Consider the following 53891-nt stretch of genomic DNA (forward strand, 5'->3'; position numbering starts at 1 on the left):
CCAGCATGTACTTGATGTCATCGCAGACTGGCCGGTCAACAGGGTCAGCGAACTACTACCATGGCGTGTCACCCTGTTGGCCGAATGACACGCATTCGTCAATACGGTTCCCGCTGTACGCTTACAATTCGATGGTGCAGTAAAGAATATTACTTGACAACTTCACCCATCATGGATTATAGGACATTCATGCTCCCTGAAACACAAGCGTGTATTTATCTCTTACAGGTTATAGCCTCTTCAAAAGCAACTTTAATATCGTCATGCTTTTCATACCATCCACGAAGTGTTCTCGGAAGATTATCATATTTCAACACAGTTTTTTTTCCGGACGCCTTCGACTCCTTCTCAATTAAGGTGCAAAGCCCTTCATAGACTCCCTTGATTGCATCCTCAACTGTTTCCCATTTATTTTCTGACGCCCTTAGCCTTAGGAGACGGATAAGCTCAACCTTAACAGGAGCATAGTTTATCCCTCTGCTCCCTCCTGCTTTTGTTGCTTTTTCTATCCTCTTACTTTCCTCTTCTTCCTGACAATTTCGCCAGTCACATGTAGTGGTCAAGTAATACTGGCCACGGTTTTATAGTAAGAACGGTATCTGTTCTCTGATTCTTCCGGCGTTAGCCCCCCGTTGTAATGATGAGGTCTGACGCTATTGTAGTAATTCAGGATATAACCGCCGATTTGACGCCGGGCCTCATCACTCCCTGTGTAACCATTTGTCGGAACCCATTCTGTTTTCAGACTACGGAAGAAGCGTTCCATTGGGCTGTTATCCCAGCAATTCCCTCGCCGACTGACGCTTTGCTTTATCCTGTAACGCCAGAGAACTTGTTGATATTTAAGGCCGGTATATTGGCTTCCTTGATCACTATGGAACATAACCTCCCGGGGTTGGCCACGTATCTCATAGGCCATCCGTAGGGCACTACTTACCAACGCTGTATCGGCATTCGCTGACAGATTCCAGCCGATAATTCTGCGGGCAAAAAGATCCATGACAACTGCCAGATAGCACCAGCGATTTCCTGCCCAGATGTACGTAATATCTCCGCACCATACACGGTCTGGCTCCGGCACAGCGAACTGACGCTCGAGTAAATTCGGCAAGCATGTATGTTTCTGACGGGCATTTTTATACTGATGTTTTCCGGGCTGACAACTGCTCAGATTCAGGTATTTCATGAGACGCCCGGCACGGTAACGACTCATCGGGACGCCGTTCTGAGTCAGCATTTCAGCCAGAGTGCGTGCGCCAGCAGAGCCCCGACTCTGGTTCCATGCTTGGCGTATTTCGCTGCACAACCTGACTCGCGCTGGATTGACAGTATCGCGTCGTTTTCGCCAATATCGGTAACTGCTACGGTGTATTCCCAGAGCGGAGCAAAGGGTAACAACCGTGTGGCTGTCACTCAGTCTGGCAACTATCGTGAACCGTTCAGTGAGTCGGACATCAAGAGCGCAGTAGCCTTTTTTAATATCGTATTCTGTTCCTCCAGGCGGCGAACCTGCTTTTCCAGCTCGCGGATACGTTGCTGCTCTGCAGTAATGGGGGTAGCAGAGTGCGTGATCCCCTGACGCTCTCGCCTGAGCTGGCGTACCCAGCTCTCAAATGTGGTAGAGCCGACATTCATCGCCTCACTGGCTTGCCGATACGAGTATCCCTTATCAACAATCAGTTGTGCACATTCCAGCCTGAACTCAGGGGTGAAAGTACGCTTAGTTTTCTTGTTCATTAAGTCACCTGTTTCATGTTGAGGTGAGAATATCACCTTTAATCAGGTGGCCAAATTTACTGTGCCACTACAATCATCTCGTGGTCGGGAACGAAGTGGTTTCTTTTGCCGAGCGTGGTTTATTGTAATTTAGAACAAGCATTAATAGAAGGAGCAGCTTATACAAAAATTTGACATCTTAGAATTGGGTGAAACATTTCACACAACTCCATAGATAAAATTAGTTACAGAAGAAAATCACATTCATTCTTCTATCTTTCGAGAACTATCAAAAATAGCCACATTAGCATACACAATAATTACCCTACTAAATTCACTAACTAAATAACTTTGACTTTAAATTTTGTATAAAGAGAGTCTTTCCATATACGGGCAGAACTCTCTAAAGTTACTAACTTTATGATTTGCAAAAAATCGACACGATATACGGCATCACTTTAGCAAAATTTTTTACTTATTGTGAAGCTGACGTACATTTGAAGCCCTAATCATCTTCATTCATCACAAGAATTGAGTGAGAAATCCGCGCAGACTTCCAATCTTTAGCATTTCGTATAGATTTTGCTTTGCCCTTGCGTTCTGGCGGAAGACTTGATTTAGATTGAGGGCCCTTACTTACGACAATATCACTGAGACTTTCATTAGGTTCGGGGACAACAAGGTAATCGGGAAGCCTTTTTAATACACGTGAAGGCAGCGCCGAGGTTACTGAGATCCTAGTCTGCTTGAGGATAAACTCTGGCAAGTCCACTGTATTAAGTCTATGGCCTGACTCAACATGATCGAGCTGTTTTTTATTATATTCATCGATAACATCGAGTGTCATCATACTTACTGGGGCAGAAGGCAATGTGACTGAGGTTTCTCCATACCGGACCGAACGGGGTGATCCCTTAGGTCGTCCCATGAATACGGGTGGGCTAGAGCCGAGACTCACTGGTGTAGCGGCCCCTGCTTGCTCGGTACCATAGATAGGAATCCAAAGTGGCTCTGCAGGACTTTTCCCATAAAAAGCGAAGTAGGCTCCTTTTGAAAATCCGGCACGAACATAAGCCTGGACAGCCAGAAACGCTCTGTGGAAATTTCGCGTTTCATCTGCCCCCCGATGCATTGCTGCCATACCGTCGTGTAATAAAGTTATGCCAAGCGAAAAAATCGGTAGACCAACTTCCATTGAATCAAGGAGCATTTGACGGATGTCTTTTTCAAGTATACCTTCTTTTTCTCGAGCCAATGCCGCCTTCAGAATTTTGATGTCGGCGATATAAGGGAAATGACTATTCAAATTATCTAACCATGACTCTCTTTCCTCCAACTTATTAGTCTTAAGTAAAACATACCCCCCTGCAACAGCGGAAATAGGATCGTTGAATTTATCAAATAACAAACGGTCTGATATTTCCATAAGCTCTGCCAACTTCGTTACTTCAGGTAGGCACCCTTGTGAAAGATAGGACATGATAAGTTCGTTTTCACGTTGCTCTTGTCCTACTGTAATGTCGAGTGCATCCCCCCGTGTTTCATGCATTCGAGGTGTTAGAGCAATATTCACTCGTTTACCGGGTGGTAGGGATATCATGCGCCATGATAACTCTTCACCTCCTAGTTGCAATAAATGCGGGCAACATGGAACGTCTAAAGTTAGTTGAAGAACTCCTCGATCACCTTTGAGTCGTTCAAAATTAACATTTTTAGCCCCCCAACTCTTTTCCCTAAACTCCCATAGCGTCGCCCATACTTTACCTATCCGGCGGGATTGATAGATGGAAAGCCCGGTCGTTTCTTGGATATTTTTGTTACTTAAATGGCTTAAAGAGCGAAATGGAGTCACCCATTCCAGCCACTCATAAGGGCTACTCTTTGCAACATCTAGAACAACTTTTCCTCCCCAAACATCTAGATCCGCGACCTCTTGAATAGTCGCACCTCCAGGAAGTTTCGCGAACACATAAACCCTCTCAAATATCCGATCATCATCTCCGTTTTGCCGCATAGGTAAATCAAAAAGTTTGGATTGATTGGATGAAACTGCCCCACTATCAATTAAAGAACCTTCAGGGGTATAAATTTCAATTGGTAAGGCCTGATTAGGGCCTACCCTAACGCTAACCAAAAGGTGTTGCATATCTCACTCCGGTACTTTGAATTGCCAACGAAGGACAGCTGATGTTAACAATCTATTGTGAGTTTGGTCTGGAAATCTGTTTCGATTAAATGTCGTACCGTAGGTCCACTCACCTCGCTCCTTCAAGAAGCTTACAGGGCCATCCCTGAAAGCTTTCTGTTCGCGTGGATTAGCAGAATTTTCCATATATGCGGTAGCGAGCACTCCGAAACCGGGTGGATCGATAGACATTTCTATATGAACTCGTGGGCTACTAGGTAGAACATGAAGTGCAGTGTCGCCTAAGCCATCCCCTTGAAAACCGCCTAAGGTTTGGATGTCATCCTCCATGCCATGTTGTGACAGGCTAAGAAATTCAGCTGTTGCGATACGTATATCATTAGACCCAACACTAAAATCCTGGTCCATCCCGCACTGTGTACCACAATGCCCTTGAAGAGCGAGCAATAGGGCTTCAGTGAAACGCGCGACCCCACGCTCGGGAGCATAGGCTTTCCGATTCATACTCGTGGCACCAATCAATGACCAGTCTCGCGTCTTAGGTGGACCAGAACGGGAACCATTAATTAGAGGATTTGGTGAGCTGATGTTATTCAGTACTTGCTCGCTGAACTCCATACAAGCATCAATCCAGAAAGCCAGTGTTGCAGGGGTAGTCCGGATAGCTGCCTGGCAGGTATTTGTAACATGAAAGAGCGCGCCCCAAGGGTCATGATCAATCTCCATCACATCGTCTGCGACAAGATATTGGACGGTTCCATCGCTCAGACCGTGTCCACAGAAATAGAATATTCCACGGCTATGCGGATTATTACCTAGCCGGGTCAACCATTGGTGCGCGGCAGCTTTCAAGTTATTAATAGTTGGTCTAGTGCAAGCTACGGTCTCTCCTGAGGGCAATGTGTAATCTTCTGCAGGGGATGCATATATGGCAAGCGAGCCTAATGGCGCGTGGGGATTATGGAACGCCTTCTCTGGTGGCTTTTCACGTCCCTCAGGCATCGCGTCTCGGCCGGAAAGAAACCAGTTGGCCATTGCTTCTACTGAGATACGCGGAGGAAGTAGAGGCTTTAAATCATTTTCCGAGATTGCCAAGCCAGGATATTCACCGCATCCGACGAGGAGAACATGAGTCGCTGTAACATTTGGATCCTCTTTGAAAGCCTGAGATTCGAAAACAATTCCCATACCTACTCCTTGACCTCCAAGGCTCTTTTAGCAAGTCGCTTGTAGAAGCTCGGTCTTAAAAAATAGCCACCATGGGCACCGAGCAGACCATACCCTGTATCGAACTTATAATCTTCAACATCGAGGAACACGCCTTCAACTCGGAAAGAGAACACATCATTTGTGTCATAAACGTTGAGCCAACGGCCAATATTCGAAGGTTTAGCTAAGCGATCTCTGGGAGGGTTAGCGGGTACACCTAGCACACTAGTCTTACAAAGAGTCATTTCCTCAAACAATGCGACTTGGGAGCCGACGGTAATAAAATAGTCCACATGGATGTCGGGCAGGAAATGAGTAAGAGCGTCATAGGCAAGAAGACCTCCTAAGCTGTGACCAACTACAACGAGTTTGTCATCATCTTCCGTTCTGGTAGCGTTCGCTTCCTGAAGTTTCTCCAGAACGTCAGCTAGTATGCTAGTTGGTCCCGTATCATCTCGCTTTGTTAAATAAATGAATATATCACCAAGAAATCGTGAGGCTCTTTCATGCGCAGATTTTCTGCCTAGTTTAGCTAAAACGGTACCAGCTATATCAGCAGGTGCATTTCCAAGGCGCCGCATGGCCTCCCGCACTGACGTAAAACAGTCACCCATTCCTAAAGCCACTACACCTGGAGTTATCTGTTTTGGTTGAATGTAGCTCTCTATAGACCTGAAGAGTTGACAGGCGAAATCTTCATTATCTAAAGGAGAAGTCGCAAGCGCCCATTCAGGGGCTGGTTCATCTTTAGCATATCGAAGAGAAGCTTCGTAATACAAAGCGATTTCCTGAGCATGGTCGTCGGAAACTGCAACAGAAACAATGTCCCAGAACAAGTCTAGAGCGGAGGTAAATCCTTCATTACGACTAATTTCGCCCAAGATAATCGTTTCACTGTTCTTCTGGAATCGTACTTCGCCTAGCCAGGATTCGAGTGCGGCGCTATTTGCTCCCAGCGCTACGACGTCATCGGAACTGTGGGGTAAAGAAGCCTGCTTCCACCGAAAATCAACACCCTGCCCCCCCCAATAAGGAAAAAAAATATTTTGTGGTTGGATTGACATGTTCAATAAAGGAGCGAACGTACTTCGAAAATACTCTCGTTTGATATTGATACCGGACTCGTAATCCCTGTCCTCAATGCGATTGTTCACTCCATGTATAAACACAATGGGCATACCGCTCTCCTTAAACAATGTGGTTCAAGATGACCCCACGAGTATTGATAATATGTGGATAAGTGACCTCATTAACAAACAAATCTTGCATAGAAAGTTAGTATTATCAAGTATTAAACATTTATTGTTAATTTGATTTAAGCACGAATGAGCAGATGATTGAATACTTTTCAAACTAACAGTTAGCAAATTAAATCAATGTATTTTTAACCACTTTTAGCTTGCTATCATGTAGATAGGATACAGCATTCTCTTCTATTGCCCTGATACTATACTTCTTCACCGGCATGTTATGATAATTTTAACATGTTCATAGGTTTACTCATCTAGATAGTTTCGCAACTACACAACATTAATGTTTATCCTCAGAAGGCAACGATCAATTAAACCTATCTATTCTTCAATCAGGTCCACAGGGTCCAACATATGCAAGTTCCCACTCTAACGGCCACAGTGCCGGTTTCGCCACTACTGTCGCCCTACCAGGTATGACAACAATTGTTAACGTATCTGATGAAACATCATTACTGCCTCACACTCAACGACACACAATTCCATAACGAACTTGCAATACAGGAGCATATTGAAGTAGGCATTAAACTTGCTGATGCGGTAAATTTCCTGGTAAGACGCTATGAGTTGGTTCACACTGACCGCAAAGGGTTTACATGGCAGGAACAGACACCAATCCTGACCGCGACCGATATTCTCAGAACCAGACGAGCGACCGGGCTGATGAGCACTTAAATCATGTTAGCCCTCTTCCCTACCTCTCTTCTATTTCCCTTCAAAAAGAGGTGAATAAACTTTCAGGCACCTAAATAGGCACCAGCGAAAAGTTGAACTAGTAGTTACTAAAGTAAATTCAATGAATTACATTATCAATTCAGACTCCGCCAGCCCAGATAGACCCGGCGATAATAGAGAAAAAGCCCACAACTTCGGTTGCGGGCTTTTTTGTTTTTGTCGTATTCCGAAGGCTCACCCCACGGCCCGGGCTCCCCCGAGCCAATGCAGGCTAGTGATCCAGATAAAGATAATGCAGCCAGCTGGTCATGCGCAGCAGCACTTTGCGCATCACGGAGACGTGCTCGAAGTGCCCGGTATAGACCGCCGCCTGAGCGCTCACGCCGTCGGGCAAGTGAGCCAGATCCGGGTTAGCCGCCAGGTCAATCATCACGTACACCCCTTCCCGGCCCGGTGTGGCGCTCAGGCCCTGCAGTGCGCCGCTGGCCTGGTAGCTGCCGTCCGGTATCGCCGGCAACACCCGGCTTACGGTGCCGCCATAAACCTGCCCCGGCAAGCCGTTGAACACCACCTCGGCCTGGTCCCCCTGCGCCAAACGCAGGATGGCGTTCTGGCGGAACACCGCCACCACCTGGCGCTTTTGCTGCGGGATAAAGATCATCACCGGTTTGAACGGCAGGCGAACCGCCGCCGTGCCCGGCCGCGCCAGCACCTGCGTGACATAACCGTCGCTCGGCGCACGCACCACCGATTGTTCCAGGTTGTAGCGCGCTTCGGCAATCTGCGATTTCAAGCTGGCTATCGTGGCGTCTTCGCCGTCATAGCGCCCGGACAACCGCGCCTGTTCCTGCTGGAACTGGGCTTTCGCCGCCTGCAGCGCCGCAGACTGCGCCTGGTACTGCTGCTGCGCATGGCTGACGTCCTGCTCCGAGAACGGATTGACCGGCATCGCCGCCCCTTTCGCATAGCGCTGGTAGTCCTTACGGGCACGCTCATATTCCGCATTAACCCGCTGCACGTTGGCGGCGGACTCGCTGAGCGCCGCCCGGCGCGTTCTTATCTCCGCCTCGGCCCCGGCCAGATCCGCCTCCAGCCTGGTGAGCCGCGCACGATAGCGGCTGTCGTCGAGACGGAACAGCACCTCGCCTTTGCGCAGCAGCACGTTGGTTTTCTCCGTCACCTCAACGATCATGCCCGAGACCTGCGGCACCATCGGCACAGAAACGGCAATTTTCTGCGCCCGATCGCTGTACGGATGGTTGTAGTTCATTGTCAGAATCAACGCGCCGACGATAACGATCCCGCCGAGTACGGCGGTCGGCACGGTCCATTTATTAACCGGAATGCGGAACAGTTTAAATACGCCGTAGCTCAGCGCCACGTAGCTGAGAATAATGAGCAAATCCATAGGCTACGCTCAACTTACCGTAGGGCCGGAAACCGCCGTCGGCTTTTCCTGCAGGCGTTGCAATTCGGCTTCGAGCAGCGCGATGCGCGCCTGCAGGTCCGTTGAAGGTTCTGCCTTCTCACTCATGCCCCAACCGCGTTCCGGCCGATAGAGTGTGGCCCAGATCCACAGCAGTGGCCAAATAGCGTGCAGCGTAAACAGGCTGACCCAGCCGGCGACGTGAATCGCATCCTGATGCGGGTGCCGGCGTTTTTTTGCCAGCAAATAGGGAATGTCATGAATAATAATGACGCCGTAGAATAAAATCAGGAATACCGCGATCAGTACACCTAAAGCGAAATAGTTAAGAAACATGTAAAGTCCTGGCTGAGAATAACGAAAATAAACGAGGTTTATAGCGTGTTATATTGTCTAATGTCGTTGGCGATGGTATCGATGGCATTCTTCACGTCGGTGACTTTAAGCTGCGCTTTCTCGTTATTGAGATTTTCCCCCGAAGCCTTGCGCACCACTTTAATGACCGGCTGATTAGTCGCCGCATCGATAAACTCGCCTTCCATATAGACCGCGCTCTCCATGGTGCGATGGCCGGTTACGCTTTGCGTCGCGGCGATCAGCAGGGTGATCGGCAAAACTTCATAGATCTGCAGCCCTTTCTTCTGCGTGTCGATCGCCGTGATGGCGCCGCGGAAAATCAGCGTATGCTCACGCGGCATGTCCACCAGCGTAAAGTGGGTGCCCATCGCCTGCTTAAACTGCTGGTTGGTGTAATTCAGGATATTGTCGAGCGCGCGCTGGCTCACCATCTCGCTCGGTTTCGGCCGCGGGAAATAGATCATCGGTTGATACACCAGATATTGATAATGGGAAAAATCGACGTTCTTATCCTTCCAATATAAAACGTCTTTGCCGGACGCGGATTGACCTTTATTGATATCGTTATAATTGGTCAGAAAGGTCGAGTATTTTTCTTTTTCGGTCACGGCGGAAGAGCACGCGGCCAGTAATAACAGCGCAGGCAAAATAACCGCTCTTGTCACTTTCATTGACGGGTTTCTCTTTATTTTGGTGAATAGCAAATAATCAAATCGAATGATACCCACCCGCCCGTGATAAGTCATATGACAATGCCGCCAAAGGTGTATATCATTTTTGATATACAAACTCACAAGAGCCGGCCAGTGAAAGAGAAAGACTTCCGCATTGAAGAACTCAGGATTGTCCGCATCATTGCCGAAACGGCGAGCGTCAGCAAAGCGGCGCAGCTGTTGGATATGCCGCAGTCTAACGTGTCGCGCGCCCTCACCGCGCTGGAACGGCGGCTTGGGTTGGAACTGTTCCTGCGCGGCCCGCGTACCCTGGCGCTGACTGAATTCGGCGAGCAATTCTTGCGGCGCGCCTCACAGTTGCTGGACGAACACAGCGATCTGCTCGATATGTCCGGTACCTATAAACGCAGCCTGAACGGCATGGTCACGCTCGGCGCGCCGATAGGCATCCACGCTTTCCTGGCCCGTTATTTACTGCCGCCGCTGCTGCACGCTGCACCGGCGCTGACTGTCGATCTGGTGACCCGCAACCCCGACGAACGCGAGAAAAAGTACGGCGCAGTGTTCGACAGCGACTGCGATTTGCTGATTAGCCTCTTCCAGCCGCAAAACGAAAGCCTGATCGCCAGGCCCTTCACCCGTTTTCGCGTCGGGCTGTTCGCCGCACCGGATTACATCGCCCGCTCGCCGCTGACAGCGCTGGATGAACTGCCGCAGCATCGCTGCATCACTTTGCGCATGCTGGGCGGCATTCGCAATACCTGGAGCGGCTACAGTGCGCAGGGGGAGTTGGTGCAGGTCGAGATCAACGGCGCCAGCGTTTGCGATAACATTCTGCCGGCGATCGAGCTGGCCAAACAGGGCCTGGGCATCGTCTACGCCCCGTACTATTCCGTCGCCGCCGAGCTGGATGCCGGCACCCTACAGCCTTGCCTGGCGCGCGAGCGCGGCATCGATATGCAGGCCTACCTGATCTACCGCCGGCGCGGCGTGTTGCCGCACCGCGTGCAGGTGACGATGGACAGCATCATGGAGAGCGTTAAGCTGCACGCGCACCGCCTGATGTAACAAGAAAAACCCCGCCGCAGCGGGGTTGAATGCTTTGCGTCGGCGAAAAATGCCTCACCGCCCCTCTTTCTCCCCCAGGAAGAAATACCACAGCGGAATGGAAAGCAGCAGGGTGAACACCAGCGTATACAGCAACACCATCAGGCTCTGCATGATCACCATCTGGGCGCTCCAGGCGCCGATCGGCAGCTGGAATTGCTCGACGGTGCCGCCGAGGATCGCTCGCCCCATCACGCAGCCGACCGCCACCGCCACCGTCGCCACCGCCGCGCGGAACTTGCGCACCTCGGCACGGCGGGCGGCCGCTTCCGGCGTTTCATCCCGGTGGCCTTGCCGTTGGCCGCGCCAGCGCCACACGTCCACCAGCAGCAACGCCGCGAGGCTCACACCCATCACCGGCAGGCAATATCCCAGTGCGGAAGCCACCAGCAGCGTGACGGCACGCGCCGGCAGGGAAAGCGCCAGCCAGGCGGCAATCAGCGTATGCACCGGATGCTGCGCCCCCGCCGCCGGGCGGCGACTCCACCACATGCGGTAACCCAGCACGATCATCAAGCACAGCCCAAGGCCGAACGCCGCCAACAGCAGCTGATTCGGCAAGCCGAACAGAATGCCCATGTGGGCGTCGATGCCCCAGCGGGTCAGCTTGGCGATCAGCGGGAAGGTGTCGAACCGCACCTGGTCGACGACGGCAAAGCTTTGTGGCGCGATGGCAACCGCGTCCACCTGCGTCGGCCAGCTGCGATCCACTTCGGTCACCGTCCAGGCTTTGCCCTCGCCTTTCGGCTGGCGCAGCTCGACCTTGGCGGCATCTATTCCGGCGGCGCGCGCGGCGTACAGCGCCCGATCCCAGTCGCCGTTCAGCGCATTGCTCTGCGCGGCTGGGGCCATCTTCATGCCCGCCATCATCCCGCGATGCTCGGCGTGCGGATCGGCCGGCGTCTGCGGCGTATCGGCCTGCAGGCTGGTATTGACCTGCGGCGTCAGCCAACCCAGGTTGGCCCGCAGCGCGTCGATGTTGCCGCCGGCCCACTGCGACCAGGTCAGCCCGGTAGCCGAGAAGAACAGCAGCCCGGCCAGCAGCGCCACGCCCAGCGTGATATGCCAATGGCGGCTGGCGGCGAAGCCCCCTTTCGCCCTTTTCAGCTTGCGCTTCGGCCGCGTCGCCAGCCACAGCGCCACGCCGCCCAGCTCGGCCACCCACAGCCAGGAGGCCGCCAGCTCGCTGTAGTTGCGCCCCAGATCGCCGAGCAGCAGGCTGCTGTGCAACTTATCCAGCCAGGTGCGCAGCGGCAGCACGCCGGAGGTGCCGTACACCGTCATATCACCCTTGATCGCCAGGGTATAAGGATCGACAAACAGCGCGCGCGATTCGGAAGCGCCCAGATCGGCACCCGCGAACTGTACGCGCGTGGTGTCCATTGCGCCGGGTGCCGGGCGCACGGCGTAAATGCGCGCCTCGTCACCCACCGCGCGGCGGGCGGCGGCAATCTGGTCAGCCAGCGATCTCGCCTGCCCGTGCGGTTCGGTGAAAAGCGCATCGCGATACAGCGCCTCTTCAAGCTGTGGCGTCAGCACATACAGCGTGCCGGTCAATGCAGCGACCAGAATAAAAGGAGCGACCAGCAGGCCGATATAAAAATGCAGCCGTCTGATCAGGTTCAGCATCGCGCCACGCGGCGATGCGGCAGGTGGAGTTTTGGTTATTGAAGACATGGCCTTTCTCGTTTTTCAAACTGTGCGCGCAGGCAAACCGTCCGCAGCGATACGGACGGCGTTACCCATGATCAAGCAATAGGGAAAAACGGTTGGCCGGGCGGCCCGCGCGGGCTCGGCCGCAGAACAAGGCGCCGAATGGGCGGAGAAACGATGCGCGGCGCGCAAGGCAGGCGCGCGATGCGCGCCATCAGCCACAGCAGCGGGACGAATGTCCACAGCAGCAGCGGCACGTGGATCAGCAGCTCGCAATAACCGCAGAAAATCATTTCCGCAGGATCCATGCCGTGGTGGCCGGCATGCTCGGCGGCGGGCATCGTCATCGCGTGCATGTCGTGCGGCATAGCGGCGTCCGTCTGTGCCATGCCGCCCATCATCGGGTGGTGCATCAGCGATTTCGACACCACCGGCGCCACAAACAGCAACAGCACCGCCATAATGGCGATGCAGGCGGTAAAGCGTTGCTGTAGCTGGCGTGGCACTCTCATCGCGGCGGCGAATTAACCCGGTCGGTGGCGAACAAGCGGCCAGTGTAACCCGCGATGCGCGATGAGGTGAAAGAAAAGTCAGGTTTGTCTTGCTCGCCCCCGGCGGCGGCGATCACAGCACCCGCGAATAGACCCGCGAGGCTTCGCCCCAGGGGTGATACCCGAGCCCGTGATAAACGAAGCCGTGGCGCTCGTAGTAGCCTTCCAGATCGGTGCACAGGTGCAGCTGCGGGAAGCCCAGCCGGCGGGTTTCCGCCGCCACATGCTCAATCAGTTTGGCGCCGTAGCCCCGGCCGCGCTGCGCTTCCTCTACGTAGAGCGCACACAGCCAGGGATACAGTTCCCCGCGGCTGATAAAGTCGTTGGTGATAAGCCCCGCGCAGCCGAGGATCCGGTCATTTTCCATCAGCAGGTACCACTGCGGCAGCGGGTTGGTGGCGCCGAGGCTGCGGTTGATGGCGTCTTCATACATCATCAGCGTCTCTGCCGTGGCCCAGTGCCGCTGAAAATACGCAATGGCGCGCGGCGCCTGCTCGGGCACTTGCCGCACCGAAATCATGTCCATCGTCATTCCTGTTATCCATGTTGTCAGCGTAGAATTATGCAGCAATATGCACGGTATGGCAGCGGCATTCCGCCGCCGTCATTCACTAAGGAGTCATCATGACGCAAAACATCTATGACAATCAGGCCTTCTTCGACGGCTATGCGCAGCTCAGCCGCTCGCAGCACGGCCTGGACGGCGCGCCGGAATGGCCCGCCATCCGCCGCATCCTGCCGGATTTGCAGGGCAAAAGCGTGGTCGATCTCGGCTGCGGCTACGGCTGGTTCTGCCGCAGCGCGCGCGAACAGGGCGCAGCCAGCGTGCTGGGGCTGGACGTCTCGGAAAAAATGCTGGCCAAAGCGCGGGAGATGACCGCCGACGCGGGCATCGCGTATCGTCGGCAGGATTTGGCGCAGCTGCAGCTGCCGCCGGAAAGTTACGATCTGGTCTACAGCTCGTTGACGCTGCACTACCTCGAGGATTTGCCCGCGCTGTTCGCCACGGTTTACGCCGCGCTGAAACTCGGCGGGCAATTCATCTTCACCGCCGAGCACCCGATCTACACCGCCCCGGCGCAGCAGGGCTGGCTGACCGACGGCAACGGACAGAAATCCTGGCCGGTGAACGGCTACCAGCGAGAAGGCCAGCGCGTTTCCAACTGGCTGGCGGAAGGTGTCATCAAGCAGCACCGCACGCTCGGCGGCTATATCAACCTGCTGGCGCAGCAAGGCTTTATCATCCAGCATTTGAACGAATGGGGCCCCAGCGCGCAGCAAATTGCCGCTAATCCGGCACTGGACGAAGAGCAGGAGCGCCCGATGATCTTCATTCTCGCCGCCCGCAAACCCGCCTGATTGATCCGCAGTAAACCGTTCACATCACCACAGTTGGGGAGGCCGCCTCCCCCCAACGGCTATCATGCCGGCAGCGCCGCCCCGTGCGCCGCGAAGTGCGTCAGCGCCTCGCCTTCCATACGATAGCGCACCCACTCGCCCTGCGGCTGCGCGCCGATGCTGAGGTAGAAATCGATGGCCGGTTGGTTCCAGTCCAGCACGCTCCACTCCAGGCGGCCGCACTGCCGTTCGCACGCCAGCTGGGCGATGTGCCGCAGCAGCTTTTTACCGGCGCCCGCGCCGCGATGCTTCGGCGCCACGTACAGGTCTTCCAGATAGATGCCGTTCTTACCCAGCCAGGTGGAGTAACTCATAAAGAACACCGCATAACCCGCCGGCTCGCCGTTCACCGTACAAATCAGCGCTTCGGAACAGGCGCCCGGCCCAAACAGGCTGCGTTCGATATCTTCCACGCCGGCCAGCACCTGCTCGCGCGCCTTTTCGTACACCGCCAGCTCGATAATCATATCCAGAATCAGTTTGGCGTCGCTTTTTTGCGCCGGGTAAATCTCAATGGTCATGGCAAATCCTGAGTGTGTTGATGGCTGTGCTTGCCAGCATATCGCGCCTCAAATACTGTATGAACTGCATTTTCATCAACAGGTAATGAATATCATGCATCTGGATTTGAAACGCCTCGATCTCAATCTGCTGCTGGTGTTCGAAGCGGTGTATCGGCTGCGGTCTGTAACGCGCGCCGCGGCGGAGCTGGCTCTCAGCGCGTCGGCGCTGAGCCACGCGCTGATCCGGCTGCGCAAGGCGCTGGCGGACGAGCTGTTTTACCGGGTCGGCAACGACATGCACCCGACGGTATATGCCGACAGCCTGGCCCCAACCGTCAGCGAAAGTCTGGCGCTGCTGGCCAAAGGGCTGCATCCGCGCCCGCGCTTCGTTCCCGCCGAAAGCCGGGAGAGCTTCACCTTCGCCATTACCGATTACACCGCCTTCGCGGTATTTCCCGCGCTGATGGCGCAGATGCAGCGCCTGGCGCCGGGGCTGTCGTTCCAGCTGCGCTATTCCGAGCGCAAAGTGGCGCTGAACGATCTGCTGGCGGGGCGCATCGACTTCGCGCTGGGCTTTACCGAAACCGACGGCGAAAGCTACCCGGAGATCGACGAAGTGAGCTGGCTGGAGGATGAGTATGTGGCGATTTGTTCGCCCGCCTTCAGCGCAAAATACGGCGAGCTTACGCTGGAAAACTATCTGCGGGCGCGCCATCTGGTGGTGACGCCGTGGAACGAACAGCGCGGCGTCATTGACTACCAGCTCGATAAACTGGGGCTGCAGCGCGATATCGCCATCCGCACGCCTTCGCTGCTGGGAGCGCCGTTCATCGTCGCCGACAGCGAACTGGTGATGAGCATGCCGCGCTACGCCGCGCAAAAATTGCGGCGGGCGGCGGCACTGGCTATCCACCCCCTGCCGTTTCCGGTGCCACCGTATCAGATCAAAATCTACCTGCACCGCAAGAACGGCCGGCCGGAGGCCTGCCGCTGGTTGCAGCAACAGCTGCAGGCGCTGGCGGCGTTATAGCGCGGGTTCGCCGATCGGCAGATACCCCTGCCACAGCGGCCGGGCCGGTTTGCCGTGCGGGTTGGCCCGCAGATGCACGTGGTAGCCCTGTAGCGCCTGCAGCAGCAGGCAGTCGTCCACCTCGGCCAGGTCATCCTTGTGCTGCTGCGCGCTGTCCGTCAGCAGCGCCCGTTTGGCTTTGTCCTTCGCCTCGTCGGCAGAGCGCGCCACAAACAGGCCGAACTGGTGCAATTCCGCCAGTTCATCGCTGCGGTAGCCGCCCACGTTGACGAAAAACAGCTTCTCTTCACCAGCGAACGGCGCAGGCTCCAGGCTCACGTCGTAACCGTCCGCCCAGTCGATACGCGCATAGCCGTCGACATGCACCTTGCGCTTATCGCCGAACCACTTTTCACGCAGCAGCGGATACACCTCTTCCGGCCGGTCCGCCGCCGCGAACTGCACGTCGTGCAGCTCAATATTGGCGCCCGGCGCCGTACCGCCCACATAAAACATCAATAATCCCGGCATGTTAGTCTGCTCTCCTTGGTGATAATCGCTATATAAAATAATACATAACGAAACTCGTGCCAACGGCGGCGCCATTCTGTGTTATCAATAGGTGAGGTTTAATCTGTTGTGGAGGAACGCATGGCATTCAATATCGGTGATTTTGTTCAACGCACCACCGGCGGCCCAAAGATGACCGTGGTGGCGATCGACGGCGAAACCCTGGTTTGCAGCTGGAATGAACTGGGCAAAGAGCAGCGCACGGAGGTGCAGGCCAGCGACGTGGCGCTGTACCACGAAGACGGCGATTTCGGCGTCTGCTGAACGCTCGGGGCGCGCCGCGCCCCGTTATCGCGTCAGGCGCGAATGTCCTGATAGGCCGGCGTGGTATCGAACTCGTGTTTGGCGAACGGGCACAGCGGAATGATTTTACGCTGCTCCGCGCGCATTTTCTCCACCACCAACGCCACCAGCTTTTTACCGACGCCCTGCCCCTTCAATGACTCATCCACCCAGGTGTGATCGATAATGGTCAGCCTGTCGCCGCTCGGCACGAAAGAGATCTCGGCGATCAGCTTGCCTTGTTCATCATTGATATAAAAACGCTTCTCGTCTGCCAGTATTTTATGATCCATATTATTTCTCCCTATATTTCAGTGCGCCGCTGGGGCAGGTGTCGATGACGCGTTTCACTTCGGCCGGCTCGGCATTGTCCGGCATAATCCACGGGCGGCGGTTCAAGGTAAAAATAGCCGCATTGCCACGCACGCAGTTGGCGGAATGGCGGCAAACTGCACGGTTAAAATAAACGTCAATCTTATCACCGGAATAACAGCGGTAACCGGCGGCGGTCAATTCCTCGTCCATCTTGGCCTCACATTGCCTGTTTTATTGTTTTTGCTCCGGGTTCAAGTATAGGCAATGCCGCCGGCTTCACCACGCGTCTCGCACACCGAAAAAAGTGGCGCAACCGCCCGTCACCGCTAGAAAAAAACGTAAATTGTTCTAATCTTTATTCAGTAAGACAACATAATTCCGACAGTGGCTAAGGAGTTCGAAATGGGTGATAGCTCAAAAGACGGCGTCATTCTGCTGTCCCGCATATTACTGATGATTCTGTTTATCATTTTCGGCTGGATGAAATTGGTCAACTTCGGTGCGACCGTCACGGCGATGGAAGGCTATGGCACACCGATGCCTTATTTGGCGGCGATCGTTGCCGTGCTGGTGGAGTTTATTTTCGGCATCGCGCTTATTCTCGGTCTGTTTACTCGCCCTATCGCAGTCATTTTCGCCCTGTATGTTTTGGGCACCGCGTTTATCGGCCATCCGTTCTGGAAAATGACCGGCATGGAAATGATGGGCAACGAAATCAACTTCTTTAAAAACATCAGCATCATTGGCGGCTTGCTGTTGCTGGCGGTGACCGGCGCCGGCCGTTATTCGCTGGACTATAAAATATTTAATAAATAATTCATCGATGGCCGGCGACTCTCGCCGGCCATTTTATTTCCGCTATCCTTTCAACGGCTGCGCTTGGCGTGGCGCTCAAAGTTTTCCGCCCTGGCCTGCGCCGATTTACGCAGCGTGACGTAGCAGGCACCCTCGCCGCCGTCGCGCGGTAAGGCGCGGCAAAACGCCTGCACCTGTTCAAACTGCGCCAGCCATTTGGCGACGTAACTGCGCACGATATTCGGATGGCTTTCGTTCTGCCGCCCGCGGCCGTGCACGATCAGCAGCGAACGCAGGTTTTGCGCCTCCGCCTGCAAGATGAAGCGAAACAGCGCCTGCCGGCTGGCTTCGACCGACTGACGCAACAGGTTCAGCGACGCCTGCGGCGGGTAACGCCCGTGGCGCAGCTTGTCCAGCACGCCCTGCTGAATGCCTTCCCCTTTGAACTCCAGCGGCTGTTCACAGGGGATCACCTCGAGGAAATCGGTGCTGAGGAAGTTTTCCTGCCGCAGCCGCTGCGCTTCGCGCCGCGCGCTTTTGTCCAGCGTCTCCTGCGGCTTGAGGTACAGCGTCTGCCGCCCGCTCGCCAGCGGCACCACGTCCGCCATCGCCTGTTCAAAAAAGTCTTTTTCCTGCTCGCTCATCTTCCACCTCTCTTGAACGGCAGCCTTTACGGCCGGGAATGGGGTCGATTGTAAGACGCCTTGCCACGGTTGCAAGCCGGGAATTGTCAGCGGCATTTGTCTCATTTGTCGTCAACGGGTGAGCTTGCGAACAGTTTTCGCTATACTGCTAAGCCATCATTGAGTGCCGCAAAGGATCGAGCCCATGACAATGCGCGAGCTGGAAATCCAGTTTCAAAATGCGATGAATGAGTTGCAGAGCAGCTTCGAACGGCAACACCGCGAATGGCAGCAGAGCTACCAGGCGCTGCAGCAACTGCTGGAAGAAGCCAAACAGCGCGAAGCCGCGCTGCGGGCGCAGAATGAACAACTGGCGCGCAAACTGAGCACCGCCAGTTCGGTGCCGGAGCAGCATGCGCTGGTGAAGCAGATCAAAATGCTCGGCGCCCATCTGGATGCGCTGGCCAAAGACGCGGCCACCTTCAATCACCACCTGCGCCAACAGGGCGCGGTCGGTAATTTCAGCGGCGAACAGCATTGATAGCGGGCGCTGTCGCACAGCGCCTCCCGCCCCTCTTCTGGCGTATTGAGAGTGTAATAAAGCCTAAATGACCTGGATCATCCTCGCCGCCCTGATCGTCGTATTTATCATCGGTTACCGCATCCTGACGTCCGACACCCGCAAAGCCATCGATTCGCTGGCCCATCTGCTGAGGGTCAAACCGATGCTGATCGAATCGATGATCCAGGAAATGGGCGGCCGCCAAAGCCAGACCTTTATCCGCATGCTGAACAACGGCTACACCGAAGAAATGCACCAGGCGGCTTATCTGCTGTTCATCTACCTGACGTTCATCAAACAGGCGGACGACGAACAGATTGCCCTGTGGCGCGACGTGCTGCTGCGCGCCGGGCTATCGCCGGAGCTGCACGCCGAGCACACCGAAGCGGCGCTGTTTTACTTCGCCGAGCTGGATATCGATGCGTTTGAACTGGCGCAGTTCCGCCGCGCCTACAATGAGCGTTTCAACCGCGAAGCGTTGGCCCACGGCTGATCGCGTCCCCCGGGCGGGGGACCGATTACAGGAACATGCTGTAGAGGTAGCGCGACAGCGCTTCGCGCGAGCTGAAGCCGTGTGCGATGCCGTAACGCTGGTTCGGGGCGTCGCTGCTTAAATCCAGGGGAAACTCCAGATACTGCTCGCTGGTGCGCACCGGAGAGGTCGGCGTGGCGAAATGCACGCTTCTCTCTTTCAGCGCCGGGTGGATCACCAATGCGGTTCTGCCCATCCGCGCTTCGCGATTCACATACACGTAGTGTGTACCCTTGCGGTAGCCATAGGCCTGGTCGGTGACATAATCACGCTCAAAGCCGGTATTCTCCAACACTTTAGCCACTTCATCCGGCCGTAAATACATCGATTCCTCCTCTCATTCTGGACCGCTGAGCGACCTTACCGTAATCATTCACCGAAACAATGATTTTCTGGGGAGGAATCCGGGTTTCAGACTATTCCTGAATGGCTCGGCTGCGCTGCAGCAGACGCAGGGTGAGCAGCACCCCGAGCGCCACCAGCAGCGCCGCCGCCAGATAGATCGACGGCACGCCCGCTTGCCCAATCAGCAGCCCGGCCAGCGGCCCGGTAATGCCCAGCGCCAGATCGAGGAATGCCGAATAGGTGCCGAGCGCCGTGCCCTGGTTCTGCGGCGGCACCTGTTTCACCGCCTCGACGCCCAGCGCCGGGAACACCAGCGAGAAACCGGCGCCGGCCAGCAACGCGCCGGTTTGCACCATCCAGGGTTCGCCGGCCTGCCAGATCAACAACAGCCCGACGATCTCGACCAGAAACGACGCCAGCGTCACCTTCAGACCGCCGTGGCGGTTGATGACGTTGCTGAAGATCAGGCGGATGCCGACGAAGGCGCAGCTGAACAGCGTCAGCGAAAACGCCGCGCCGCTCCAACCTTTGTCGGCGTAGTAAAGGGTGATGAACGTGGCGATCACGCCGAAGCCGACGGTGCCCATCGCCAGCCCGAGGCCATAGGCCCAGATGCGCCCGAACACCGCGCGGAAAGCGATGCGCTGCCCGGCGGCGATCGAAACGTCCGGCTTGCCGCTCGCCAACAGCAGCGCCACCGCGACCGCCAGCACGATCAGCGCCGCCACCCCGGCCAATCCCCACTGCTGATTCAAGTACACGCCGAGCGGCGCCCCGGCCGCCATCGCCCCGTAGGTGGCGACGCCGTTCCAGGAAATCACCCGCGCGGTGTGCATCGCTCCGACCCGGCCGATACCCCACAGCGTGGAACCGGTGCTGGCGAAGCTTTCGCCGACGCCGAGAAACACCCGCCCCACGCACAGCAACAGCAGGCTGAGCCACGGGTAACCGTCAACGCCGAACGCCAGCGCGTAAAACAGGCCGCTGGCGCCGCAGCACGCCAGGCCGAACAACACCACCTTTTTCGGCCCCAGCTGATCGGCATAGCGCCCGGCGTGCGGGCGGCTGAACAGCGTGGCGAAGTACTGCGCGCTGATGATGAGGCCCGCCAGCACCGAATTGTAACCCAGGTGGTCATGCACAAATCCCGGCAACACCGCCAGCGGCAGGCCGATGGTCAGGTAGCAGACGAAGGTGAACATCACCACGGACAGAATGCGTCGGTTCAGCTGGAGGTTATTTTCTGCGGTCATCGAAGGTGGCTCGCATCGGACGGGGTAGACAGAGATTGCCAGCATACCCCGATGGGATCTGATGATAAATGAGAGAGTTATAACGAATTATTATTTCGCTAACGATTTTGCCGCCACCCGCGCGCGCAGAAAATCGATAAACGCCCGCACCTTTTCCGGCACGTGGCGGGTATTCGGGTAGAGCGCGTAGATGCTCTGCTCGGGGAAACGGTGATCCGGCAGCAACCGCTGCAGCCGGCCGGCGTCGATTTCGGGCTGCGCCAGCCACGCCGGCAGCAGCGCCACCCCGGCGCCATGCAGGGCGAATGCCAGCAATGCCGCGGCGCTGTCGCCGGTGAGCGTCGCAGCGTCCGCCACCTTGAACAGCACCGCTTCGCGCTGCGGCGTGACCACCTGCCAGCTGAGCGGCGAACTAAGCCGGCTGTGGGCGATCCACTGCGCCTGCGCCAGCTCGGTCAGCGAATGAATCGGTCGCTCGGCCAGGTAACCCGGCGCCGCCACCGGAAAAATGGCGAAACTGTCGATCAGCGCCGCGCGGTGGCTGGAATCCGCCAGCTGGCCCAGGCGGATCGCCACGTCAAAGCGCTCCGAGATCAGATCGGCATGATAAGAAGAAGAGACATGCTGGATGCGCAGCCGCGGATGCTGCCGCGAAAACGCCGCCAGCGCCGGCACCACCACCTGCGCGCCGTACTCCGGGGTGCTGGTGATACGCAGCACGCCGCTCAGCCCGTGGTGATCGCGGCGCACGTCGTCCAGCACGTTTTCCGCCTCCTGCAGCAGCTGCAGGCTGCGCTGGTAAAAGCGTTCGCCGGCGTCGGTCAGCGACAGCCGCCGGGTGCTACGCGCCAGCAGTGACACCCCCAGCTCGTTCTCCAGCTGCTTGACGTTAAAGCTCACCACCGCCTTGGTTTGCCCCAGCGCCGCCGCCGCCGCGGTAAAGCTGCCCGCTTCCACTACCGCCGCGAAGATCGCCAGGCGCTGCAAATTCAGCATTTCGCCGCCCTTATTGTCAAAATCATTTTGACAGTGTAATCGCCCGCCGCCGATTTATCCGCACTTTTCCCCCCGATACACTGCTCGCCTTCAACCGGAGGCACCATGTCTTATCGCAGCAAAGTGGCAATCGTCTATCTGCTCGGCTTTTTCGTCGATCTGATCAATATGTTTATCGCCAACGTCGCCTACCCCGCCATCGGCCAGGCGATGCGGGCATCGGTCAGCCAACTGGCGTGGGTCAGCAACGGCTATATTCTCGGCCTGACGCTGGTGATCCCGCTCAGCGCCTGGCTGGCGCAGCGCATCGGTGGGCGGCGGGTGTTCCTGCTGTCGCTGGCGTTGTTCATGCTGGCCACCTTCGGCGCCGGCAACGCCGACAGCATCGGCGCGCTGATCGGCTGGCGCACCCTGCAGGGTATGGGCGGCGGCTTGCTGATCCCCATCGGCCAAACGCTGACCTATCAGCTGTACCGCAGCCATGAACGCGCCGGGCTGTCGGCGGCCATCATGTTAGTTGGGCTGCTGGCGCCGGCGCTGTCACCGGCGCTGGGCGGCTGGCTCGTCGATCGGCTGGACTGGCGCTGGGTGTTTTTCGCCAACCTGCCGCTGGCGGCCCTGGCCCTGGCGCTGGCGGCGCTGTGGCTGCACGCGGAAACGTCGGCGACGGCGCGCAAACCGCTCGACGGCAAAGGGTTGCTGAGCGCCTGCGCGGCGCTGACGCTGCTGCTGCTCGGCCTGACCCGGCTGAGCGAGGCCGGCCATCAGGTTTCCGGTGCGGTGCTGCTGGCCGCCGGCCTGCTGGTGCTGGCGTATTATCTGCGCCATAGCCTGCGCACCCCGCAACCGTTGCTGAACCTGCGGCTGGTCGGCGATCCGCTGCTGCGCAACGCCATGGCGATTTATTTGTGCATTCCCGGCCTGTTCATCGGCGTCAGCCTGGTGGCGATGCTGTATCTGCAAAACCAGCTGGGGATGCCCGCCGCCCAGGTCGGCGGCCTGATGCTGCCCTGGGCGCTGGCGTCGTTCCTGGCCATCACGCTGACCGGCAAAACCTTTAACCGCCTCGGCCCGCGGCCGCTGCTGATCGCCGGCTGCCTGTTGCAAGGCGCCGGCATGCTGACGCTGGCGCAGATCGACCAGGCCGGGCAGCACGCGTGGCAGATCGCCGCCTTCGCCCTGATGGGGTTTGGCGGCAGCCTGTGCAGCAGCACCGCGCAGAGCAGCGCGTTCCTGCAGATCCCCGACGGCCAATTGGCGGACGCCAGCGCGCTGTGGAACATCAACCGCCAGCTCAGTTTTTGCCTCGGCGTGGCGCTGCTCAGCCTGCTGCTGAATCTGCTGCTGACCGTGTTGCCGCCCGCGGCGGCCTACCGAACCTGCTTCATTCTGGCGGGCGCCAGCGTATTTATCCCGCTGCTGCTGTGCCTGCGCCTCGCCAACCGCGCCATCGTGCGCCAACTCAACGCTCAACAGGATACTTTATGAACCCGTATTTTACCGAAGTGATCGACGCCCACATCGCCATTGAACGCTGGTTGGGCAAAGGGGCTGGAGAAGAGCAGGCGCTGCTGGCGCGCTTTACGCCGGATTTCAGCATGATCGCGCTGAACGGCGCTCCGCTGGATTTCACCGCGCTGTGCGCCTTTTTCCGCGCGCATCGCGCCGCCAAACCGGGATTGGAAATCGTGATAGAAGAGATGAAGCTGGTGGCCGAATGGCCGACGGGCGCGGTAGTCAGCTACCGGGAAAAGCAGAGCCTGCCGGGGCAAAGCGCCACGCTGCGCTATTCCACGGTGGTCTTTGAACGTCAGCCCAACGCGCTCGGCTGGCGGCATTTGCACGAAACCGCCGCGGCACAATGATCACAGGAAGCTGCCGGCCAAAAACAGTTCCCAGCCGACGATCGCTCCGCACAGGGTTACCGCGCTGAAAATGACTTCAAACAGATAGCGATTGATCATCGTTCGTCGCCTCAAAAGAAAACACCCGGGATAACCGGGTGTCTGGAGTACGGGCTGGAGAGTGCGGAACCTTTCGGTTCCGCAAACATCACTTAATTAAGCTTTTTTACCGGCTTTTTTGTGGTGTTTTTTAGCGGCCTGAGCTTTCTGCACTGGCGCTTTTTTGTGGTGTTTTTTAGCTGCCTGGGCTTTCTGAGCCGGCGCTTTTTTGTGGTGCTTTTTAGCGGCCTGAGCTTTCTGGGCTGGCGCTTTTTTGTGGTGCTTAGCTTTCTTGTGGTGCGTTGCTTTAGCCGGCGCTTTTTCAGCAGCAGCCGCTGGCGCAGCGGTAGTGGTGGTCGCAGCTGGCGCGGTGGTGGTAGCTGGAGCAGTAGCTGCAGTATCAGCAGCGAAAGCAACAGAAGACAGACCCATAGTGGCAGCAACGATCAGCGCTAATACTTTTTTCATCTTTACATCCTCAGAGTGTTGTTTCGGTAAGCTCCGGTGGAGCCGTTGAAACAGATACTAGTGGAATCAAACTGCCGTTTCCGTGAGTGATTGGTTTCGCCGAGTAACCAAATGTACAAAGCCCAGGCGCCGGCAAACACCTGCGTGACGGCGGTTTTTTTCCGTGATCGGCCACGCAAATCGCGCCATGGTCTACACTTAAGAGACATGTGTCGAAATGGAGAGCTGAATGTTTAAGAAAGCGGAAAGAACAGAACGCGATATCGATCAGGACGTCACTCTGTTGGCCGATACGCTGGATGAAGTGTTGCGCGAGTCCGGTGACAAGACCAAAGAGGAACTGAAAGAGCTGCACAGCAAGGCGAAAGGCGTGCTGCGCGACGCGCGAGCGCGGTTCAATGGCTCCACCAGTCTGACACAGCATGCGCGCGATGCGGTTGATCAAGCCGATAGCTATGTGCGTGACAAACCTTGGCAGGGCGTAGGGATCGGTGCCGCCGTCGGCATCGTGCTCGGCGTGCTGCTGGCCCGGCGTTAACACCCCTGCAGTCATAAAGATAAAACAGATGTGCGTCTGGCCCGCGGAAATCGCGGGCCGTTTAATTTAGGCGTTTGAACAGCTGCGCCAGCCCCTGCACCGCCCGCTCCGTCTCCTCTTGCCGAGTGAAATTGGCGAACCCCAGCAGTAACCCCTGCCCCGCCGGATGATCGATTCGCCAGTCCGACAACGCCTGCGCCGCCAACCCCAGTTGCCAGGCTTGCACCGCTAATGGCGCATCCGCCAAGCCGTCGCGCAGCCGGGCCAACAGCTGAATGCCACCCTGCTGCGGCACCACCCTCAGCCACGCCCCCAGCTGCCGCTCCAGCGCCTGCGTCAGCCACTCGCGCCGCTGGCGGTACAGCGGCCGCATGCGTTTCAGGTGGCGGTAGAAATGCCCTTGCCGGATAAAATCCGCCACGCCGGCCTGCAGCAGCGGCGGGCAACCGCAGCCACGCAGCCGACTGCTGCGCGCGAATGTCTCCGTCAGACCGACGGGCACCACCAGATAAGCCATGCGCAGCGCCGGGAACAGCGTTTTGCTGAAGGTGCCGGCGTACAGCACCCGCCCCTGAACGTCGAGGCTCTTCAGCGGCGGCAGTGGCCGCCCGTGATAGCGAAACTCGCTGTCGTAGTCATCTTCCAGGATCCAGGCCCCGCGCTGCTGCGCCCAGTCGAGCAGCGCCATGCGCCGCGCCAGGCTGAGCGAGACGCCGAGCGGGCTTTGATGGGTCGGCGTCACCACCGCCAGCCGCGCCTCAGGCGCCGTCAGCATACCGGCGGCCACGTCCATGCCTTGTTCATCCACCGGCACGGCGAGCGGCCTGACGCCGGCGGCCCGCAGCAGCGGGCGCGTAACCGGATAGCCGGGATCTTCTATCCATACCGCGTCGCCGGCGTGCAACAGCGTCTCCACCACCCAATCCAACAACGCCGGATAACCGGCGCAGAGGAAAACCTGCTCCGGCCGGCAGCTGATGCCGCGCGATAAATGGAGATAATGGGCGATCGCCTCACGCAGCTCAGGCAGGCCGCCGGCCGGCGGCAGCGCCAGGGAAGCCACCGTGGAAGCGCGCAGCCGGCGGGCGACAATGCGCTGCCACAGCGCCCGCGGAAACGCATCCAGCGCCGGCACGCCCAGTTGGAAAGGCTGCAGCATGCCCTGCGGCTGCAGCGGATCCGGCGCTATCGCCGCCAGCGGTGGCGCAGCGGATACCGCGCCCGGCGGCATGTGCGGCAGCTGCGGCGTGACATAGGTGCCCGCCTGCCCGCGACTCTGCAAAAAACCTTCGGCGATAAGTTGCGCGTAGGCGCTTTCCACCGTGGCGCGCGCCACGCCCAGATCGCTCGCCAACCCGCGCACTGAGGGCAACCGGCTGCCCGCCGCCAGGCTGCCCTGGGTAATGGCGTCTTTAATCCGCAGGTAAATCTGCCGGTACAGCGGTTCGGCGAGCCGGCTGTCCAGCCGCAGCGAAGTCAGGAAAGATGGCATTATGGCCCGGTTAAATAATCATTTTATGGCCCTATAGCATAGACCATAAGGCCGCTAAAGTAGCGCCATGATTTCGTTACTACCGATTGAGGTTGACCATGATTAAGCAACGTTTGAACTATGCCGAATTGGCGCCCGCCCCGTACAAAAATATGGTAAGCGCGCTGATGGCGCTGGAGAAAGGCGCCCTGGACAAGGCGACCATCGAGTTGATGTTTATGCGCGTTTCGCAGATCAACGGCTGCGCCTACTGCCTGGATATGCACGGCAAAGCGCTGCGCGAAAGCGGTTTCAGCCATGCCAAGCTGGATACGCTGGCGGGCTGGCGCGTCAGCCATGAATTCAGCGAGCGCGAGCGCGCCGCGCTGGAATGGGCCGAGTCGGTGACGCTGATCGCCGCCACCGGCGCGCCGGACAGCGCTTTCGAGGTGCTGAAGGCGCACTTCAGCGATGCCGAGATCGCCGATCTGACCTTCGCCATCAGCATCATGAACGCCTTCAACCGGCTGGCGGTCAGCATGCGCCAGTAATGCGTTCTCTTCCCCCCTCTGCACTGAGAGGGGGAATTTCTCACCCGCAAAAATTTTTTCCCTCGCCTTTTCCAGCCCCGGCGCGGTCTGCGCCTTCATCCTTACAAAACACCATATATGGCGTGGTTGATAAAATAAATATCAACATATAGTATTTTATAGGTCAGCCGCAGGGAATGTCGTTCGGTTGATAACGCCGTCAGAAACGCCAGGAACAATGCTCCGTTATCTGACTTGTCCGCCTTTCCTTCAGTCTAAAGGTAAATGCGAATCATGAGCATTATTATTTACAGTAAGCCGGACTGTGTCCAGTGCAACGCCACCTATCGCGCATTTGATAAACAGGGGATTGATTATCAGGTGGTCGATCTCACCCAGGATCAGCAGGCGCTGAACCACGTTAAATCCTTAGGTTATCAGCAAGTTCCGGTAATTATCGCCGGAGACGATCACTGGTCCGGATTCCGGCCGGACAAGATCGGCGCGCTGGCGCTCACCTGCTGAGGCCCGCCGATGAATCCGCTGGTTTATTTCTCCAGCAGCTCGGAGAACACCCATCGGTTCGTTGAGAAACTGGGCCTGCCGGCGATCCGCATTCCGATCGCCGGCGCCCGCAGCAAATTGCTGATGGAACAACCCTATATCTTGATCGTGCCCAGCTATGGCGGCGGTAGCGCCGTCGGCGCGGTGCCGATCCAGGTGATCCGCTTTCTCAACATTCCGCAAAACCGTTCATACCTGCGCGGCGTCATTGCCGCCGGGAACACCAACTTCGGCGCGGCGTACGGCATCGCCGGCGACATCATCGCCAAAAAATGCCAGGTGCCTTTTTTATACCGCTTTGAGCTGCTCGGCACTACGCAAGACGTTGAAAACGTTAGACAGGGAGTAACCGCATTTTGGCAACGACAGAACTGACCAGGCCCGAAACGGGCGCGCTGGATTACCATTCGCTCAACGCGATGCTCAATCTTTACGATGCGGAAGGCCGGATCCAGTTCGATAAAGATCGGCTGGCGGCGCGGCACTACTTCCTGCAGCACGTCAACCAAAACACCGTGTTCTTCCACAACCTGGAGGAAAAGCTGCGCTATCTGGTGGAGGAAGGCTACTACGAGCCGCAGGTGCTGGCGCAGTACGAATTCCCGTTTATCAAGCAGCTGTTCCAGCAGGCCTACGCCAAAAAATTCCGCTTCGAGACCTTCCTCGGCGCCTTCAAGTACTACACCAGCTATACGCTCAAAACCTTCGACGGCAAACGCTATCTGGAGCGCTACGAAGATCGGGTGTGCATGGTGGCGTTGACGCTGGCGGCGGGCGACACCGGGCTGGCGCAGGATTTGGTGGAGGAGATGATTTCCGGCCGCTTCCAGCCGGCCACCCCGACCTTCCTCAACTGCGGCAAACGCCAGCGCGGCGAGCTGGTCTCCTGCTTCCTGCTGCGCATCGAAGACAATATGGAATCGATCGGCCGGGCGGTGAACTCCGCACTGCAGCTGTCGAAACGCGGCGGCGGCGTGGCCTTCCTGCTGAGCAATATTCGCGAGGTGGGCGCGCCGATCAAGCGCATCGAGAACCAGTCCTCCGGCGTCATTCCGATCATGAAAATGCTCGAAGACGCCTTCTCCTACGCCAACCAGCTCGGCGCGCGCCAGGGGGCCGGCGCGGTATACCTCAACGCCCACCATCCGGACATCCTGCGTTTTCTCGACACCAAACGGGAAAACGCCGACGAGAAGATCCGCATCAAAACGCTGTCGCTGGGGGTGGTGATCCCGGATATCACCTTCGAGCTGGCGAAGAACAACGAAGAGATGTACCTGTTTTCGCCCTACGACGTCGAACGGGTGTATGGCGTGCCGTTTTCAGAGATTGCCGTCAGCGAGAAGTACCGCGAGATGGTGGACGACAAGCGCATCCGCAAGTCGCGCATCAACGCGCGCGAGTTCTTCCAGGTGCTGGCGGAGATCCAGTTCGAATCCGGCTACCCCTATGTGATGTTTGAGGACACGGTCAACCGGGAGAACCCGATCGCCGGGCGCATCAACATGAGCAACCTGTGTTCGGAGATCCTGCAGGTCAACCGCGCCAGCACGTATCACGAGGATCTGAGCTACGATCGCATCGGCAAGGACATCTCCTGCAACCTCGGCTCGCTGAACATCGCCAAAACCATGGACGCGCCCGACTTCGGCAAGGCGATCGAGACCGCGATCCGCGCGCTGACCGCGGTGGCCGACATGAGCGACATCCGCTCGGTGCCGTCGATCGCCGAAGGCAACCGCAGCGCCCGCGCCATCGGTCTGGGCCAGATGAACCTGCACGGTTACCTGGCGCGCGAGCGCATCTTCTACGGCTCGGAAGAAGGCATCGACTTCACCAACCTCTATTTCTATACCGTGGCCTATCACGCCATCCGCGCCTCTAACCGGCTGGCGATCGAGCGCGGCGGCGCCTTCGACGGCTTTGAGCATTCCCGCTATGCCAGCGGCGAGTACTTCGATAAGTACACCGAGCGCGACTGGCTGCCGCAGACCGAGCGGGTGCGCGAGCTGTTCGCCGCCGCCGGCATCGCCATTCCGTGCCGCGACGAGTGGCGCGCGCTGCGCCAGTCGGTGATGCTGCACGGGCTGTACAACCAGAACCTGCAGGCGGTGCCGCCGACCGGTTCCATCTCGTACATCAACAACGCCACCTCCAGCATCCACCCGATCGTTTCGCGCATCGAGATCCGCAAGGAAGGCAAGATCGGCCGCGTTTACTACCCGGCGCCCTACATGACCAACGACAACCTGGCGTATTACCAGGATGCCTATGAGATTGGCCCGGAAAAGATCATCGATACCTACGCCGCCGCCACGCAACACGTCGATCAGGGGCTGTCGCTGACGCTGTTCTTCCGCGATACCGCCACCACCCGCGATATCAACCGCGCGCAGATCTACGCCTGGCGCAAAGGCATCAAGACCATTTACTACATCCGCCTGCGCCAGATGGCGCTGGAAGGCACCGAGGTGCAGGGCTGCGTGTCCTGCGCGCTGTGAGGCAACTTATGACGACCGTAACATCGGCGCCGCTGGTGCGCGCCATCAACTGGAACATCATCGAAGACGACAAGGATCTGGAGGTGTGGAACCGCCTGACCTCCAACTTCTGGCTGCCGGAGAAGGTGCCGCTGTCCAACGATATCCCCTCCTGGGCCACGCTGACGCCGAAGGAGCAGCAGCTGACCATTCGGGTGTTCACCGGGCTGACGCTGCTGGACACCATCCAGAACACCGTCGGCGCGCCGGCCCTGATCGCCGATGCGCTGACGCCGCACGAAGAGGCGGTGTACTCCAACATCAGCTTTATGGAGGCGGTGCACGCCCGCTCGTACAGCTCAATCTTCTCCACCCTGTGCCAAACGCCGGACGTGGATGACGCCTACCGCTGGAGCGAGGAAAACCGTGCGCTGCAGAAGAAGGCCGGCATCATTCTGGCGCACTATCGCAGCGACGATCCGCTGCTGAAGAAGGTTGCCAGCGTGTTCCTCGAGTCGTTCCTGTTCTATTCGGGCTTTTACCTGCCGATGTACTGGTCGAGCCGCGCCAAGCTGACCAACACCGCCGATCTGATCCGCCTGATCATTCGCGACGAGGCGGTGCACGGCTACTACATCGGCTATAAGTTTCAGAAAGGGCTAGAGAAAGTGGACGCCGCACGGCGCCGGCAGGTGAAAAACTTCGCCTTCGATCTGCTGCAGGATCTGTACGACAACGAGGTGCGCTACACCGAGGAGCTGTACGACGGCGTCGGCTGGACGGAAGACGTGAAAACCTTCCTGCACTACAACGCCAACAAAGCGCTGATGAACCTCGGGTATGAGGCGCTGTTCCCGCCGGCGATGGCGGAGGTCAACCCGGCGATCCTGTCGGCATTGTCGCCGAACGCCGATGAAAACCACGACTTCTTCTCCGGCTCCGGTTCGTCTTACGTCATCGGCAAGGCGGTCAACACCGAAGATGAGGATTGGGATTTCTGAGAGCATGACAACGATACCGGTCTTTCAGGCCGGTATCGTGCATTCAATACCCTTGTTCTTTCTGACTACGGATCGCCAGAACAAACGCCGTATCGATATCAGGGATATATTTGTAGAGCGCCAAATAACCACGAGCTTGCTGCCCAATAATCAATTCACGCAGCCCTGCGCCAAGGGCTCGTCCGATCAATGGATTATGTTCCAATACCGCAATCGCCTGGATGATTTCCTGAATGCGCCGCCCTGAATCCGCAGCGCCATACTGAGCCAAATGAGCGAGAATACGTTCGATATCATCCCTGACCTCTGGCGCCAACTCGACGTTTGCCATCAGCGCCCCAATTTTTTAACCGGAGGTTTAACCGCGTCAGTGTTACCCGCTGCGTAATTTTCCAAATAACCGCGCATCTCTTTCCAAGAGACCGTCTCTCCCGTCGCAATTATCTTGGCATAGCGTTTTTCCGCTTCATTCTCAAAGTCGCGGCGCAACTCTTCTTGCTGCGTTTTCTCCGCTATGGCCTGCAAAATAAAGCTGTGAGTCGTCACGCCAGCCTGCTCGGCGACGGCGGTGACGCGGGCTTTAAGCTCATCTGGAATACGGATGGTCGTCGTCGACATAATCGCTCCCAACGTCGGTCAATCACATGTAGCTCAATTGTGCTACATGAAATCTGGCAGCGCAATAAGGCTGGGGATTATTTCGCCCACTGACGCAGCTCAAGCCGCCGCCAAATAGCGCGTTTCTCCGCGTCGCCGGCGGTCGGCCAGGCGGCGATCTCCGCCCGCGTGCGCCGGCATCCCCGGCACTGCTGGGTTTCGTCGTCGATGTGGCACAGGCTGACGCAGGGCGATCTTACGCCGTGCTGGGATTGCTGATTGTCGCCCGCCATAAACCGCCCTTGATGTGATGTGTGCCGCCACAGGATACCCGATCCTGCGGCGGCGCGTCGTCAATCAGATGATGCCGCCGTTGGCGCGCAGGGTTTGGCCGTTGATCCAGCCGCCGTCGGCGCCGGCCAGGAAGGCCACCGCCGCGGCGATATCTTCCGGCGTGCCCAGCCGCTCCAGCGGCGCCATCTTCGCCAGCCGATCGATAAGCTCCGGCGTTTTGCCGTCGAGGAACAAGCCGGTGGCGGTCGGCCCCGGCGCGACGGCGTTTACCGTGATATTGCGGCCGCGCAGCTCTTTCGCCAGCACGCTGGTCAGCGCCTCGATCGCCGCCTTGCTGGCGGCATACATGCCGTACCCCGGCTGCAGCAGCCCCACCACGCTGGAGGAGAAGTTGATGATACGGCCGTTGTCGCGCAGGCGCTTCGCCGCCTCGCGCATCGCATTGAAGCTGCCTTTCAGATTGATGTCGAGCAGGCGATCCGCGTCTTCATCGCGCATGTCCGCCACCGGCGCCAGCGCGATCACCCCGGCGTTATTGACCAGCACGTCTACGCCGCCAAACGCCTGTTCGGCGCTGTCGAACAGGCGGGCGACCGCAGATGCATCGCTGACGTCGGCTTTGACGCTCAAGGCGCGGCCGCCGCGCTGTTCTATCTTGCGCACCAGCTCATCGGCCGGCGCCGGGTTGCCTGAATAGTTAATGATGACGGTAAAGCCGTCGGCGGCCAGACGCTCGGCGATGGCGGCGCCGATGCCGCGCGATGCGCCGGTGACGATAGCGACGCGTTGAGTAGCGTGATTCATGGATATCTCCTTATCGGGTTAATGTACTGTCATCATGCACCTTTCGCCGTGTCGAATAATCCCCTATTATTCGTTATCACTATCCGAAATAAACGAACAATCATGGACAGAATCGACGCCATGCGCCTGTTCACCCGCGTGGTGGAACAACGCAGCTTTACCCAGGCGGCGCAGGATCTGAACCTGCCGCGCTCCACCGTGACCGACGCCATCAAACAGCTCGAAGCCCGGCTGCAGGTCAGGCTGCTGCAGCGCACCACCCGCCACGTCAGCCCGACGCTGGACGGCGAAGCCTACTATCAGCGCTGTCTGAGCATTCTGGCGGATATCGAAGAGGCGGAGATGGCGTTCGCCGGCGCCAAACCGCGCGGGCTGCTGCGCATCGAGGTGCACGGCACGCTGGCGCGCCACTTTCTGATGCCCGATTTGCCTGATTTTTTGGCGCAGTACCCGGATATCGAGCTCTATATGAGCGAAGGCGATCGGCTGGTTGACGCGCTGCGGGAGGGCATCGACTGCGTAGTGCGCGTCGGCAAACTGCGGGACAGCGACATGGTGGCGCGCCGCCTGGGCGAGCTGGAAGAGGTGACCTGCGCGGCCCCGGCCTACCTGCAGCGTTTCGGCACGCCGCAAAGCCTGGACGATCTGCGCCATCACCGCATGGTGGGCTTTCGTTCTTCGGCGACCGGCGTGCTGATGCCGCTGGCGTTCACGGTGGCGGGGCAAACGCAGCCCATCACGCTGCCGGCGGCGGTGTCGGTCAGCGCGGCGGAAAGCCTGGTCGCCGCCGCCCGCGCCGGGTTGGGCATCATTCAGGTGCCGCGCTATCACCTGCGCGGCGATCTGGCCGACGGCAGCCTGTTGCCGCTGCTGCCGGATTGGCCTTCTCCACCGATGCCGGTCTCGCTGCTTTATCCGCGCAACCGCCAGCTGTCGCCGCGGGTGCGCGTGTTTCTCGATTGGTTCAGCCGGGTGTTCGCCGAGCGGAACCGGTAGCGACCGAGTGCGTTACAGCGCGCCGTAATTCAGCGGCACCCAGCCGTACCCTTCACCCTGGCGGTTCAGGTAGCCCAACCCTGGGAACGACAGGTGCGCGCCGCCCACCAGCTCGCTCTGCCGCGCGCTGTCGCTGAACACCCGCAGCCGCTGAGCGACCGCCGCCTTGGCGTCGCTGTCAAAGCTGATAGCCACCTTCGGATGCGGCATCTGCACCGCCGCCACGTGGATCAGATCCCCCAGCAACAGCAGCTTTTTGCCCTGGCTGGTCACCTGATAGACACTGTGGCCCGGCGTATGGCCGTGAGCGGCAAAGGCGGCGATGCCCGGTGAAAGCTCGCCGTCGCCGTTGAACGGCTTAAAGTGCCCCGCCGCCTGGTAAGGCTTGATCGCCGCCATGGCCTTTTCGAAATTGCCTTTGTTCTGCGCCTTGGCCTGTTTCAACCGCTCGGCGCTCAGCCAGAAGTCCGCATCCTGGCTGGCGGCGCGCACCACCGCATTGGGGTATACCGCCTTGCCGTCGTGCGTCAGGCCGCCGAGGTGATCCGGGTGCATATGGGTCAGGTAGATCTCATCCACCTGCTCAGGCTGATAGCCCGCCGCGCGCAGATTATCCACCAGCTTGCCCAGGCCGTCGCCCAGCAGCTGGCCGGCGCCGCTGTCGATCATCACCAGCTTGTCGCCGGTATTGATCAGATAGGCATTGACCGAGGTGACCACCGGCAGGCTTTGATGCCGCTCGGCCAACCCGGCGGCGATCTGCTGCGGCGTGGTGTTGAGCAGCAGTTTGTCCGCCGGCAGGCGAATGACGCCGTCGGACAACGCGGTCACTTCAAAACTGCCCAGCATGATGCGGTAAACTCCCGGCGTCGGGGTTTTGGCCTGCGGCGCGGCGGCGCCGGCCTGTAATGACATAACGGCCAGCGCCGCGCCCAGCAGACAACGTTTCCAGAACATGATGACTCCTTGCGAGAATTGAACAGCGCTAAGTATTGACGCAAAAATCCCGATGCGCCTGTTTAATAAATGCCTTTAATAAATATATAAATAATATATTTATTATGAATAGTTTTGTTTGCCGACTCACACAACCCCAATCAATATTTTCTCGCTCGCCACTTGGTTATTTTTCTTACTCCCTAAACCAAGAGTGAGGAAATATCATGAACTATCAATTCGAAAATCTGGTCTTTGAAGGCGGCGGCGTAAAAGGCATCGCCTATGGCGGCGCGCTGGAATTGCTGGAAGCCAAAGGCATCATGCCGCAGATCAAGCAAACCTCCGGCGCCTCGGCGGGCGCTATCGCCGCGCTGCTGGTCGGCCTGGGCTGCAGCTCGGCCGACGTAACCAAAATTCTGTCGGCGATGGATTTTAAAAAATTCCTCGATTATAACGGCGGCTTTTTCGGTACGCTCCACGATGCCTATCGCCTGTTCAATCAATACGGCATCGCGCCCGGCGATTATTTCTATCAATGGTCGTGCGATATTATCAAGCAATACACCGGCAAGCCGGATATTACCTTCGAGCAGTTCGAAGCGATGAAAACGGCGAAAGGGTTCAAGTCGATTTACTTTATCGGCGCCAACCTCAACAGCGGCCAGCGCGAGGTCTATTCGCATCGCACCACGCCGCGCATGAAAGTGGCGGACGGCCTGCGCATTTCGATGTCATTCCCGTTCGCCTTCGTGGCGAAGAACAACACCCTGGGCGACCTGTGCATCGACGGCGGCATGATCGACAACTACCCGGTGCGGCTGTTCGACTATGACTTCTCCGTCACGCCGCCTTACATCGACGCTTCAAGCCAGCGCATCAACACCCGCACGCTGGGCCTTCGCCTGGACTCCGCCGGCGAAATCGCCCAGGCAGCCGGGCAGGCCGGCCCGCGCACGCAGGTCAACAACCTGTTTGATTTCACCCTGGCGGTGGCCAACGTGATGCTGGACATCCAAACCAAGGTGCACCTGGACAGCGACGACTGGAAACGCACCGTGTATGTCGACACGCTTGACGTCGGCACGCTGGAGTTCGGCATCAGCGAGGAGAAGAAACGCGCGCTGATCGAATCCGGCCGCCGCGGCGTAGAGCGCTACTTCGCCTGGTACGACGCCGCCATGAAACAGGCGGCATAACCCCCATCCACCCCGCCCGCGCGTACGACCGGCGCGCGGGCAAAAAAAATCCCCGCGGGGGCGGGGAAAGGCAAAGTAACGCTAAGGATTTATAGGAGTTATACGAAGAACTTGGCCAACACCAGCAGCGACAGCGAGACGTTGATAGCGCCCCCGATTCGGGTGGCGATCTGCGCGAACGGCATCAGCGACATGCGGTTGCCGGCGGTGAGGATCGCGACGTCGCCGGTGCCGCCCTGCCCGCTCTGGCAACAGGAGACAATCGCCACATCGATAGGATGCATGCCGATTTTCTTGCCGACGAAGAAACCGGTCGCCACCAGCGCGCTGACGGTCGTGACGATCACGATCAGATTCTGTACGGTGAACGCGTCCACCAGCTCCTGCCACGGCGTGATGGCCACCCCGACCGCGAACAGGATCGGATAGGTCACGGCGGTGCGGAAGAATTTGTATACCACCTGCGAACCTTCCTGAATGCGCGGCGACACCCCGTGCGCCAGCTTCACCGCCACGGCGGCGAACAGCATGCCCACCGGCGCCGGCAGGCCGATCAGGCGGTGCAGCAACATGCCTACCATATACAGCAGGATGGCCAGCAGCGCGCCGCAGGCGATGGTGCTGACGTCCACCTTGCCGCTGATTTTTTCCACCGCGTTCATGTCGCTGTCGCCCTGCTTGCTCGGCATCAGGCTGCCTTCGCCGGTCAGGTGCGGATAACGCTTGCCCAGCTGGTTGAGCAGGCCGGCGATGACGATGGCGGTCAGGCTGCCGAGCATCACGATCGGCAGAATGCGCCCCAACGCCACGCCCTGCTCCATGTGCAGGATCGCCGCGTAGCCCATCGACAGCGGGATCGCCCCTTCACCCACGCCGCCGGCCATGATCGGCAGGATCAGGAAGAAGAAGATCTGGAACGGCTCCAGGCCCAGCGCCATGCCGACGCCCATCCCCACCAGCATGCCGACGATCTCGCCGCACAGCATCGGAATGAAGATGCGCAGGAAGCCCTGGATCAGCACCTGGCGGTTCATGCTCATGATGCTGCCGACGATGATGCAGCAGATGTAGAGATAAAGAATGTTGGTCGATTTGTAGAACTTGGTGGTCGATTCCACCACCACGTCCGGCAGCAGGCCGTAGTGCACCAGCGCGGAAGGAATGAAGGTGGCGCAGATCGCCGCCGCGCCCATTTTGCCGATCAGCGGCAGGCGCTTGCCGAATTCGCCGCAGGCGAAACCGAAGAACGCCAACGTCGCCACCATCACCACGATATCGCTCGGCAGCTTGCCTTCCAGGCAGTCGAGCAGAATCAATACGCCGGCCAGAATAAAGAACGGTAACGGAATAATCCCTACTTTATAATTGTCCAGTATCCGCCACCATTTCTCACGCAGAGGAATATCGGCGGCCTTGTCTTTGGCTACGAGGTAAGAATCATCTGTTGTGCTCATAATCTGGCCTCTTATTAGTTTGTTCAGCCATCATAGAGAAGCGCACGGATTATCTGCTGTGATTATGTTCAAAGTTAAAAAGGGTTTTTAATGGTGATTATGGTTTCTATGGGGTTAATTAAGATTATGTAAAAACCGGCGTGGTTTTAATGGTGTTAATACCGCTTTTATTTTAAAGCTTATCAACTTTATCGCAGACGAACAATTCTCGTCCGGTTCACTCTAATCCCGTGTGAGGGATCACAAGTTGATCGGGCGCAATATTACAGACCCCGCTTCTCGTGATAGGGTAAGGCTTCAGGATCTCTTTACGGTGAAGCACCGCCATGCGGCTCAAACTCTCATTTCAAATCAAGCTGTTTCTGTGCCTGGTGGCCTTCTCCTGCCTGCTGCTGACCTGCATCGGCGCCTACACCTATTACCAGCTGGATGCGCAACTGCACCGCGATCTCGGCGCCCGCGCGCAGGTGCAGGCGCGGGAAATCGCCCTCATTCCTTCGCTGGTCGACGCGGTGGAAAACAACGACGCCGCCCGAATCACTGCGCTGATGAAAAAAATCCGCGCCAGCAGCGACGCCAGTTATATCGTCATCGGCGATAATCACGCCCGCCATCTTTATCATTCCGAATATGAAGGCCGCCTGGGCACGCCGATGATCGGCGGCGATAATAAAGAGGTGCTGGAAGGAAAAAGCATTATTTCCATTCGCAAGGGCGGCATCGGCGTTTCATTGCGCAGCAAGGCGCCGATCCTGGATGAAAATAATCGCGTGATCGGCATCGTTTCCGTCGGCTATTTGAAATCGCATATCGATAATTTAAATGCCAGGACGCTGACGCAAATTATCGGCTCCATCGTCCTGCTGCTGGTCGCCCTGTTCGTCTTTTCCTGGCTGCTGTCGAAAAACCTCAAGCGCCAGATGTTCTGGCTGGAGCCGAAAGAGATCGCGCTGCTGGAGCGCCAGCAAAAAGCGCTGCTGGAAGCCATCTATGAAGGGGTGATCGCCATCGATCCAGAGCTGCGGATCATCACCATCAACCATGCGGCGCGCGAGCTATTGGATCTGCACCAGCCCGCCGCCGGCTTGCTGGGCCGGCCGATCGGCGACGTCATTCAGGCGCAGCCGAACTTCTTCGCCGCCGCGCAGCTGGGCCAGGATACGCACGACGAGGTGTGCCGCTTCAATCACGTGCGGGTGATCGCCAGCCGGGTGCGCATCATGCAGGAGCAGGAGCTGCAAGGCTGGGTGATCAGCTTCCGCGACAAGAACGACATCAATACCCTGAGCAGCCAGCTCAGCCAGGTGAAACGCTATGCCGACAACCTGCGCATCATGCGCCACGAACAGCTGAACTGGACCGCCACGCTGGCCGGGCTGCTGCATATGCAGCGCTACGACGAGGCCATCCGCTACGTGGAGGCCCAGTCGGAGGGCGCGCAGGAGATCCTCGATTTCATCTCGCAGCGCTTCAGTTCGGCGGCGCTGTGCGGCCTGCTGCTGGGCAAATATTCCAGCGCCAGAGAAAAAGGTATTGAGCTGCGCTTCGATCCGGCCTGCCAGCTGCGGCAGATCCCGGCGGCGCTGAATGAGACCGAACTGATGTCGATCGTCGGCAACCTGCTGGATAATGCCGTGGAGGCGACGCTGCACTGCCCGGCCCCGCACGACGCGATCGAGCTTTATATCAGCGACGGCAGCGACGAGCTGGTGATCGAGGTGGCGGATCGCGGCACCGGCATCGCCGAGGAAATTCGTGATACGCTGTTTGAACAGGGCGTCACCACCAAAGCGGATAAAAGCGACCACGGCATCGGCCTGCATCTGGTCGCCAGCCACGTGGCGCAGGCGCACGGCAGCATAGAAGTGTCGAACAACGAGCCGCACGGCGCGATATTCTCTATATTTATCCCTAAATAAAACCCATAACCCGATTTTTTGAGCACCCGATTATGTCACACCAAGCACTGGACGTTCTGATCGTGGAAGACGAGCCGCAACTGGCGACGCTGCACGCGGAGTTCATCGAGAAAAATTTCAACCTGCGGGTGGTGGCTTACGCCGCCACGCTGGCCGAAGCGCGGGCCAAAGCCAATGCGCATCAGCCGCGGCTGATCCTGCTGGATAACTTTCTGCCGGACGGCCAGGGCATCGAGCTGATGGAAGAGCCGGCGGTGAAGAACCCCGCCTGTTCGGTGATCTTCATCACCGCCGCCAGCGACATGCACACCTGCAGCCAGGCGATCCGCAACGGCGCCTTCGACTACATCATCAAGCCGGTATCCTACAAGCGGCTGCGCAATTCGCTCGAACGCTTCATGCAGTTCGTGCAGACCCAGCGCACCTTCAAGATCATCGATCAGGACAACGTCGATGCGCTGTACAACCTGCAGTCGAAGCAGTTCTCCAGCGAGCCGAGCGCCAAAGGCATCGAAACCAATACCCTCGAGCTGGTGCAGGCGCTGTTTATCGCCCAGCCGGCGGTGGCGCATGCGGTGGAAGACGTCGTTGAGCAGGTCGGCATCAGCAAGACCACCGCCCGCCGTTATCTGGAATATTGCGTCGCCACCCAGTTCGTGCGGGTAGAGATGCTGTACGGCAATATCGGCCATCCGCGCAGGCTGTATCGCAAGGCCTGAGGCTGCCATCTGGCTGTCATATTACGGCGATAACATAGCGCCCGACGATATCCCCCTCGATATCGGCACCTGTCGTTAAAACTGATGAAATACTGATGACTTTTGCCCGGCCTCTGGTCGGGTTTTTTATTATCCGAACGGCAGGCGCGGCGCCCAAATATTTCTCTGCGCCACACCGTATTATTTCCCCAAAAACCAAACCATTATGGCGAATAATGGCCGTCAATTTTGAGTCACGGGCCAAATTACCATAACTAATTAAAACTTTGATGTAAACCACTAATATCCTATTTAAATGACATTGAGGGTTGTCTCAGATATTCACTGTGTTAGGGTAAAAAGCTCTTTTATTTTGCTAAGGACAGCCCATAACGCGTTAATTAAACCAGAGGAAACAGCAAATTGCATGGCAATTAAACTCGAAGTAAAGAACCTGTATAAGATATTTGGCGAACACCCGGAACGCGCATTCAAACTGCTGGATAAAGGTCTGACAAAAGATCGGCTGTTTGAAAAAACCGGCTTATCGCTCGGCGTAAAAGACGCCACTCTGGCCATTGAAGAAGGCGAGATATTTGTCATCATGGGGCTCTCCGGTTCCGGCAAGTCCACCCTGGTACGCCTTCTCAATCGTCTGATAGAACCCACCCGCGGCCAGGTGCTGATCGACGGTGAGGACATCGCCAAAATATCCGACGCCGCGCTGCGCACCGTGCGGCGAAATAAGATCAGCATGGTATTTCAGTCATTCGCGCTGATGCCGCACATGAATGTCCTGAATAATACCGCATTCGGTATGGAATTAGCCGGCATACCGCTGCAGGAGCGCCAGGAAAAAGCGCTGGATGCCCTGCGCCAGGTCGGGCTGGAGAATTATGCGCTGTCTTATCCGGATGAATTATCCGGCGGCATGCGCCAGCGCGTGGGATTAGCCCGCGCCCTGGCCAATAACCCGGATATATTATTGATGGACGAGGCCTTCTCGGCGCTCGATCCGTTAATTCGTACCGAAATGCAGGATGAGCTGGTGAAATTACAGGCCCAGCATCAGCGCACCATCGTGTTTATTTCCCACGATCTGGACGAAGCGATGCGCATCGGCGATCGCATCGCCATCATGCAGGGCGGTGAGGTGATCCAGGTCGGCACGCCGGACGAGATCCTGAACAACCCGGCCAACGACTATGTGCGCACCTTCTTCCGCGGCGTGGACATCAGTCACGTATTCAGCGCCAAGGATATCGCCCAACGGCGCCCGGTGACGCTGATCCGCAAAACCCCCGGCTTTGGCCCCCGATCGGCGCTGCAGCTGCTGCGCGATGAGGACCGTGATTATGGTTATGTTGTTGAACGCGGAAAGAAATTTATCGGCGTAGTGTCGATAGAGTCGCTGAAAAAGGCGCTGTCCGCCAATCAAACGCTGGACGATGCCCTGCTCGAGGCCCCTGCCGCCGTGCCGGCCGACACGCCGCTCAGCGATCTGATTTCCCTGGTCGCCCAGGCGCCGTGCGCGGTGCCGGTAGTGTGCGAAGAACATAACTATCTCGGCATCATCTCCAAGGCCATGCTGCTGCAGGCGTTGGACAAGGAGGGCTCCGCCAATGAGTGATACTACGCAAACCCAAGATCCCTGGGCTACCGCACCGGCCGATACCGGCGCCGCACCCGCAAACGATGCCGCCGCCAACGCCGGCGACGCCTGGTCCAGCGCGCCGCCGCCGGCCGCCCATGACGCCGCCGCGTCAGGCGCCGATTGGCTCAGCAGCGCCCCGGCGCAGCCGGAACACTTCAGCCTGCTCGATCCGTTCCACAAGGCCTGGGTGCCGTTCGATACCTGGGTCACGCAGGGCATCGACTGGCTGGTGCTGCACTTCCGCCCGCTGTTCCAGGGCATCCGCGTGCCGGTCGACATGATCCTGAGCGGCTTCCAGCAATTGCTGCTGGGCATGCCGGCGCCGATCGCCATTCTGGTGTTCTCGCTGCTCGCCTGGCAGGTCTCGGGCCTCGGCATGGGCGCTGCGACGCTGCTCTCCCTGGTCGCCATCGGCGCCATCGGCGCCTGGTCGCAGGCGATGGTCACGCTGGCGCTGGTGCTGACCGCGCTGTTCTTCTGCATTCTTATCGGCCTGCCGCTCGGCATCTGGCTGGCGCGCAGCAAGCACGCCGCCAAGGTGATAAGACCGCTGCTCGACGCGATGCAGACCACCCCGGCCTTCGTCTATCTGGTGCCAATCGTCATGTTGTTCGGCATCGGCAACGTGCCGGGCGTGGTGGTCACCATCATCTTCGCGCTGCCGCCAATCGTGCGCCTGACCATTCTGGGCATCAAGCAGGTGCCGGAGGATCTGATCGAGGCCGCCGAATCCTTCGGCGCCAGCCCGCGTCAGCTGCTGTTCAAGGTGCAGCTGCCGCTGGCGATGCCGACCATCATGGCCGGCGTGAACCAGACGCTGATGTTGGCGCTGTCGATGGTCGTCATTGCCTCGATGATCGCCGTCGGCGGGCTGGGGCAGATGGTACTGCGCGGCATCGGCCGGCTGGACATGGGCCTGGCCGCCGTCGGCGGGGTCGGCATCGTGATCCTGGCGATCATTCTCGATCGCCTCACCCAATCGCTGGGGCGCGATCGCCGCAGCAAAGGCATCGGCCGCTGGTATCGCCGCGGCCCCATCGGGCTGCTGACTCGCCCGTTCATCAAACAAGCCTGACGCTTTTCCCGCCGGCGGCTGCGGCCCCGGCGGGCTATGACACACCACATCGAAAAAAGGGGAAACACTATGCGCACTACGGGCATCTGGGCTCTCGCCCTGACGACGCTGATTGGCTCACAGAGCGTGAGCGCGGCAGATTTACCCGGCAAGGGGATCGCGGTACAGCCGGTGCAAAGCACCATTTCCGAAGAGACGTTCCAGACGCTGCTGGTCAGCAAGGCGCTGGAAAAACTGGGTTACGACGTGAAAGAACCGCGTGAAGTGGATTACAACGTCGCCTACACCTCGATCGCCTCCGGCGACGCGACCTTTATCGCGGTCAACTGGGATCCGCTGCACGCCGATCAGTACAAGGCCGCCGGCGGCGACGCCAAGTTCTACCGCGAAGGCGTCTACGTCAACGGCGCCGCGCAGGGCTACCTGATCGACAAGAAGACCGCCGAGCAATATCACATCACCAACGTCGAGCAGCTCAAGGATCCCAAGATCGCCAAGCTGTTCGACACCAACGGCGACGGCAAGGCCGATCTGACCGGCTGCACGCCGGGCTGGGGCTGTGAAGCGGTGATCAACCACCACATCAAGGCCTACGGCCTGAGCAACACCGTCGAGCACAACCAGGGCAACTACGCGGCGATGATCGCCGACACCATCACCCGCTACAAAGAGGGCAAACCGGTGCTGTATTACACCTGGACGCCGTACTGGGTCAGCGATGTGATGGTGCCGGGGCGCGACGTGGTCTGGCTGCAGGTGCCGTTCTCCTCCCTGCCGGGCGAGCAGAAGAACGTCGACACCAAGCTGCCTAACGGCGCCAACTACGGCTTCCCGGTCAACACCATGCGCATCGCCGCCAACAAGCAGTGGGCCGAAGCCAATCCGGCGGCCGCCAAGCTGTTCGCCATCATGAAGCTGCCGATCGCCGACATCAACGCGCAAAACCTGCGCATGCATGAAGGCCAGGCTTCGGAAGCCGACATCCAGAACCACGTCAACGGCTGGATCAAAGCGCACCAGGCCACCTTCGACGGCTGGGTGAAAACCGCCGCCGAAGCGGCGAAGCCGTAACCGCTCGGGGGCGCCGCATCCGCCGCCCCCTACCCCGCCATATCAATGCCGCTGAACTGTAAAAAACGTGCGCCGGCGTTTGACAAGGGCTGCGGCCAGATGCAATACACCTGGCGTCGCGGCCCGTCTTCAATCGGAATCGACACCAGCGCGCTTAAGCGTTGCGCGGTCGAGATCGGTACGATGCCCGCCGCCAATCCGCGCCGCACCAGATTCTCCAACCATTCGATATGATCGATTTCAAAACTGACGTGGCGGCGGATGCCCGCCGCCTGGAAGGCGCGATCGGTTTGGCGCCGCGCGCCGGTGCCGCTGTAGAAATCCACCAGCGGCACTTCCGCCAGTACCTGCAGATTCACCCGCTCGCGGTTGGCCAGCGGATGCTGCGGCGCCACCAACGCCACCAGCGGCTCATCGGTCAACTGCCGGTGCGACATCGGCAGCAAATCGACGTCGCCGGGCCAGATGCCGACGAACGCCATATCGCACTTCTGCTGACGCACGTCCTCCAGCAGGGCTTCGCTCATGCCGACGTACAGGCGGATGTTCACCGCCGGATAGTGGCGATGAAACTTGTCGAGCTTTTCGGTCAGATCAATCGCGTTTATGGTTGAAATGGTGCCGATGGTCAAGGTGCCGGACACCGCATCCCCGGCGGCGGTCACCTCTTCCACCAGCGCCTGCTGTGCCGCCAGCAGCCGCTGCGCCGAGGGAATGAAAGCCTGGCCGGCGGGGGTCAATCGCACCCGACGCGAGGTGCGCTCAAACAGCGTACAGCCCAGCTCTTCTTCCAGTTTGGCGATCTGGTGGCTGAGCGCCGACTGCACCGTATGGCAGCGCTGCGCCGCCCGGGTGAAGCTCTGTTCCTCCGCCACCGCCAGCGCATAGCGGATCTGTTTCAGGTTCATGGCATCTATCTTGAAATGAGATAAATCAAATGAAAATTATACATTGGTTTCCGCAGACGCATTGCCGGATACTGCGCGCTATCTTCTTCCCGTGATGAAAAAATCATGAACCAACAAAACGTCCACCCGGGCCTCAGCCCGGCGCTGACCGTGCTGATCGCCATCGCTACCGGCCTGGCGGTCGCCAGCAACTATTACGCGCAGCCGCTGCTGGAAACCATCGCCACCGGCTTCAATCTGTCGGTCAACCAGGCCGGCTTTATCGTCACCGCCGCGCAGCTCGGTTACGCCACCGGCCTGCTGCTGCTGGTGCCGCTCGGCGATATGTTCGAGCGCCGCGGGCTGATCGTTTTCATGACGCTGCTGGCCGCCGGGGGCATGCTGATCACCGCCACCTCCGCCACGCTGCCGATGATGATCCTCGGCACCGCGCTCACCGGGCTGTTCTCGGTGGTGGCGCAGATCCTGGTGCCGCTGGCCGCCACGCTGGCTCACCCGGAAAAGCGCGGCAAGACCGTCGGCATCATCATGAGCGGCCTGCTGCTCGGCATCCTGCTGGCGCGCACCGTCGCGGGCGCACTGGCGTCGTTCGGCGGCTGGCGCACCATCTACTGGGTCGCCAGCGTGCTGATGATCCTGATGGCGCTGATCCTGTGGCGCGCGCTGCCGCGCTATAAGCAGCACTCCGGGCTGAACTACCCGCAGCTGCTGGCCTCGATCTTCAGCCTGTTCTGCCGCACGCCGCTGCTGCGTACCCGCGCCATCCTCGGCGCGCTGTCGTTCGCCAACTTCAGCGTGCTCTGGACCTCCATGGCCTTTCTGCTCGCCGCGCCGCCGTTCAACTACTCCGAGGGGGTGATCGGGCTGTTCGGCCTGGTGGGCGCCGCCGGGGCGCTGGCCGCTTCACGCGCCGGGCATCTGGCGGACAAGGGCAAGGCCGGGCTGACTACCACCGTCGGCCTGGTGTTGTTGCTTTTGTCCTGGATACCCATCGCGTTGGCTAAACAATCGCTGTGGGCGCTGATCGCCGGCATCCTGATCCTCGATCTGGCGGTGCAGGCAGTACACGTCACCAACCAGAGCGTGATGTACCGCATCATGCCGGACGCGCGCAACCGCCTGACCGCCGGCTACATGACCAGCTACTTTATCGGCGGGGCCCTCGGTTCACTGCTCTCCGCCTCGGCGTATCAGCATGCCGGCTGGTACGGCGTGGCCGCCGCCGGCGGGGTGTTGTGCCTGCTCAACCTGCTGACCTGGTGGCTCGGCAAGCACCACGATCCGCAGGGGCCGGCGACAATCTGATTATCTTGCAAATAGTAACTTAAGAAATTTATTAGCGGTGCAGGGTATAAACATTACTTACTCTCTGGTAATGTTCTGGCCATAAACTATTGAAGTCCTATCTACCCTGCGACCCACAACCATGCAAAGCCAAGCTGCAGACAGCCTCAATCCGCCCGCCGTCAGCGCCACCTTCGCCAACGGCGTCGTCGACAGTTTGCCGATCGTCATCGGGTATGTCCCGGTGGCGTTCGCCTTCGGCCTCAGCGCCGTCAAACTGGGCTTTTCCCCGCTGGAAAGCATTTTCTTCTCCTGCATCATCTACGCCGGCGCCAGCCAGTTCGTGATCACCGCCCTGCTGAGCGCCGGAATGTCGCTGTGGGTCTCCGCGTTGACGGTGATGGCGATGGACGTGCGCCACCTGCTGTACGGCCCGGCGCTGCGTCACCGCATCGTCTCGCGCATGTCGCCCGGCAAAACGGCGATGTGGGCCTTTGGCCTGACCGATGAAGTTTTCGCCGCCGCGACCGCCAGGCTGATGCGCAATAACCGCAGCTGGAGCGAAAACTGGATGCTGGGCATCGCGCTCTGTTCCTGGCTCTCCTGGGTGGCCGGCACCGCGCTCGGCGCGCTGTTCGGCAACGGCCCGCTGGAGCAGTTCCCGGTGATCGAAGCCTCGCTGGCCTTCATGCTGCCGGCGCTGTTTCTCAGCTTCCTGCTGGCCGCCTTCCGCCGCCCGCAGAGCCTGACTATCGCCGCCGCGCTGGCCGGCGCGCTGCTCGGCGTGGTGCTGTTCTCCATTCCGGTCGCCATTTTGGCCGGCATCGGCGCCGGCTGCGTCGCCGCCCTGTTCCAACCCGCCCCTGCGGAGGCCGCCCATGAACACTGATGTGCTGGCGATCGGCCTGGTGGTGGGCTGCGCCAATTACCTGTTCCGTTATCTGCCGCTGCGGCTGGCGCCGGCGCGCGCCCAGCCCGGCCTCAAACGCGGTAAAGCTGCCCTGTTGCTCGACAGCATCGGCATCGCCTCGATCTGCGCCCTGCTGGTGGTCTCCAGCACGCCGGTGGTGATGCGCGAACCGGACAAGCTGCTGCCGACGTTGGTGGGGTTCGCCGCGCTGGCGCTGTGCTTCTACCGCAGCAAAAGCATCATTCTGTCGACGCTGCTCGGCGCGACGGCCTTTGGCGTCACATTAAAGCTGTTAATGCTTTTCGGTCCGGGCTGACGCCGCTCCGATCGTTTGGCTTCACTTTGGCGTTTTCAGGCGCCACATCTTTACAAACACTGACAAATGACACGAATTGCTAAATTATCCGCACGGCTGAACATTTACATTATTAGTCACCGTCGTTACTATCTCGAACGAAATTAATGAGGCCCTAAATTATGGAAAGCTCGTTTGCCCCCATAGAACAAATGCTGAATTTCCGCGCCACGCGGCAGAAAGATTTCCCTTATCAGGAAATCCTGCTGACCCGCCTGTGCATGCACATGCAAGGCAAGCTGCTGGAAAACCGCAATAAGATGCTCAAGGCGCAGGGGATTAACGAAACACTGTTTATGGCGCTGATTACCCTGGATGCGCAGGAGAGCCACAGCATCCAACCTTCTGAGCTAAGCTCTGCCTTGGGCTCCTCGCGCACCAATGCGACCCGCATCGCCGACGAGCTGGAGAAACGCGGCTGGATCGAGCGCCGGGAAAGCGACAACGATCGCCGCTGCCTGCATCTGCATCTGACGCCGCAGGGGGAAGAGTTTCTCAGTCAACTGCTGCCACCGCAGCACCAATGTCTGCATTTCCTGTGGTCCACGCTGACCGACGATGAGCAAAAACAGCTGGAACAGCTGACGCGCAAATTGCTGGCACGTCTGGATCAAATGGAAATCACAGAACAGTTACCCTAATTCACAATTTCTGTTCAGGTACCTATTATGCGATCCCCATTTAACTGGAGATTCACCCCGCTGTTCGCCGTGTTGCTGCTGGCCGGGTGTGCTTCGACCGATAATATTGCCCCGCAATCCACGCTGATGGATCCGCAGAGCCTGCAGTTGGCTCAGCCGAAAGTCAGTTCGCTGGCCGTCAGCCCGCAGTGGTGGCGCGCCCTCAAGGATCCGCAGTTGGATACCCTGATGACGCAAACGCTGCAAAGCTCGCCGACCCTGCGGCAGGCCGCCGCCCGCGTGCGCGAAGCGCAAAGCGTGGTGGGCGAAGCCAGCGCCGCCAACGGGCCGAACCTGGATCTGAACGCCAGCACCCAGCGCCAGCGCGTGCCGCAAAACGTCAATATGGGGTTGGGGTATCCGCATAAGCCGATCTATTCAAGCTCCAACTCGCTGGGGTTGAACCTGGCGTACGAGTTCGACTGGTGGGGCAAATACCGCAACCAGGTGAACGCCGCCAAGGCGCAGGTCAACGCCGCGCGCGCCGAGCAGGAACAGGCGGCGCTGACGCTGACCAGCTCGGTGGCGTCCGCCTACTATCAGCTGCAGAGCAATCTGGCGCTCGAGAAGCTGCTGCAGCAGGAAGTGAACAACAATGAGCGCCTGACCGCGCTGCGCCAACAGCGCTATCAGGCCGGCCTGACCGGCGTCGACGTGCCGCAACAAACCCAGGCGCAGTCCGACGTCGCCAAGCAGCAGATCCTGCAGCTGCAGTCGCAGATCGAGCAGCTCCGGCACCAACTCGCCGCGCTGGCGGGCCAGGGGCCGAACGCCATGCAGCACCTGCGTCAGGTGCCTTTGCCTGCAGACAACCTGATGGCGCCGCAGGGCGAGCTGACGGCGGATCTGCTGGGCAAACGCCCGGACATCGCCGCGCAACGCCAGCTGGTGGAGTCTTACAGCCAGCGCGTCAGCGCCGCGCGTAAAGAGTTTTACCCCAGCCTGACCATTTCAGCCTTCGCCGGCCTGATGACCACCAATACCAGTGGCACCAGCCCGAATCTGTTTGAAGCGGCCAGCCAGGCCTGGAACGTGATGCCGGCGATCTCGCTGCCGATCTTCCACGCCGGCGCCCTGCGCAGCAAGCTGGGCGAGGAATCCGCGCTGTATGACGAAGCGGTGGAATCCTACAACCAAACCATCCTGAATGCGGTACAGGAAACCGCCGACGCCATCACCATCCAGCAGAGCTCTGCACAACAGCAGCTGCAGGCGGCGTCCGCGGCCCAGTCGATGCAACAGGTGTATCAGGTCGCCAACGCCCGTTACCAGGCAGGGATTATCGGGCGCGACGATCTGTTGACCAGCCAGACGCAGCTATTGCAGCAGCAACAGGCGGAGTTGAATGCCAGCAGCAACTTACTGCAGGCGAAGATAGGACTGATCCGTGCGCTGGGCGGTGGCTATCAGGCCCCGGCCGCAGCGGATTCGAAAGCATAATAATATAAGGCTTGGAGAACACCATGAGCGCAAGCGCGGAAACCCAAAACCCGCAGCAGCCGAGCGGCAAAAAGAAGCAGCGCAAATTTTGGCTGCTGTTGCTGACGGTTATTTTCATTGTTATAGGGGTGGCTTATTTAGTGTATTGGTTCCTGGTGCTGCGTCATCACCAGGAAACCGACGACGCCTACGTCTCCGGCAACCAGGTGCAGATCATGGCCCAGGTGTCCGGCAGCGTGAACAGCGTCAATTTCGACAACACCGACTACGTCAAGCAGGGCGACGTGCTGCTGACGCTCGATCCGACCGATGCCGAGCAGGCGTTTGAACGCGCCAAGACCGGCCTGGCCAACAGCGTGCGCCAGACCCACCAGCTGATCATCAACAGCAAGCAATATCAGGCCAACATCGCCCTGCGCAAGACCGATCTGAGCAAGGCCGAGAACGATCTGAAGCGCCGCGTGGTGCTGGGCAGCGTTGACGCCATCGGCCGCGAAGAGCTGCAACACGCTCGCGATGCGGTCGACAGTGCCAAGGCCGCGCTGGAAGTGGCGGTGCAGCAATACAACGCCAATCAGGCGATGGTGCTGAACACCCCGCTGGAACAGCAGCCGGCGATCCAACAGGCCGCCGCGCAAATGCGCGACGCCTGGCTGGCGCTGCAGCGTACCAAAGTGATCAGCCCCATTACCGGCTATGTCTCGCGCCGCAGCGTGCAGGTCGGCGCGCAGATAGCCGCCGGTTCGCCGCTGATGGCGGTGGTGCCGGCCGATCACATTTGGGTTGACGCCAACTTCAAGGAAACCCAGATCGCCAACATGCGCATCGGCCAGCCGGCAACGGTGGTCAGCGATGTCTACGGCGACGACGTGGTGTATCAGGGCAAAGTGGCCGGTATCGACATGGGCACCGGCAGCGCCTTCTCGCTGCTGCCGGCCCAGAACGCGACCGGTAACTGGATCAAAGTGGTGCAACGTCTGCCGGTGCGTATTGAGCTCGACGCCAAGCAGGTGGCCGATCATCCGCTGCGCATCGGTCTTTCTACGCTGGTGACCGTCGACACCGCCAACCTGGACGGCCGCGTGCTGGCCGACGTGGTGCGCGACAAACCGCTGTACCAGAGCGACGCGCTGGCCTTGAACCTGGCGCCGGTTAATCAGCTGATCGCCGACGTGATCCATGCGAACGCCGGCTAAGCGCGCGGGAGGCCATCTTGCCACAGAAACCGCTTGAAGGCGCCCAGCTCGCCTGGATGACGGTCGCGCTCGCCATGGCGACCTTCATGCAGGTGCTGGACTCCACCATCGCCAACGTGGCGATCCCCACCATTGCCGGTAACCTCGGGTCTTCCAACTCGCAGGGCACCTGGGTGATCACCTCGTTCGGCGTGGCGAACGCCATCTCGATCCCGATCACCGGCTGGCTGGCGAAGCGCATCGGCGAAGTGCGGCTGTTCCTCTGGTCCACCGCGCTGTTCGTCCTCGCCTCCTGGCTGTGCGGCATCTCCAACAGCCTCGGCATGCTGATCTTCTTCCGCGTGATCCAGGGCGTGGTGGCCGGGCCGCTGATCCCGCTGTCGCAGAGCCTGTTGCTGAACAACTACCCGCCCGCCAAGCGGGCGATGGCCCTGGCGCTTTGGTCGATGACCGTTATCGTCGCGCCGATCTTCGGGCCGATCCTCGGCGGTTACATCAGCGACAACTACCATTGGGGCTGGATCTTCTTCATCAACATCCCGATCGGCGCCTTCGTGATCGTGGCGGCGATGGCGACGCTGAAGGGGCGAGAAACCAAAACCGAGATCAAACCGATCGACACCGTCGGCCTGGTGCTGCTGATCGTCGGCATCGGTTCGCTGCAGGTGATGCTCGATCAGGGCAAGGAGCTGGACTGGTTCAACTCGACCGAGATCATCACCCTCACCGTCGTAGCGGTGGTGGCGCTGCTGTTCCTGGTGGTGTGGGAGCTGACGGACGACCATCCGGTGGTGGATCTGTCGCTGTTCAAGTCGCGCAACTTCACCATCGGCTGCCTGTGCATCAGCCTGGCCTACATGCTGTACTTCGGCGCCATCGTGCTGTTGCCGCAGCTGCTGCAAGAGGTGTACGGCTATACCGCCACCTGGGCCGGGCTGGCGTCGGCGCCGGTCGGGCTGATTCCGGTGCTGCTGTCGCCGATCATCGGCAAGTTCGGCAACCGGCTCGATATGCGCCGGCTGGTCACCTTCAGCTTCATCATGTATGCCGTGTGCTTCTACTGGCGCGCCTATACGTTTGAACCGGGCATGGACTTCGGCGCGTCCGCCTGGCCGCAGTTCGTTCAGGGCTTCGCCATCGCCTGCTTCTTCATGCCGTTGACCACCATCACGTTGTCCGGCCTGCCGCCGGAACGCATGGCGGCGGCGTCGAGCCTGTCGAACTTCACGCGGACTCTGGCGGGTTCGATCGGCACCTCGATCACCACCACCCTGTGGACGCAGCGCGAATCGCAGCACCATTCGCAGCTGACGGAGTTCGTCAATCCGTACAGCCCGCAGTCGCAGGAGATGTACCGGCAGCTGGAGCAGCTCGGCATGAGCAAGCAGCAGGCGTCAGCCTACATCGCCAACGAGATCACCGCTCAAGGCCTGATCATCTCCGCCAACGAGATCTTCTGGCTGTCGGCCGGGGTGTTCCTGGTGCTGCTGGCGCTGGTGTGGGTGGCGAAACCGCCGTTCAGCTCCGGCGGCGGTGGGGGCGGCGGCGCTCACTAAGCTTCAATAAACGAAACGGGCGCCCTGGGGCGCCCGTTTTTTTATCCGACGTAGAAAAGATTACGCCTGATTCTGACGCCACCAGTCCGCCAGCAGAATGCCGGTCGCCACGGAAACGTTCAGGCTTTCCACTTTACCGGTGCCGCCGATCGAGACGCTCATGTCGCCCTGCTGCCAGGCGCTGTCGCTCAGACCGTCACGTTCCTGGCCCAGCACCAGCACCATCTTGGCCGGCAGCTTGGCCTGCGCCAGCGCGGTGCCTTTATGGCTGGAGGTGGTAACGATGGTGTAACCCGCCTTGCGGAAGGTATCCAGCACCGACAGGAAATCGTCGGCGTTGATCGCCTTGATGTGCTCAGCGCCGCCTTCTGCGGTACGCACCGCCGCGCCGGACTCCAGCAGCGCCGGATCCTGCAACAGCACGCCGTTGACGCCGAAGTGGGCGCACGAACGGACGATGGCGCCCAGGTTATGCGGGTTGCCCACTTCTTCCAGCGCCAGCACGCAGTCGGTCGCCGGGGCGGTTTTCAGGTAGGTCTGCGCGTCCAGCCCCTGACGTTTTTTGATCAGGAAGCACACGCCGCCGTGGTGCTCGGTGCCGGAAGCCTTGGCCAGCTCTTCCTCATCCACTACGTGGTAAGCCTTGCGGTTGGCCGCCATCCAGCGCAGCGCTTCGCGGAAGCGCGGGGTGACCGACTGCACGAACCAGGCGCGAACGATCGCTTCCGGGCGGCTGGCGAACAGCGCCTGACAGGCGTTTTCACCGTAAACGCGGGTTTCTTCCGCGCGCTGGCGGCGCAGCTGCTCAGGATCGATAAAGCTTTTGCCGCTGATGCCGCCGTGATCGAACGCCGGCTCTTCATTCGGCGCGCGCGAAACGGTTCTCCACGGCGACTCGTTGCCACCGCGATCTTCAGTGCGCGCCGGACGGCGAGGACGATCGCTTTCACTGCGGCGGGAGTCGGCACCGCGGCGATCGTTGCCGCCGCGCGCCTTGTCTTGACCGGTGCGGCCCGAGCGCGCACCGTCAGCCGGACGGCCTTTGCCGGCCGGACGTTTATTCTTGTTGCGGTCGTCGCCATTGTCGTCGTCACTGCGGACGTACATCACTTTGACTTTACCGTTCTTGCCACTAAATGAATCGTTCATTGTCTTCTCCACCAACGCGCAGGGCGCGAAGATTACCTGATGTTGGTGCACGAAGCCACCAACTTGCGCTAAAAGCTCCCAACTATCACATCCATTGAACAAACCTCATTGTTCATGCGCCGGGTTTTGCCGATAATTGTCAGCATTAAAGAAACATCTCCGCAACCGCGTTGCGGGGACCATGCTTTCTCTGTACCCGAGGTCAACATGAATACAGTTTGTGCAGCTTGCAATGCCACCAACCGCGTGCCGGAAGAACGTCTGGCGGACAACGCGAAATGCGGCCGCTGCGGCCATGAGCTCTTCGACGGTGAAGTGATCAATGCCACCGCCGCCACGCTGGACCAGTTGCTGCAGGACGATCTGCCGGTCGTGGTCGATTTTTGGGCGCCGTGGTGCGGCCCGTGCCGCAGCTTTGCGCCGATCTTTGAAGACGTGGCCGAAGAGCGCGCCGGCAAAGTGCGCTTCGTGAAAGTGAACACCGAAGCCGAGCCGGAGCTGAGCGCCCGTTTCCGCATCCGCAGCATCCCGACCATCATGGTGTTCCGTCAGGGCAAAATGGTCGATATGCTCAACGGCGCGATGCCGAAAGCGCCGTTTGACAACTGGCTCAACGAGTTAGTGTGATTCGGCAAGTATAGGCCGTATCCCGCCATCGCGCGCGAACGTGCCGCGATCGAGCCCGCCCCTCCCGGCGGGCTTTTTTCTGCGTTACAATGGCGGTTTTTCCCCAGGATCGTTATGACCGACAACGCCGTACTTCGCCTGCGCCAA

General features: G+C 58.9%; 62 protein-coding genes and 1 pseudogene (1 of these 63 running past the window's edge). 33 read left to right on the forward strand and 30 right to left on the reverse strand.

Annotation, left to right across the window (positions count from 1 at the left end):
- A partial coding sequence (locus ACK3CV_RS19505) for a hypothetical protein (RefSeq protein WP_489009890.1) occupies nt 1-88 on the forward strand: 88 nt, incomplete at its 5' end.
- Between the two features lie 127 nt (nt 89-215).
- Here ACK3CV_RS19505 and ACK3CV_RS19510 read toward each other — a convergent pair.
- The 5 genes from ACK3CV_RS19510 to ACK3CV_RS19530 all read right to left on the reverse strand — a co-directional run bounded on the left by ACK3CV_RS19510 (nt 216) and on the right by ACK3CV_RS19530 (nt 6249).
- Nucleotides 216-563 carry a hypothetical protein gene (locus tag ACK3CV_RS19510; RefSeq protein WP_164037900.1) on the reverse strand — a complete coding sequence of 116 codons (348 nt, stop codon included), beginning with the start codon at nt 561-563 and terminating at the stop codon, nt 216-218.
- Nucleotides 560-1773, reverse strand: a protein-coding gene (locus ACK3CV_RS19515) for an IS3 family transposase (RefSeq protein ID WP_164037896.1) whose coding sequence is annotated in 2 segments (ribosomal slippage) — nt 560-1479 and nt 1479-1773 — 1215 coding nt in all. Because the reading frame shifts where the segments join, the coding sequence is not laid out codon by codon here. Before ACK3CV_RS19515 ends, ACK3CV_RS19510 begins: the two co-directional genes overlap by 4 nt.
- A 448-nt stretch (nt 1774-2221) precedes the next feature.
- Complete coding sequence (locus ACK3CV_RS19520) at nt 2222-3862, reverse strand: hypothetical protein (protein WP_164037893.1); 1641 nt, start codon at nt 3860-3862, stop codon at nt 2222-2224.
- Between the two features lie 3 nt (nt 3863-3865).
- Nucleotides 3866-5050: a caspase family protein gene (locus ACK3CV_RS19525; protein WP_164037890.1), complete on the reverse strand. Its 1185-nt coding sequence runs from the start codon at nt 5048-5050 to the stop codon at nt 3866-3868.
- A gap of 2 nt (nt 5051-5052) precedes the next feature.
- The gene (locus ACK3CV_RS19530; protein ID WP_164037887.1) at nt 5053-6249 is read right to left on the reverse strand and encodes a lipase family protein; all 1197 of its coding nucleotides are present in this window, start codon (nt 6247-6249) and stop codon (nt 5053-5055) included.
- A gap of 426 nt (nt 6250-6675) precedes the next feature.
- On the opposite strand from ACK3CV_RS19530, the pseudogene ACK3CV_RS19535 reads away from it, so the two are divergent.
- Nucleotides 6676-6996: pseudogene (locus ACK3CV_RS19535) on the forward strand (TA system toxin CbtA family protein).
- Nucleotides 6997-7267: 271 nt separating this feature from the next.
- Here ACK3CV_RS19535 and ACK3CV_RS19540 read toward each other — a convergent pair.
- Genes ACK3CV_RS19540 through ACK3CV_RS19550 form a run of 3 tightly spaced genes read right to left on the reverse strand, consistent with a single transcriptional unit; the run spans nt 7268 to nt 9450 of the window.
- Nucleotides 7268-8404 carry an HlyD family secretion protein gene (locus ACK3CV_RS19540; RefSeq protein ID WP_164037884.1) on the reverse strand — a complete coding sequence of 379 codons (1137 nt, stop codon included), beginning with the start codon at nt 8402-8404 and terminating at the stop codon, nt 7268-7270.
- Between the two features lie 9 nt (nt 8405-8413).
- Entirely contained in the window at nt 8414-8758 is a 345-nt protein-coding gene (locus tag ACK3CV_RS19545; RefSeq protein ID WP_086580344.1) for a DUF3302 domain-containing protein, read from the reverse strand.
- Between the two features lie 38 nt (nt 8759-8796).
- On the reverse strand, nt 8797-9450 hold the full coding sequence (locus ACK3CV_RS19550) for a DUF3313 domain-containing protein (protein WP_086580345.1): 654 nt from the start codon (nt 9448-9450) through the stop codon (nt 8797-8799).
- Nucleotides 9451-9585: 135 nt separating this feature from the next.
- Between ACK3CV_RS19550 and ACK3CV_RS19555 the strand changes: the two genes are divergently transcribed.
- On the forward strand, nt 9586-10521 hold the full coding sequence (locus ACK3CV_RS19555) for a LysR family transcriptional regulator (protein ID WP_049195004.1): 936 nt from the start codon (nt 9586-9588) through the stop codon (nt 10519-10521).
- 54 nt (nt 10522-10575) lie between these two features.
- On the opposite strand, the gene ACK3CV_RS19560 is transcribed toward ACK3CV_RS19555, so the two are convergent.
- The 3 genes from ACK3CV_RS19560 to ACK3CV_RS19570 form a co-directional block, all read right to left on the reverse strand.
- Nucleotides 10576-12237, reverse strand: coding sequence for a DUF2534 family protein (locus tag ACK3CV_RS19560; RefSeq protein ID WP_204280386.1), 1662 nt, complete (start codon nt 12235-12237; stop codon nt 10576-10578).
- A 71-nt stretch (nt 12238-12308) separates the two neighbouring features.
- Nucleotides 12309-12725: a DUF2946 domain-containing protein gene (locus ACK3CV_RS19565; RefSeq protein ID WP_239504671.1), complete on the reverse strand. Its 417-nt coding sequence runs from the start codon at nt 12723-12725 to the stop codon at nt 12309-12311.
- 112 nt (nt 12726-12837) lie between these two features.
- Nucleotides 12838-13290, reverse strand: a complete 453-nt coding sequence (locus ACK3CV_RS19570; protein WP_086580348.1) for a GNAT family N-acetyltransferase — start codon at nt 13288-13290, stop codon at nt 12838-12840.
- A 98-nt stretch (nt 13291-13388) separates the two neighbouring features.
- Between ACK3CV_RS19570 and ACK3CV_RS19575 the strand changes: the two genes are divergently transcribed.
- Nucleotides 13389-14123 (forward strand): class I SAM-dependent methyltransferase, encoded by a 735-nt coding sequence (locus ACK3CV_RS19575; protein WP_164037880.1) that lies wholly within the window; start codon nt 13389-13391, stop codon nt 14121-14123.
- Between the two features lie 62 nt (nt 14124-14185).
- On the opposite strand, the gene ACK3CV_RS19580 is transcribed toward ACK3CV_RS19575, so the two are convergent.
- Nucleotides 14186-14683, reverse strand: coding sequence for a GNAT family N-acetyltransferase (locus tag ACK3CV_RS19580; RefSeq protein ID WP_060431265.1), 498 nt, complete (start codon nt 14681-14683; stop codon nt 14186-14188).
- Nucleotides 14684-14768: 85 nt separating this feature from the next.
- Between ACK3CV_RS19580 and ACK3CV_RS19585 the strand changes: the two genes are divergently transcribed.
- Nucleotides 14769-15695: a LysR substrate-binding domain-containing protein gene (locus tag ACK3CV_RS19585; protein WP_164037877.1), complete on the forward strand. Its 927-nt coding sequence runs from the start codon at nt 14769-14771 to the stop codon at nt 15693-15695.
- Here the strand turns inward: ACK3CV_RS19585 and ACK3CV_RS19590 are convergent.
- Entirely contained in the window at nt 15690-16205 is a 516-nt protein-coding gene (locus ACK3CV_RS19590; protein WP_049194973.1) for a DUF1543 domain-containing protein, read from the reverse strand. The two genes, ACK3CV_RS19585 and ACK3CV_RS19590, sit on opposite strands and share 6 nt — an antisense overlap.
- Nucleotides 16206-16325: 120 nt before the next feature.
- Here ACK3CV_RS19590 and ACK3CV_RS19595 point away from each other — a divergent pair, with 120 nt between their 5' ends.
- Nucleotides 16326-16508: a YodC family protein gene (locus ACK3CV_RS19595; protein ID WP_025303973.1), complete on the forward strand. Its 183-nt coding sequence runs from the start codon at nt 16326-16328 to the stop codon at nt 16506-16508.
- Between the two features lie 32 nt (nt 16509-16540).
- On the opposite strand, the gene ACK3CV_RS19600 is transcribed toward ACK3CV_RS19595, so the two are convergent.
- Nucleotides 16541-16819 (reverse strand): GNAT family N-acetyltransferase, encoded by a 279-nt coding sequence (locus ACK3CV_RS19600; RefSeq protein WP_049194974.1) that lies wholly within the window; start codon nt 16817-16819, stop codon nt 16541-16543.
- A gap of 1 nt (nt 16820) precedes the next feature.
- On the reverse strand, nt 16821-17051 hold the full coding sequence (locus tag ACK3CV_RS19605; protein ID WP_086580351.1) for a (4Fe-4S)-binding protein: 231 nt from the start codon (nt 17049-17051) through the stop codon (nt 16821-16823).
- Between the two features lie 192 nt (nt 17052-17243).
- Here ACK3CV_RS19605 and ACK3CV_RS19610 point away from each other — a divergent pair, with 192 nt between their 5' ends.
- Nucleotides 17244-17657 carry a DoxX family protein gene (locus tag ACK3CV_RS19610; protein WP_033635670.1) on the forward strand — a complete coding sequence of 138 codons (414 nt, stop codon included), beginning with the start codon at nt 17244-17246 and terminating at the stop codon, nt 17655-17657.
- Nucleotides 17658-17707: 50 nt separating this feature from the next.
- On the opposite strand, the gene smrA is transcribed toward ACK3CV_RS19610, so the two are convergent.
- Nucleotides 17708-18280: a DNA endonuclease SmrA gene (smrA, locus tag ACK3CV_RS19615; RefSeq protein WP_164037874.1), complete on the reverse strand. Its 573-nt coding sequence runs from the start codon at nt 18278-18280 to the stop codon at nt 17708-17710.
- A gap of 184 nt (nt 18281-18464) precedes the next feature.
- Here smrA and ACK3CV_RS19620 point away from each other — a divergent pair, with 184 nt between their 5' ends.
- Entirely contained in the window at nt 18465-18800 is a 336-nt protein-coding gene (locus tag ACK3CV_RS19620) for an MbeD/MobD family mobilization/exclusion family protein (protein WP_033635672.1), read from the forward strand.
- A 67-nt stretch (nt 18801-18867) separates the two neighbouring features.
- Nucleotides 18868-19314: a DUF1198 family protein gene (locus ACK3CV_RS19625; RefSeq protein ID WP_025303978.1), complete on the forward strand. Its 447-nt coding sequence runs from the start codon at nt 18868-18870 to the stop codon at nt 19312-19314.
- A 25-nt stretch (nt 19315-19339) separates the two neighbouring features.
- On the opposite strand, the gene ACK3CV_RS19630 is transcribed toward ACK3CV_RS19625, so the two are convergent.
- The 3 genes from ACK3CV_RS19630 to ACK3CV_RS19640 form a co-directional block, all read right to left on the reverse strand.
- Nucleotides 19340-19678 carry a DUF2002 family protein gene (locus ACK3CV_RS19630; protein WP_016929830.1) on the reverse strand — a complete coding sequence of 113 codons (339 nt, stop codon included), beginning with the start codon at nt 19676-19678 and terminating at the stop codon, nt 19340-19342.
- A gap of 91 nt (nt 19679-19769) precedes the next feature.
- Nucleotides 19770-20951: an MFS transporter gene (locus ACK3CV_RS19635; RefSeq protein ID WP_033635673.1), complete on the reverse strand. Its 1182-nt coding sequence runs from the start codon at nt 20949-20951 to the stop codon at nt 19770-19772.
- A gap of 90 nt (nt 20952-21041) precedes the next feature.
- On the reverse strand, nt 21042-21947 hold the full coding sequence (locus ACK3CV_RS19640) for a LysR family transcriptional regulator (RefSeq protein WP_033635674.1): 906 nt from the start codon (nt 21945-21947) through the stop codon (nt 21042-21044).
- A gap of 105 nt (nt 21948-22052) precedes the next feature.
- Between ACK3CV_RS19640 and ACK3CV_RS19645 the strand changes: the two genes are divergently transcribed.
- Together ACK3CV_RS19645 and ACK3CV_RS19650 are read left to right on the forward strand one after the other, a co-directional pair.
- Complete coding sequence (locus tag ACK3CV_RS19645) at nt 22053-23435, forward strand: MFS transporter (protein WP_164141926.1); 1383 nt, start codon at nt 22053-22055, stop codon at nt 23433-23435.
- A complete protein-coding gene (locus ACK3CV_RS19650; RefSeq protein ID WP_060427123.1) occupies nt 23432-23812 on the forward strand; it encodes a DUF4440 domain-containing protein in 381 nt (126 codons plus the stop codon). Before ACK3CV_RS19645 ends, ACK3CV_RS19650 begins: the two co-directional genes overlap by 4 nt.
- Nucleotides 23813-24007: 195 nt before the next feature.
- Here the strand turns inward: ACK3CV_RS19650 and asr are convergent, their stop codons facing one another.
- Nucleotides 24008-24358, reverse strand: coding sequence for an acid resistance repetitive basic protein Asr (gene asr, locus ACK3CV_RS19655; protein WP_004928953.1), 351 nt, complete (start codon nt 24356-24358; stop codon nt 24008-24010).
- Between the two features lie 229 nt (nt 24359-24587).
- Between asr and ACK3CV_RS19660 the strand changes: the two genes are divergently transcribed.
- Nucleotides 24588-24896 carry an ElaB/YgaM/YqjD family protein gene (locus ACK3CV_RS19660; RefSeq protein ID WP_004928950.1) on the forward strand — a complete coding sequence of 103 codons (309 nt, stop codon included), beginning with the start codon at nt 24588-24590 and terminating at the stop codon, nt 24894-24896.
- A 61-nt stretch (nt 24897-24957) separates the two neighbouring features.
- Here the strand turns inward: ACK3CV_RS19660 and pdxR are convergent, their stop codons facing one another.
- The gene (gene pdxR / locus ACK3CV_RS19665; protein ID WP_164141929.1) at nt 24958-26391 is read right to left on the reverse strand and encodes a MocR-like pyridoxine biosynthesis transcription factor PdxR; all 1434 of its coding nucleotides are present in this window, start codon (nt 26389-26391) and stop codon (nt 24958-24960) included.
- 95 nt (nt 26392-26486) lie between these two features.
- Between pdxR and ACK3CV_RS19670 the strand changes: the two genes are divergently transcribed.
- The 5 genes from ACK3CV_RS19670 (at nt 26487) to nrdF (ending at nt 30942) form a co-directional block, all read left to right on the forward strand.
- A complete protein-coding gene (locus ACK3CV_RS19670) occupies nt 26487-26918 on the forward strand; it encodes a carboxymuconolactone decarboxylase family protein (protein WP_033635679.1) in 432 nt (143 codons plus the stop codon).
- Between the two features lie 273 nt (nt 26919-27191).
- Entirely contained in the window at nt 27192-27422 is a 231-nt protein-coding gene (gene nrdH, locus ACK3CV_RS19675) for a glutaredoxin-like protein NrdH (protein ID WP_033635681.1), read from the forward strand.
- Nucleotides 27423-27431: 9 nt separating this feature from the next.
- A complete protein-coding gene (gene nrdI, locus ACK3CV_RS19680) occupies nt 27432-27836 on the forward strand; it encodes a class Ib ribonucleoside-diphosphate reductase assembly flavoprotein NrdI (RefSeq protein WP_164141923.1) in 405 nt (134 codons plus the stop codon).
- A complete protein-coding gene (gene nrdE, locus ACK3CV_RS19685; protein ID WP_164141921.1) occupies nt 27818-29962 on the forward strand; it encodes a class 1b ribonucleoside-diphosphate reductase subunit alpha in 2145 nt (714 codons plus the stop codon). Before nrdI ends, nrdE begins: the two co-directional genes overlap by 19 nt.
- 8 nt (nt 29963-29970) lie before the next feature.
- Nucleotides 29971-30942, forward strand: a complete 972-nt coding sequence (gene nrdF, locus ACK3CV_RS19690; RefSeq protein ID WP_033635683.1) for a class 1b ribonucleoside-diphosphate reductase subunit beta — start codon at nt 29971-29973, stop codon at nt 30940-30942.
- A gap of 43 nt (nt 30943-30985) precedes the next feature.
- Here the strand turns inward: nrdF and ACK3CV_RS19695 are convergent, their stop codons facing one another.
- From ACK3CV_RS19695 to ACK3CV_RS19710, 4 genes are all read right to left on the reverse strand, one after another.
- Entirely contained in the window at nt 30986-31273 is a 288-nt protein-coding gene (locus tag ACK3CV_RS19695; RefSeq protein WP_033635684.1) for a type II toxin-antitoxin system RelE/ParE family toxin, read from the reverse strand.
- A complete protein-coding gene (locus ACK3CV_RS19700; protein ID WP_033635685.1) occupies nt 31273-31560 on the reverse strand; it encodes a ribbon-helix-helix protein, CopG family in 288 nt (95 codons plus the stop codon). The genes ACK3CV_RS19695 and ACK3CV_RS19700 overlap by 1 nt, the downstream gene beginning before the upstream one ends.
- A 77-nt stretch (nt 31561-31637) precedes the next feature.
- On the reverse strand, nt 31638-31832 hold the full coding sequence (locus ACK3CV_RS19705) for a DUF1289 domain-containing protein (RefSeq protein ID WP_164141919.1): 195 nt from the start codon (nt 31830-31832) through the stop codon (nt 31638-31640).
- Nucleotides 31833-31896: 64 nt separating this feature from the next.
- A complete protein-coding gene (locus ACK3CV_RS19710) occupies nt 31897-32637 on the reverse strand; it encodes an SDR family oxidoreductase (protein ID WP_033635687.1) in 741 nt (246 codons plus the stop codon).
- A 102-nt stretch (nt 32638-32739) separates the two neighbouring features.
- Between ACK3CV_RS19710 and ACK3CV_RS19715 the strand changes: the two genes are divergently transcribed.
- A complete protein-coding gene (locus tag ACK3CV_RS19715; protein WP_033635688.1) occupies nt 32740-33633 on the forward strand; it encodes a LysR family transcriptional regulator in 894 nt (297 codons plus the stop codon).
- Nucleotides 33634-33645: 12 nt separating this feature from the next.
- Here ACK3CV_RS19715 and ACK3CV_RS19720 read toward each other — a convergent pair whose 3' ends face one another.
- Complete coding sequence (locus ACK3CV_RS19720) at nt 33646-34590, reverse strand: MBL fold metallo-hydrolase (RefSeq protein WP_033635689.1); 945 nt, start codon at nt 34588-34590, stop codon at nt 33646-33648.
- A gap of 206 nt (nt 34591-34796) precedes the next feature.
- Between ACK3CV_RS19720 and ACK3CV_RS19725 the strand changes: the two genes are divergently transcribed.
- Nucleotides 34797-35768: a patatin-like phospholipase family protein gene (locus tag ACK3CV_RS19725; RefSeq protein WP_164141917.1), complete on the forward strand. Its 972-nt coding sequence runs from the start codon at nt 34797-34799 to the stop codon at nt 35766-35768.
- Nucleotides 35769-35866: 98 nt separating this feature from the next.
- Here ACK3CV_RS19725 and ACK3CV_RS19730 read toward each other — a convergent pair whose 3' ends face one another.
- Nucleotides 35867-37222: a 2-hydroxycarboxylate transporter family protein gene (locus ACK3CV_RS19730; RefSeq protein ID WP_033635692.1), complete on the reverse strand. Its 1356-nt coding sequence runs from the start codon at nt 37220-37222 to the stop codon at nt 35867-35869.
- Between the two features lie 326 nt (nt 37223-37548).
- On the opposite strand from ACK3CV_RS19730, the gene ACK3CV_RS19735 reads away from it, so the two are divergent.
- Entirely contained in the window at nt 37549-39141 is a 1593-nt protein-coding gene (locus ACK3CV_RS19735) for an ATP-binding protein (RefSeq protein ID WP_489009889.1), read from the forward strand.
- A 32-nt stretch (nt 39142-39173) separates the two neighbouring features.
- Entirely contained in the window at nt 39174-39860 is a 687-nt protein-coding gene (locus tag ACK3CV_RS19740) for a response regulator (protein WP_033635694.1), read from the forward strand.
- 16 nt (nt 39861-39876) lie between these two features.
- Here the strand turns inward: ACK3CV_RS19740 and ACK3CV_RS19745 are convergent, their stop codons facing one another.
- Nucleotides 39877-40140 carry a hypothetical protein gene (locus ACK3CV_RS19745; protein ID WP_154892262.1) on the reverse strand — a complete coding sequence of 88 codons (264 nt, stop codon included), beginning with the start codon at nt 40138-40140 and terminating at the stop codon, nt 39877-39879.
- 126 nt (nt 40141-40266) lie between these two features.
- Here ACK3CV_RS19745 and proV point away from each other — a divergent pair, with 126 nt between their 5' ends.
- The 3 genes from proV (at nt 40267) to proX (ending at nt 43639) form a co-directional block, all read left to right on the forward strand.
- Nucleotides 40267-41469 carry a glycine betaine/L-proline ABC transporter ATP-binding protein ProV gene (gene proV / locus ACK3CV_RS19750; protein ID WP_033635695.1) on the forward strand — a complete coding sequence of 401 codons (1203 nt, stop codon included), beginning with the start codon at nt 40267-40269 and terminating at the stop codon, nt 41467-41469.
- Nucleotides 41462-42568 (forward strand): glycine betaine/L-proline ABC transporter permease ProW, encoded by a 1107-nt coding sequence (proW, locus tag ACK3CV_RS19755; RefSeq protein ID WP_063990639.1) that lies wholly within the window; start codon nt 41462-41464, stop codon nt 42566-42568. The genes proV and proW overlap by 8 nt, the downstream gene beginning before the upstream one ends.
- A 69-nt stretch (nt 42569-42637) precedes the next feature.
- Nucleotides 42638-43639: a glycine betaine/L-proline ABC transporter substrate-binding protein ProX gene (gene proX, locus ACK3CV_RS19760; protein ID WP_033635697.1), complete on the forward strand. Its 1002-nt coding sequence runs from the start codon at nt 42638-42640 to the stop codon at nt 43637-43639.
- Nucleotides 43640-43668: 29 nt separating this feature from the next.
- Here the strand turns inward: proX and ACK3CV_RS19765 are convergent, their stop codons facing one another.
- Nucleotides 43669-44547 (reverse strand): LysR family transcriptional regulator, encoded by an 879-nt coding sequence (locus tag ACK3CV_RS19765; RefSeq protein ID WP_164037857.1) that lies wholly within the window; start codon nt 44545-44547, stop codon nt 43669-43671.
- 105 nt (nt 44548-44652) lie between these two features.
- Here ACK3CV_RS19765 and ACK3CV_RS19770 point away from each other — a divergent pair, with 105 nt between their 5' ends.
- From ACK3CV_RS19770 to emrB, 7 genes are all read left to right on the forward strand, one after another.
- A complete protein-coding gene (locus ACK3CV_RS19770) occupies nt 44653-45852 on the forward strand; it encodes an MFS transporter (protein ID WP_033635700.1) in 1200 nt (399 codons plus the stop codon).
- Between the two features lie 121 nt (nt 45853-45973).
- Nucleotides 45974-46720 (forward strand): AzlC family ABC transporter permease, encoded by a 747-nt coding sequence (locus ACK3CV_RS19775; RefSeq protein ID WP_033635702.1) that lies wholly within the window; start codon nt 45974-45976, stop codon nt 46718-46720.
- Complete coding sequence (gene ygaH / locus ACK3CV_RS19780) at nt 46710-47057, forward strand: L-valine transporter subunit YgaH (protein WP_033649768.1); 348 nt, start codon at nt 46710-46712, stop codon at nt 47055-47057. Before ACK3CV_RS19775 ends, ygaH begins: the two co-directional genes overlap by 11 nt.
- A 161-nt stretch (nt 47058-47218) precedes the next feature.
- Nucleotides 47219-47737 (forward strand): transcriptional repressor MprA, encoded by a 519-nt coding sequence (gene mprA, locus ACK3CV_RS19785; protein WP_004928879.1) that lies wholly within the window; start codon nt 47219-47221, stop codon nt 47735-47737.
- A gap of 27 nt (nt 47738-47764) precedes the next feature.
- Entirely contained in the window at nt 47765-49216 is a 1452-nt protein-coding gene (locus ACK3CV_RS19790) for an efflux transporter outer membrane subunit (protein WP_033635706.1), read from the forward strand.
- Nucleotides 49217-49239: 23 nt separating this feature from the next.
- Nucleotides 49240-50412 (forward strand): multidrug efflux MFS transporter periplasmic adaptor subunit EmrA, encoded by a 1173-nt coding sequence (gene emrA / locus ACK3CV_RS19795; RefSeq protein ID WP_015378875.1) that lies wholly within the window; start codon nt 49240-49242, stop codon nt 50410-50412.
- Nucleotides 50413-50429: 17 nt separating this feature from the next.
- Entirely contained in the window at nt 50430-51968 is a 1539-nt protein-coding gene (gene emrB / locus ACK3CV_RS19800; protein WP_049194987.1) for a multidrug efflux MFS transporter permease subunit EmrB, read from the forward strand.
- A gap of 60 nt (nt 51969-52028) precedes the next feature.
- On the opposite strand, the gene ACK3CV_RS19805 is transcribed toward emrB, so the two are convergent.
- Nucleotides 52029-53117, reverse strand: coding sequence for a tRNA/rRNA methyltransferase (locus ACK3CV_RS19805; protein WP_033635709.1), 1089 nt, complete (start codon nt 53115-53117; stop codon nt 52029-52031).
- A gap of 207 nt (nt 53118-53324) precedes the next feature.
- Here ACK3CV_RS19805 and trxC point away from each other — a divergent pair, with 207 nt between their 5' ends.
- Nucleotides 53325-53744 (forward strand): thioredoxin TrxC, encoded by a 420-nt coding sequence (gene trxC / locus ACK3CV_RS19810; protein WP_004928868.1) that lies wholly within the window; start codon nt 53325-53327, stop codon nt 53742-53744.
- A 114-nt stretch (nt 53745-53858) separates the two neighbouring features.
- Nucleotides 53859-53891, forward strand: the 5' portion of a protein-coding gene (locus ACK3CV_RS19815; protein WP_033635710.1) for a tRNA-uridine aminocarboxypropyltransferase. The gene runs 657 nt beyond the window's last position; only the first 33 of its 690 coding nucleotides appear in the window; the start codon lies at nt 53859-53861; its stop codon lies off the right edge, out of view.

It is taken from the genome of Serratia sp. TSO36, assembly GCF_057808395.1.

What these genes read in the sequence shown, in the direction of transcription:
- ACK3CV_RS19630 (WP_016929830.1), bottom strand. Translation starts at nt 19,678, where the DNA reads ATGTATTTACGGCCGGATGAAGTGGCTAAAGTGTTGGAGAATACCGGC.
- ACK3CV_RS19525 (WP_164037890.1), bottom strand. Translation starts at nt 5,050, where the DNA reads ATGGGAATTGTTTTCGAATCTCAGGCTTTCAAAGAGGATCCAAATGTT.
- ACK3CV_RS19605 (WP_086580351.1), bottom strand. Translation starts at nt 17,051, where the DNA reads ATGGACGAGGAATTGACCGCCGCCGGTTACCGCTGTTATTCCGGTGAT.
- ACK3CV_RS19530 (WP_164037887.1), bottom strand. Translation starts at nt 6,249, where the DNA reads ATGCCCATTGTGTTTATACATGGAGTGAACAATCGCATTGAGGACAGG.
- ygaH (WP_033649768.1), top strand. Translation starts at nt 46,710, where the DNA reads ATGAACACTGATGTGCTGGCGATCGGCCTGGTGGTGGGCTGCGCCAAT.
- ACK3CV_RS19610 (WP_033635670.1), top strand. Translation starts at nt 17,244, where the DNA reads ATGGGTGATAGCTCAAAAGACGGCGTCATTCTGCTGTCCCGCATATTA.
- ACK3CV_RS19765 (WP_164037857.1), bottom strand. Translation starts at nt 44,547, where the DNA reads ATGAACCTGAAACAGATCCGCTATGCGCTGGCGGTGGCGGAGGAACAG.
- ACK3CV_RS19620 (WP_033635672.1), top strand. Translation starts at nt 18,465, where the DNA reads ATGACAATGCGCGAGCTGGAAATCCAGTTTCAAAATGCGATGAATGAG.
- ACK3CV_RS19720 (WP_033635689.1), bottom strand. Translation starts at nt 34,590, where the DNA reads ATGTTCTGGAAACGTTGTCTGCTGGGCGCGGCGCTGGCCGTTATGTCA.
- ACK3CV_RS19740 (WP_033635694.1), top strand. Translation starts at nt 39,174, where the DNA reads ATGTCACACCAAGCACTGGACGTTCTGATCGTGGAAGACGAGCCGCAA.
- emrA (WP_015378875.1), top strand. Translation starts at nt 49,240, where the DNA reads ATGAGCGCAAGCGCGGAAACCCAAAACCCGCAGCAGCCGAGCGGCAAA.
- mprA (WP_004928879.1), top strand. Translation starts at nt 47,219, where the DNA reads ATGGAAAGCTCGTTTGCCCCCATAGAACAAATGCTGAATTTCCGCGCC.
- proW (WP_063990639.1), top strand. Translation starts at nt 41,462, where the DNA reads ATGAGTGATACTACGCAAACCCAAGATCCCTGGGCTACCGCACCGGCC.
- ACK3CV_RS19790 (WP_033635706.1), top strand. Translation starts at nt 47,765, where the DNA reads ATGCGATCCCCATTTAACTGGAGATTCACCCCGCTGTTCGCCGTGTTG.
- ACK3CV_RS19710 (WP_033635687.1), bottom strand. Translation starts at nt 32,637, where the DNA reads ATGAATCACGCTACTCAACGCGTCGCTATCGTCACCGGCGCATCGCGC.
- ACK3CV_RS19545 (WP_086580344.1), bottom strand. Translation starts at nt 8,758, where the DNA reads ATGTTTCTTAACTATTTCGCTTTAGGTGTACTGATCGCGGTATTCCTG.
- ACK3CV_RS19595 (WP_025303973.1), top strand. Translation starts at nt 16,326, where the DNA reads ATGGCATTCAATATCGGTGATTTTGTTCAACGCACCACCGGCGGCCCA.
- smrA (WP_164037874.1), bottom strand. Translation starts at nt 18,280, where the DNA reads ATGAGCGAGCAGGAAAAAGACTTTTTTGAACAGGCGATGGCGGACGTG.
- proV (WP_033635695.1), top strand. Translation starts at nt 40,267, where the DNA reads ATGGCAATTAAACTCGAAGTAAAGAACCTGTATAAGATATTTGGCGAA.
- ACK3CV_RS19660 (WP_004928950.1), top strand. Translation starts at nt 24,588, where the DNA reads ATGTTTAAGAAAGCGGAAAGAACAGAACGCGATATCGATCAGGACGTC.
- ACK3CV_RS19590 (WP_049194973.1), bottom strand. Translation starts at nt 16,205, where the DNA reads ATGCCGGGATTATTGATGTTTTATGTGGGCGGTACGGCGCCGGGCGCC.
- trxC (WP_004928868.1), top strand. Translation starts at nt 53,325, where the DNA reads ATGAATACAGTTTGTGCAGCTTGCAATGCCACCAACCGCGTGCCGGAA.
- ACK3CV_RS19625 (WP_025303978.1), top strand. Translation starts at nt 18,868, where the DNA reads ATGACCTGGATCATCCTCGCCGCCCTGATCGTCGTATTTATCATCGGT.
- ACK3CV_RS19700 (WP_033635685.1), bottom strand. Translation starts at nt 31,560, where the DNA reads ATGTCGACGACGACCATCCGTATTCCAGATGAGCTTAAAGCCCGCGTC.
- ACK3CV_RS19715 (WP_033635688.1), top strand. Translation starts at nt 32,740, where the DNA reads ATGGACAGAATCGACGCCATGCGCCTGTTCACCCGCGTGGTGGAACAA.
- ACK3CV_RS19775 (WP_033635702.1), top strand. Translation starts at nt 45,974, where the DNA reads ATGCAAAGCCAAGCTGCAGACAGCCTCAATCCGCCCGCCGTCAGCGCC.
- asr (WP_004928953.1), bottom strand. Translation starts at nt 24,358, where the DNA reads ATGAAAAAAGTATTAGCGCTGATCGTTGCTGCCACTATGGGTCTGTCT.
- ACK3CV_RS19520 (WP_164037893.1), bottom strand. Translation starts at nt 3,862, where the DNA reads ATGCAACACCTTTTGGTTAGCGTTAGGGTAGGCCCTAATCAGGCCTTA.
- ACK3CV_RS19570 (WP_086580348.1), bottom strand. Translation starts at nt 13,290, where the DNA reads ATGGACATGATTTCGGTGCGGCAAGTGCCCGAGCAGGCGCCGCGCGCC.
- ACK3CV_RS19670 (WP_033635679.1), top strand. Translation starts at nt 26,487, where the DNA reads ATGATTAAGCAACGTTTGAACTATGCCGAATTGGCGCCCGCCCCGTAC.
- ACK3CV_RS19635 (WP_033635673.1), bottom strand. Translation starts at nt 20,951, where the DNA reads ATGACCGCAGAAAATAACCTCCAGCTGAACCGACGCATTCTGTCCGTG.
- ACK3CV_RS19805 (WP_033635709.1), bottom strand. Translation starts at nt 53,117, where the DNA reads ATGAACGATTCATTTAGTGGCAAGAACGGTAAAGTCAAAGTGATGTAC.
- ACK3CV_RS19645 (WP_164141926.1), top strand. Translation starts at nt 22,053, where the DNA reads ATGTCTTATCGCAGCAAAGTGGCAATCGTCTATCTGCTCGGCTTTTTC.
- ACK3CV_RS19705 (WP_164141919.1), bottom strand. Translation starts at nt 31,832, where the DNA reads ATGGCGGGCGACAATCAGCAATCCCAGCACGGCGTAAGATCGCCCTGC.
- ACK3CV_RS19600 (WP_049194974.1), bottom strand. Translation starts at nt 16,819, where the DNA reads ATGGATCATAAAATACTGGCAGACGAGAAGCGTTTTTATATCAATGAT.
- ACK3CV_RS19585 (WP_164037877.1), top strand. Translation starts at nt 14,769, where the DNA reads ATGAATATCATGCATCTGGATTTGAAACGCCTCGATCTCAATCTGCTG.
- proX (WP_033635697.1), top strand. Translation starts at nt 42,638, where the DNA reads ATGCGCACTACGGGCATCTGGGCTCTCGCCCTGACGACGCTGATTGGC.
- ACK3CV_RS19730 (WP_033635692.1), bottom strand. Translation starts at nt 37,222, where the DNA reads ATGAGCACAACAGATGATTCTTACCTCGTAGCCAAAGACAAGGCCGCC.
- ACK3CV_RS19565 (WP_239504671.1), bottom strand. Translation starts at nt 12,725, where the DNA reads ATGAGAGTGCCACGCCAGCTACAGCAACGCTTTACCGCCTGCATCGCC.
- nrdI (WP_164141923.1), top strand. Translation starts at nt 27,432, where the DNA reads ATGAATCCGCTGGTTTATTTCTCCAGCAGCTCGGAGAACACCCATCGG.
- ACK3CV_RS19725 (WP_164141917.1), top strand. Translation starts at nt 34,797, where the DNA reads ATGAACTATCAATTCGAAAATCTGGTCTTTGAAGGCGGCGGCGTAAAA.
- ACK3CV_RS19770 (WP_033635700.1), top strand. Translation starts at nt 44,653, where the DNA reads ATGAACCAACAAAACGTCCACCCGGGCCTCAGCCCGGCGCTGACCGTG.
- ACK3CV_RS19560 (WP_204280386.1), bottom strand. Translation starts at nt 12,237, where the DNA reads ATGTCTTCAATAACCAAAACTCCACCTGCCGCATCGCCGCGTGGCGCG.
- ACK3CV_RS19540 (WP_164037884.1), bottom strand. Translation starts at nt 8,404, where the DNA reads ATGGATTTGCTCATTATTCTCAGCTACGTGGCGCTGAGCTACGGCGTA.
- ACK3CV_RS19735 (WP_489009889.1), top strand. Translation starts at nt 37,549, where the DNA reads ATGCGGCTCAAACTCTCATTTCAAATCAAGCTGTTTCTGTGCCTGGTG.
- ACK3CV_RS19695 (WP_033635684.1), bottom strand. Translation starts at nt 31,273, where the DNA reads ATGGCAAACGTCGAGTTGGCGCCAGAGGTCAGGGATGATATCGAACGT.
- ACK3CV_RS19550 (WP_086580345.1), bottom strand. Translation starts at nt 9,450, where the DNA reads ATGAAAGTGACAAGAGCGGTTATTTTGCCTGCGCTGTTATTACTGGCC.
- ACK3CV_RS19575 (WP_164037880.1), top strand. Translation starts at nt 13,389, where the DNA reads ATGACGCAAAACATCTATGACAATCAGGCCTTCTTCGACGGCTATGCG.
- ACK3CV_RS19580 (WP_060431265.1), bottom strand. Translation starts at nt 14,683, where the DNA reads ATGACCATTGAGATTTACCCGGCGCAAAAAAGCGACGCCAAACTGATT.
- ACK3CV_RS19650 (WP_060427123.1), top strand. Translation starts at nt 23,432, where the DNA reads ATGAACCCGTATTTTACCGAAGTGATCGACGCCCACATCGCCATTGAA.
- nrdH (WP_033635681.1), top strand. Translation starts at nt 27,192, where the DNA reads ATGAGCATTATTATTTACAGTAAGCCGGACTGTGTCCAGTGCAACGCC.
- ACK3CV_RS19640 (WP_033635674.1), bottom strand. Translation starts at nt 21,947, where the DNA reads ATGCTGAATTTGCAGCGCCTGGCGATCTTCGCGGCGGTAGTGGAAGCG.
- nrdF (WP_033635683.1), top strand. Translation starts at nt 29,971, where the DNA reads ATGACGACCGTAACATCGGCGCCGCTGGTGCGCGCCATCAACTGGAAC.